The organism is uncultured Hyphomicrobium sp., assembly GCF_902826555.1.
Taxonomy (GTDB): domain Bacteria; phylum Pseudomonadota; class Alphaproteobacteria; order Rhizobiales; family Hyphomicrobiaceae; genus Hyphomicrobium_C.
In genome coordinates this window covers 122,335-177,254 of record NZ_CADEFI010000002.1, presented here as the reverse complement: position 1 = coordinate 177,254, position 54,920 = coordinate 122,335, and the positions used below count along the sequence as shown (strand labels likewise).

Here is a 54,920-nt window from a genome sequence, read left to right as displayed (position 1 = left end):
CGCGCCTCATCCTTTGACAGCGAGATGGCACGCTCCTCGGCCGCTTCGCGATACCAGTTGGCGAGGCAATTCCTGCAGAAGCCGGCAAGATTCATGAGGTCGATGTTCTGTACGTCCGTGCGCTCGCGCAGATGCGCGGCGAGCCGGCGAAAGGCAGCAGCTTCGAGCTTCAACGTCGTTTCGGGATCGATTGCGGTCATTGTGCGCTTTCCTTCAATCGGTGTGCGAGCCGAAATGGCGGATGGTTTTCAGGTCGTGATCCAAAGCGGGGTCTGCAAGGATGTGCCGCATGGCCGTGGCAAGTTTTGCTGCCCATTCACGCTGCCCCTTCTCAGAGGCGATCAAGTCCTGCCGGATCTCGATCAACGCATGGGCGAGGCCGCGCGAGGTTCCGTGCTGCCACATGCAATCGCCCCTCAACGCGCCGTGGTAGGGCTCGTTGTCACCAACGACAAGCGCGGGATCGGCCCGGAGCGCCGCCAACAGGGGAAGCGCGAGCCGCGGGTCCTTGTCCCACAGCACGGCTGCGTGCCAGGGGCGCGCGAGGCCGCGCCAAACCGGCGTGAAGCTGTGAACCGAAAGCAGGACAGGCGCGACGCCATGCGCGAGCGCACGGTCTATGACCTCGTCGACGGCCACATGATAGGGACGATAGAAGCGCGCGTGCCGTTTCTCGCGCTCGGCGGATGCAAGGACGCGGTTGCCGGGGATGATGGCGCCGTCGGAGACGCGCATGATCAGCGTCGGGTCGTCCTCGCCGCGGTTGCAGTCGATCAGCAGGCGCGAAAAGCGCGTCATGACGGCTGGCGCGCCGAGCATCGTCGCGAGTTCTTCCGTCACGCCTTGTGCGCCGATGTCGTAAGCGATGTGGCGCTCGAACTCGGCTTGCGGCAGGCCGAGCGTTTCGTAGCCGTCGGGCAAGGCGTTGGCGGCGTGGTCGCAGAGGAGAATCGCGCCCGAGGCCAGCGATCCGGGCCGACGCACATAGGCTTCCGAAACCTGGGCTTCGAGGACGACACCCGTGTTGGCGCCGTTCTCAGGTCGTATCGGCATCTCGTCGCGCCTCATCGCGTGCCTTTTCGGCCTTCTCGCCCGTCGGCCGCCGGGCCGTCAAAAAAGCAGGGTTGCGAAAAGCCCGATCCGGGCCTTCAATGGCCACGCCTCCGCGCGGCCAGCCTTGGCCGTGCACACCTCAAAGCTGCCGTTTTCCTTGCCAACGTTTCGCCCTCCCGGCAAGGCGCGACCGCGCCGAGACAGCCACGTGTCTCATCGATACCAGTGAAACCATGATCCCAAGGTCCACGCCCCCGCTGCTCGCGGCATTTCTGCTCCTGGCAATCCTGCCGCACCCGGCGTTCGCAGATTTCAAGTTCTGCAACGGCACGCAGAGCCGCGTCGGCGTTTCGATCGGCTATCAGGACTCCAAAGGTTGGGCCACGGAAGGCTGGTGGAACATCGCGTCGCAGGCGTGCGAAACGCTCTTGAAAGGCCCGGTGCCCAGCCAGTTTATCTACGTTTACGCCGTCGACTACGACCGCGGAGGCGAATGGGCGGGGTCGCACTTCATGTGCACCGGCGACAAATCGTTCGCCATCCGGGGGGTTCAGGATTGCCCGAAACGCGGATATAAGCGCACGGGTTTCTTCGAAGTCGACACCGGGGAGGGTCAAGAGTGGACGGTCCGCCTCACCGATCCGGACGATAAAGACGATAATAAAGAGGCAGTCGGCAAATGAGACGCAATCGGCGGGTGAAGATCGTGGCGACGCTTGGACCAGCGTCGTCAACGCCGGAGATAATTGACCGCCTGTTCGTCGCGGGTGCGGACGTCTTCCGTATCAACATGAGCCATTCGAGTCCGGAGACCGCACACGCGCTGGTCCGCTCGATCCGCGACGTCAGCGCCAAGCACCGCTGCTCAGTCGGCGTGCTGTGCGACCTGCAGGGCCCCAAGTTCCGTCTCGGCGAGTTCATGGACGGGCGCGCGCTGGTCAAGACTGGCGAACATTTCCGTTTCGACCAGACCGGCGTGCCCGGCACGTCGCAACGCGTGAGCCTGCCGCATCCGGCGATTTTCGATGCGGTCAAGCCAGGGCACGCGCTCCTCATCGACGACGGCAAGCTCCGCATGCGCGTTACCGATGTCGGACCGAAGAGCGTCATCGCCGAAGTGATCACCGGCGGCGTCATGTCTAGCCGCAAGGGCATCAGCATGCCCGACACGCTCCTGCCGGTGAGCCCGCTGACAGCGAAGGACCGCACCGATCTCGACCTGGCGCTCAAGCTCGGCGCCGACTGGATTGCGCTGTCGTTCGTGCAACGCGCAGAGGACATCATCGAGGCGAAGACCATCATCGACGGGCGGGCTGCCGTGCTCGCAAAAATCGAAAAACCCTCGGCGATCGAGGATATCGACGACATTATCGCGGCAGGCGACGGCTTCATGGTGGCGCGTGGCGATCTCGGCGTCGAGATGCCGGTCGAGCGGGTGCCCGGCCTGCAGAAGCAAATCACGCGCAAGTGCAGAAGCGCCGGCAAGCCGATCGTCGTCGCGACGCAGATGCTCGAAAGCATGACCTCTTCGCCGATGCCGACGCGCGCCGAGGTCTCGGACGTGGCGACGGCGGTGTTCGACGGCGCGGACGCGATCATGCTTTCCGGCGAATCCGCCGTCGGCCAGTACCCCATCGAGACGATCCAGATGATGGATCGCATCGCGCACCAGGTGGAGAACGATCCGAGCTACGATGCGTACGTGCACGCCATCGAGATCCCGCCGATGCCGACAGGCGCCGATGCCATCGCGGCGGCCGCGCACGCGATCTCGGGAACCGTCAAGGTGGCAGCGATCCTCTGCTACACGGCGACCGGCTCGACGGCGCTGCGCGTCGCCCGCGAACGTCCGAACCTGCCGGTCATCGGCCTGACGCCGATCGCACGCACGGCGCAACGGCTTTCGCTGGTCTGGGGTATCGAAACGGTGCTCACGGGTGACCCCGAGGACCTCGCCGACATGGTGCGCAAGGCAACCCGCATCGCCTACGAGGGCGGCTTCGTCAAACCCGGACAGGGCGTGGTCATCACCTGTGGCGTGCCGCTCGGATCGCCCGGCGCGACGAACATGATCCGGCTTGCGTTCGTCGACGAGCATGGACTGCCCGACGGGCACGTGCCCGACTACGTGCCGACCGGGGGCAAGGTGCCGGTCGATCGGCGCCCGCCACCCAAGGCCGCGCCCTAGGGCGTCGTCTCATTCACGCTTCAGTCTCGGCTTCGCGCTTCTGATCGCGCTCGGCGCCGAGGAAAACGGCGCGAACGAACTCCCGATACAGCATGACCTGGCGCGGAAGCGCGTCTTTGTCTTTTAAAGCCTTGGACAGGACGATGCCGCCATCGACCACCCCGGACAGCATGTCTGCGAGGTCATCGAAATCCACGGGGATGCGCGCCGGGTAGATTTTCGCGATGCGATCCAGGCGCTCGCGGAACCGGCGCCGCCAGGCGAGCACGGCTTCGGCGTTCAAATCGCGGACCTGCTGGTCGAACATGCGGTCCTGATAGCAATAAGACGCGATCAGGCAGCCCGGATGGCCGTTCGGGAGATCCGACAGCATCTCCGCCAGCATCTTCAACCCGACGAGAAAGCCATGCAGCGGATCCTCGTTGAGCTCGTCGGCGCGCGTGAACAGCTGATCGAACAGGCCGTTCTCACGCTCGATGTAGCGCTCCAGGAGCACGCGCGCGAGCTCCGTCTTGTCCTTGAAGTGATAGAAGAAGCCGCTCTTTGTGATGCCGGCTGCCGCGATCAGCTCCTCGATCGAGGTGGCGACGAAGCCTTTCTCTAGCACGGCGGCCTCGGCGAACTGGAGCAAGCGCTCCCTCGCATCGCCCTTGCGTTTCGGTGCCTCGGTCAACATGGCGAACTGTACCCATGGTCAAGTTGGCGCGCTGAGGAACAGGCCGCGAGCATAATGCTCCGTGCTCAGTCCGTCTTCAAGAGACTGAAAATCAAGCGAGAAACGCTGAACTTTCCGGACCGCACCGGCGGTTCTCTAGCTCGATGCGGGTGCGGCGCCTATGCATTCGCCATCTCGCGGCCCCAGAGAAACGCCGCATTAAAACCGGAGTGAATGACATGAGCACGTACAGAACCCGCCTGCCGCAGCTCGATGGCGGCCTGTTCCTCACCGACGGCGGACTCGAGACGACGCTGATCTATCATGGGGGCCACGAGCTTCCTCACTTTGCCGCGTTCGATCTGCTCAGAACTCAATCTGGCCGGGAGGCGCTGCGCACGTACTACATTCCCTATATCCGGACCGCGCAGCAGAACGGCTTCGGCTTCGTGCTCGATTCTCCCACATGGCGGGCCAATCCGGACTGGGCTCGCAAGCTCGGCTACTCGGGGGATGCTCTGGCCGCCGTCAATCGCGACGCCATCTCGCTGATGGCGGAGCTGCGCGCGGCCTATGAAGGTGCGCGCAACCCGCTGGTGGTGAGTGGTGCCATTGGACCGCGCGGGGACGGCTATGATCCCGGCGAGGTCATGAGCGCGGAGGAGGCTGAGGCGTATCATCGCGATCAGATCGGCGTGTTCGCCGACACGGAAGCGGACATGGTGTCGGCCTTCACGCTGACGAACGTCAACGAAGCGGTCGGCATCACGCGGGCGGCGCAGTCCATGGCTATGCCGGTCGTGATCTCCTTCACGCTGGAGACCGACGGACGGCTACCCACGGGCGAAACACTGCGGGATGCGATCCAGGCCGTCGATGCGGCTACCGCCGGAGGGCCTGCCTACTACATGATCAACTGTGCGCATCCAGAGCACTTCGCGTCGACGCTCGCCCACAAGGAGGCATGGCTCGAGCGTCTCAAGGGTGTGCGCGCCAATGCCTCGCGGTGCAGCCACGCAGAGCTCAACGAGGCGACCGAGCTCGACGCCGGCGATCCGGCCGAGCTCGGGCGCCAATATCAGGAGCTGCTCGCACATCTGCCGCACCTCTCGGTGCTCGGTGGTTGTTGCGGCACGGACCATCGCCACGTGGCGTGCATCGGGGCGGCGTGCAAAAAGGCCGCCTAGAAAACGGGGCTGGGTCGCTCAGATGCCCTGGCCCTCGACCTCGACCTTGAGATCGTCGCGGGCCTTCTTCGCATCTGCTGCGTTCGGGTTCACCTTGAGCACGCTCTCATAGGCTTCGAGGGCGGCTTTCTTCTCTCCCAGGTTCTGGAGCAGATTGCCCAGCCCCTCGAGGGCCTTGAAATGACGTGGATCGAGCGCCAGAACGCGACGCAGGTCGCCGAGCGCGCGCTTGAAGTCATTGTCGAGGTAATAGAGGTAGGCGCGGCGGTTCCAGGCCTCGGCAAAGTCCGGCTGCAGCTCCACGGCCGCATTCAGAAGCTTCATCGCCAGCTCGCGATTTTGCGCTTCCGCGGCGGCGCTCGCGCGCGCGACGAGAAGATCGGCCGTCGGGCTGCCGGAATGGGCCCAGAGCTGCTCGATGGCCGCCGCGACCTCGTTGGAGGTGGCCTGATCGGGCGCGGTCGCGAGCCGGGTGTAGAGTTCGTCGAGGAGCTTTGCGCGTTGCTCCGGCCCGGTTTCCGCGGGGGGCGCCTTTTTATCCGCACCCTTGTCAGCTCCGGGCGGCGCCTCGGCGTGGGGGCTCGGCTTTGGAGCCGGTAGAGCCCCTTCGGGTTTCGCGGCGCCGGGCGGCGGGGCCAGCTCCAAATCGACCTGGGCGTATGCCACCGGCGCCGAGGCCCCCACAGCGAAGGCTGCGAGAACGAGAGCGTACGTCATGCGGTGCAAGATTGGCGGGGATGCTGCTGTCATCCCCCAAAGATAGGATTGCCCGGCGGCGGCGTCAAAGGCGCGTGCTCTTCGGCAAGCAAAATCGCCCGCACGCCTGCTCGGCGCCGGGCGAATGAAGCCTAAATTTTCACGTAAGCGATCAGCCCTGACGCGCCTTGAACTTGCGGTGGGTCTTGTTGATCACATAGACGCGGCCCTTGCGCCGGACGAGGCGATTGTCGCGGTGACGCGAGCGCAGGGACTTGAGCGAGTTTCTTACTTTCATCGGTCTCGACCAAATTATAGGCAAGGCGGGCGGATGGTGGGCACTAGAGGGATCGAACCTCTGACCCCTACCATGTCAAGGTAGTGCTCTACCGCTGAGCTAAGTGCCCATCCGAGCCACGAAATGCATTCAGGAGCGCCCCGTATACTGGCAATGCCCCGGCTAGGCAAGCGAGGAAACTGATATTCCGCAACGGGTCGCAGGACATCCCGACTTGGACCTGAAAGGCTTGGGGATTTGCCCTCCAAACACGTTGCCCGGCGGACTAGGCCGCGAGCAGCCGCTCCACTTCGCGCACCAGGTCCTTGAGGTGGAAGGGTTTGGAGAGCACGCGCGCGTCCTTGGGGGCCGTGGTCTCGTTGTTCAGGATGACCGCGGCGAATCCGGTGATGAACATGATCTTGAGCTCGGGATCGAGCTCAGCCGCGCGGCGCGCCAACTCGATGCCGTCCATGCGCGGCATGACGATGTCCGTCAGCAGCAGCGTAAACGGCTCCTCTTTCAGGCGCTCGAAAGCCTCTTCGCCGTTGGCGAACGAGGTCACCTCATAGCCCGCCTTTCCCAAGGCGCGCTCGAGGAAACCGCGCATGGAGTCGTCGTCCTCAGCCAGCAGAATTCGGCACATCGGAACACGAGAGGGCTTAGCGGTCATGGGATTTTTTACTCAGAATGTCTACTTATCGGCGATAACCAAAAGGGCACGAGGAATCTGACGCGAGTTTGGTAAACGGAGCGTGAACCCCTGCCCCGTGCCCGACACCTCACGCGATACACAGCAAAAGGTGGGCCAGATCGCGGCCGCGCAAGTCTAGAGTATTTTCCACGGTACGGGACAGGAAATGCTGGCCCTAACGTGGACAGCGGCGACCGACGTTGGCACACTGGCCGCGAAAGCACATATCTCATCTTGCCGTGTGTTCGGACATTGGCGTCAGGCGGCAAAAGCCGCGTCGTAACCAGGATCCCATGACCTCGCAGAAACCCTTTCCGCTCAGCGCCGAACTCGAGCCGCCGTTTACGATCCTGACGCCGCCGGTTCAAAACGCGCCGTTCGTGTTGTGCTCACCGCATTCGGGGCGCATCTACCCGCGCGCGTTTCTCGACCAGTCGCGGCTGGATCCGCTGACGTTGAGAAAGAGCGAGGACTGCTTCGTCGACGAGCTTTTTCAAGGGGCCGCCCAGCTCGGCGTGCCGCTTATTTCGGCCCGATTTCCGCGTGCCTACCTCGACGTCAACCGCGAGCCCTACGAACTCGACCCGGAGCTTTTTGCCGATCCGCTCCCGGACTATGCGAACAGCCAGTCCGTGCGCGTCGTCGGCGGGCTCGGCACCATCGCGCGCATTGTTGCAGATGGGGAGGAGATCTACAGCACGCGGCTCAGCGTCGACGAGGCATTGGCCCGCATCGAGCAGCTTTACTTCCCGTTCCATTCGGCGCTGCAGGCCCTGATCGCAGAGACGAAGGCACAGTTCGGCTATTGCATCCTGGTCGACTGCCATTCGATGCCGTCGGCGCAAATGGCACAAAGCAGCGGACCACGGCCCGATTTCGTACTCGGCGACCGGTTCGGCGCGGCCTGCGATCCGAAGCTCACGCGCTTTTTGCGCGATACGCTGGTGACCGAGGGTTACGACGTGCAGCTCAACCGGCCCTACGCAGGGGGCTACATCACCGAGCACTACGGGCGCCCCTACCGCGGCGTGCATGCGGTGCAGATGGAGATCAACCGGGCGCTCTACCTGGACGAGGTTCGCTTCACGCAGGCGAGTGGTTTTCAACGGCTCAAGACCGACCTCACCCGCATCGCGAGCATGCTGTTCTCGACCATTCCGGCCCTGATCGAACATCGCGCGGCTGCGGAATAATCCGTTCTCTGCAGCGTTCTGGTTGTTGGGGTTGTGGTGCGGCCCGAGGCACAGGGGCGTTAACATAAAAAAAGGGCCGTCCAAATGGACGGCCCAAGTCTAGGGAGGAAACGCCCAAGGAGGGCTCGTGATCCCGAGGGGATCACCTCTCAAATCTATGCTGCAGCGCCGAAGTCCGCAACCCCTACCAGAGTATATTAATGGTGCGATGCGCCAAGCGCGCCCTGCGGGCCACAGTACCGACCGGTCACACGCGGGCTACGCGATGGAGACGGGCGCCTTCCGGATCAGTAATTTCTCTTTAATTTCATGCGCTAAAGCGTCGCACTGCCCTCAAGACAGAAAAAAGGGCCGTCCAGGTGCGGACGGCCCAAGTCTAGGGAGGAAACGCCCAAGGAGGGCTGCGGCACACCGAGCGAGGCCCGGCGATGTCGCACTGCAAAATATCCGATGGGTGTTTCCGAAAAGAAAGTGCAAAAACTGCAGAGCTGCCATTACAAGCCTGAGGGGCAAGCAACCCGAGTTTGCAGATTTCCGATGGTTTGCTGCGCGCGCCTAGACGAAACGCCCGTCCGGCAAGACGTTGGCGTCAAAAAGAGGCCGTTCGAGCGAGCGAACGGCCCAAGTCTAGGGAGGAAACGCCCGTATTGGGCTGCGGTGGCGAAGAAGTGCTTCCTCGAGACCGCAGAATTTGTATGCGCCTGTTCGCCAAAAGCGGCAACTTCAGGCACCTTTTGTGTCGATGATTGCAGTGAATATGATGCGCACTCGCAACACAGCATTTGGTCGTGCTTTCTTCTACTCTGGTCATGTGTATTACGAAGTGCTTCTGCTCTAGACCGCAACCCGGTTACAGCCGGTTCAACTTAAGTGTCGGATAACAATCGTGACTTCGCCCACCCGTTCCCGCTTCAAAGACCTTCTGAATCTGGCTCACGACTTGGCGGATCAATCGGGCGCGATCATTCGCCCCCAGTTCCGGCGGCCCATTGCCGTCGCCAACAAGGCTGGGGTGGACGCGTTCGATCCCGTCACAAAAGCGGATCGGTCGGCGGAGCGAATCATTGCGCGGGAAATACGCGCGCGTGTTCCGGAGCACGGCATTGTCGGCGAAGAGTACGGTGCCGTGCGTACCGAGGCGCCGTTCCAATGGGTGATCGATCCCATCGACGGCACGCGCTCCTTCATCACCGGAACACCGATGTGGGGCACGCTCATTGGCCTGCTGCATCAGGGCGATCCCGTGCTGGGGCTCATGAACCAGCCGTTTACCGGCGAGCGCTTCTGGTCTGCCGAAAAGGTTGCCTATGCGCGGGAAGCCGGCGGGAAGCCGCGGCGCATTCGCACGCGCGCCTGCCAGCGCATCGCCGACGCGCTGATGATGACGACGAGTCCCGAGCTGTTCGCATCCGGCGTGGAGGCGGACGGCTTTGCCCGCGTCAGGCAGAGCGTGCGCATGACCCGCTACGGCGGCGACTGCTACGCCTATTGTCTGCTGGCTTCAGGGTTCGTCGATCTGGTGATCGAGACAGGCCTCAAGAGCTACGATGTGGTGGCGCTGATCCCGATCGTCGAGCGGGCCGGGGGGCGCATGACCACCTGGGACGGAGGGGCCGCGACGAGCGGGGGGCGCATCGTGGCCTCGGGCGATCCGGCGCTGCACGATCGCGTGCTGAAACTGCTCAACCGCTAGAAGCCCGCACTCCGGCTACGTGACGGATTCGTCGAGGCCCATGTAGGCATCGAAGGCGGCCCAGAACCGCAACCTGATCTGGTCGGCTTCCTGCAGGATCTCGTGGCGTGCGGACGGCAAGAGGACATGCGTGCCGACTTTGAGACCTACAGCAAAATCCTCGATGGCCCGCGGCGAGACAACCTGATCCTTGCCCGCGACAAAGACCATCATAGGCACCCGGACGGAGGCCGCGTAGCCGTCTGACGAGACCAACGCCATGGACCGGTAAGCCGCGCGCAGCCAGCCTACAGTGGGCGAACCCAGACCGAGGGCTGGATTGGTATCGAGGACGGCCTTGTTGCGATACCAGCGCTCGCGGTCGGAGGTCAGCAGATTGCCCTCGAAGGGCCCCTGCTCGACGACATAATCGGAGCCGCCTTTGACATAGCTGCGGGCCAGGCCCAGGAGGCCCGCCATCTCTGCGTAGGCGCGCGCAACGGCCTGCGGATAGCCGACCCTCTCGTCGGAGAAGGAGATCATCGGGGCGGTGAGGATCATGCGCTCGAACCACGAGCCTGGCCGAGCGGCGTTGCGCAGCAGAATGTTGGCGCCCATCGAATGGCCGAGTGCGACGAACGGGGGCGGGCAATCGGGCAGCACGATCTCTTTCATGAAGAGCGTGAGATCGTTGTCGTACTCGCTGAACGAGCCGACATGGCCCTTCTTGGGGTTGGAGAGGGGGCGGGACGAACCACCCTGTCCGCGCCAGTCCATGGTGGCGACCGCGAAGCCCCGCCGGCGCAGGTCGGCCACGACCTCGAAATATTTCTCGGCAAACTCGCCGCGTCCGCCAAGAAGGCAGACGGTTCCGCGCCTAGGTCCGCGCGTCGCCTCCCAGCGCACGAACCTCAACAGCGCGCCGTCGCGCGCCTTGAGCTCGCCCGGAACGGCGCCGCCCGGCACCGGATTCTTGGCCAGCGCTACAAGCTTCATTCTTCCGACCCCGCTTTGCCGGCTGATTCACGCCGGCGGGCGAGGATAGCACGAAGACGCGATGGCAGCCTCCCGTTACCAGCGCCGTTGCTGCCAGCGCCAGTCGCGATAGGCGTAGTTGCGCGCGCGGTGCGGGTGGGCCGCGATCACGTCGCCTGAGCAACGATCGACGCGAAGGTGGAAGTCGGTACTCGAATCGAAACGATTGGCGCGCAGGTGAACGATGGCTCCGTCGCCGCCCATGGGGCGAATTCCGGTCCAACCTTCCGAGCGCAGGCGGCGCCTGATCTGCCAGCGATCAAGACATGCGTAGCGCTCAGCGCGACCGGGGCCCCGCTCGACATAGCGTGGCGGCGGCGGAGGCGCGCTTGCTCTCGGAGGCGGCATAGGCACCGGATAGCCGTCCTTGATGGACCCGGGTCGGGGCTCGCCCGGCTCGTCGTCATAGTAGGTATCCGGTGGCGGGGCCTCGCTGTAGTCGCGCGGCTGGTCGCGCTCACCGCCATAGCCCCGCTCGTTGTAGCCTTCGTCGTACGGCGGCTCGGCATACTCTTCGCCGTCGAGGTCGGCTGCAGACGCGGCGTGCGGCGCGGTGACGAGAACGAATGCCGTCATCAGGCAACCCGTGATGATTGACGCTCTCATGGTTTGCTCCCGGGGTCTTAGGCTCGCGTGCGGATTTTCCTCAATACGTGGGCCGGCAATTGTCCGCCTCGGCACATGAACGCCACATGAAGGGCAAGGGTTTCGCCTTTTCACTGCTGAGCTTGGCTGATCCGTGTGGCGGATTTAGCGACCCGGCCGCACGCCCCTTGAAGGGCGCCCGACCGCCCCTAAATGGAGGAGTGCGCCCGCCCAGCAGGGGGGCGCAACCCGGAAAGATCCGGCCCAATTCCGGGCGGATCCCGATCAGTCGCTTCTCACAGGAGGACTAACGTCATGCGACATTTCGATCTTACCCCCCTCTATCGTTCGACCGTCGGCTTCGATCGCTTTGCTCAGCTGTTTGACAGCGTTGCCGGCGATCTCGATGCCCCGTACCCGCCCTACAACATCGAGCGCCTCGGCGAGAACGAGTACCGCATCACGATGGCGGTCGCCGGCTTCTCCACCGACGAGATCAGTCTCGACGTGAAGGAGAGCACGCTTACGGTCCGCGGCGAGAAGAAACCCGAGACCACCGAGGGTGGCGATCGGCGCTATCTGCACCGGGGCATTGCGGCCCGCAGCTTCGAGCGCCGCTTCCAGCTCGCCGACCATGTCGAGGTCAAGGGCGCCGACCTCAAGGACGGCCTTTTGAATGTCGATCTCGTCCGTAACCTGCCGGAGCGCATGCGTCCGCGGACGATCCCCATCGGCACCGGATCCGAGCCCAAGCGGATCGAGAACGCCGCTTAAGCGGCCCTCGCCAGCCAGTGATGTATCGTCGAGCGGCGGCCCTCGTGCCGCCGCTCTCATTTGACGGCTCATTGCGTTCATGGCCCGCTGCGATCCGTCCCTGCGCGATCGCTCTTGTGTCGCAGGGGAAAATCTGCAAAATTCGATTAAAAGGTCAGCAATCCTGTCCTTTATGCGCGGCGTCGCCTCTCCTTGTCGCGGTGGGGTGTGTGCGGCTCGCCAGAGCCTGCAAGGACGACGGGTGTATCAAGGCGGGCTCCTGGCTTGGGCGGAGGTCGGTTGTCGTGGTTCCGAATTTCAAGGACGTGCAGAGCGAGCCCTCGAGCCAGGCGTCAGCCTCGGCCCGACCTGCGTCTGCCGACGACACCGCCTTCAAGCGAAAGCGCCAGTCGCGCGCCTAGTCGTCAGCAAGGCGCCGCCGTCGAGACAACAGACCCGTCAATTGCAGTCGTTTTGCCTTTGAGCACTCAAGGATCCGTTCAATGACCCGCGAAACGCCCATCAACGGCAGCTTCGAGCGTCCTGAAGCGCAGGGCCTCTTCGATCCCGCCTTCGAGCGCGATGCATGCGGCGTCGGCTTCATTGCCAATCTCAAGGGCGAGAAATCGCATCGGGTCATCTCGGATGCGCTCAAGATGCTTTGCAATCTCGAGCATCGCGGTGCCGTCGGCGCGGACCCCCTGGCCGGCGACGGCGCAGGTATGCTGATCCAGATTCCGCACGCCTTCTTCAAGGACGAGTGTCAGAAGCTCGGCTTCAAGCTGCCCGAGCCGCAGCACTATGCGGTTGCCCAGCTCTTCATGCCGCAGGATGAGCGGCTCGACGCCCACTGCCGGAGCGCCTGGGAGCGCATCCTGCGCGAGGAAGGGCTCGAACTGCTCGGCTGGCGCACCGTGCCGATCGACAACTCCTGTCTGTCGGAACTCGTGCGCGCGACCGAGCCCGTGCACCGGCAGGTGTTCATCGCGCGCCCGGCGGGCATCAGCGAAGCGGAGTTCGAGCGGCGCCTCTATCTGGCGCGCAAGATCGTATCGAACGCCGTTCTCAACTCCTATCGCGGCCGCGACATCGGGCACTACACCGTCAGCCTGTCGTCGCGCACCGTGGTCTACAAGGGGATGTTCCTCTCCTATCAGGTCGGCGCGTACTACAAGGACCTTGCGGACGAGCGGGTCATCTCGGCGATGGCGCTCGTGCATCAGCGCTTCTCGACCAACACCTTCCCGTCCTGGAAGCTCGCGCATCCCTACCGCATGGTCGCGCATAACGGCGAGATCAATACGCTGCGCGGCAACGTGAACTGGATGGCTGCCCGGCAGGCGTCCGTGTCGTCGCCCCTGTTCGGCGACGACATCGCGAAGCTGTGGCCCATCTCGTACGAAGGCCAATCCGACACCGCCTGCTTCGACAACGCGCTCGAATTCCTGACCATGGGCGGCTACAGCCTCGCGCATGCGGCGATGATGCTGATCCCCGAGGCGTGGGCGGGCAATCCGCAAATGGATGCCAAGCGGCGCGCATTCTACGAGTACAACGCCTGCCTCATGGAGCCGTGGGACGGCCCGGCGGCGATGGCGTTCACTGACGGCCGCCAGATCGGCGCGACGCTCGACCGCAATGGCCTTCGTCCCGCGCGCTACATCGTGACCAAGGACAACATGGTCATCATGAGCTCGGAAGCCGGCGTGATCGTCGTGCCCGAGGACAACATCGTCAAGAAGTGGCGGCTGCAGCCGGGCAAGATGCTGCTCATCGACCTCGAAAAAGGTTCGATCATCTCGGACGAGGAGCTGAAGGCCGAGATCTCGTCGAAGAACCCTTACGAAAGCTGGGTGAAGCGCACGCAGATCATGGTGTCCGATCTGCCGCTTTCGAAGAAGAAGGCCGAGCCGCGGCGCAGCAATGTGGCCCTGCTCGACCTGCAGCAGACGTTTGGCTACACGCAGGAAAGCCTCAAATTCCTCATGACGCCGATGGGCGCCAGGGGCGAGGAGGCGATCGGCTCCATGGGCAACGACTCGCCGATCTCGGCGCTTTCGAACAAGCCCAAACTGCTGCACACCTACTTCAAGCAGAACTTCGCGCAGGTGACGAACCCGCCCATCGACAGCATCCGCGAGGAGCTGGTGATGAGCCTGGTCTCGTTCATTGGACCGCGGCCGAACATTCTCGATCTCGAAGGGACGTCTAAGGTCAAGCGGCTCGAGGTGCACCAGCCGATCCTCGCCAACGAGGACCTGGAGCGCATCCGCCAGATCGGCGAGGTGCGCGACAACCACTTCGCCTCGATCACGATCGACATCACCTATCCGGTCGAGCAGGGCCCTTCGGGCATGGCGCCGGCCGTGGACGTGATCTGCGCCGAGGCCGAGGAGGCCGTGCGTTCGGGCGGCTACAATATCATCATCCTCTCCGACCGCCGCACCGGGCCGGACCGAATTCCGATCCCGTCGCTGCTCGCGACGTCGGCCGTACATCATCATCTGATCCGGCAAGGGCTGCGCACGTCCGTCGGACTCGTGGTCGAGACCGGCGAGGCGCACGAGGTGCACCAGTTCTGCACGCTCGCGGGCTATGGCGCGGAAGCGATCAATCCCTATCTCGCCTTTGACACGCTCGCCGTCATGACGCCCGAGCTCGGGGCCGATCTCACGCCTGAGGACGTGAAGAAGAAGTACATAAAGTCCATCGGCAAGGCCCTGCTCAAGGTCATGGCCAAGATGGGCATCTCGACCTACCAATCCTATTGCGGCGCGCAGATCTTCGACGCGGTTGGCCTCAGAACGCCGTTCGTGCGCAAGTACTTCACCGGCACGCACACGCAGGTGGAAGGCGTCGGCTTGCGTGAGATCGCACGCGAGACATTCGATCGCCACGCGGCGGCCTTCGGCAACGCGCCTGTGCTGGCCAATGCACTCGATGTCGGCGGCGACTATGCCTACAGGGTGCGCGGCGAAGCTCACGTGTGGCGCCCGCAAGTGGTCGCGGACCTGCAGCATGCCGTGCGCTCGACGGAGCCCGCGGACGCCATGAGCGGGCGGGTTCCACAAAAGTATCGCGACTTCGCCAAAGCCATCGACCTGCAGTCGGAGCAGTTGCTCACGATCCGCGGATTGTTCCGCATCCGCTCGGCGGAGAGCATGGGGCGCAAGCCGGTGCCGATCGAGGAGGTGGAGCCGGCTGCCGAGATCGTGCGCCGCTTCGCCACGGGCGCCATGAGCTTCGGTTCGATCTCGCGCGAAGCCCACACCACGCTCGCTATCGCGATGAACCGCATCGGTGGCAAGTCGAATACCGGCGAGGGCGGCGAGGAAGCGGATCGCTTCAAGCCGCTGCCCAACGGCGATTCCATGCGCTCGGCGATCAAGCAGATCGCTTCGGGCCGGTTCGGCGTCACGACCGAGTATCTCGTCAACTCGGACATGATGCAGATCAAGATGGCGCAGGGTGCGAAGCCCGGCGAAGGCGGACAGCTTCCTGGGCACAAGGTCGACGCGACCATCGCCAAGGTGCGCCACTCCACACCGGGCGTGGGGCTCATCTCGCCGCCGCCGCATCACGACATCTACTCGATCGAGGACCTGGCGCAGCTCATCTTCGACCTCAAGAACACCAATCCGGAAGGGCTGGTGTCGGTGAAGCTCGTTTCGGAGGTCGGCGTCGGGACCGTGGCCGCGGGAGTCGCAAAGGCGCGCAGCGATCATGTGACGATTTCGGGCTACGAGGGCGGCACGGGCGCCTCGCCCCTCACCTCGCTCAAGCACGCCGGAAGCCCGTGGGAGATCGGGCTTGCCGAGACGCACCAGACGCTGGTCATCAACCGGCTCAGGGGCCGCATCGCCGTGCAGGTGGACGGCGGCCTGCGTACGGGGCGCGACGTGATCGTCGGCGCGCTGCTCGGCGCGGACGAGTTCGGCTTCTCGACGGCGCCGTTGATCGCCGCCGGCTGCATCATGATGCGCAAGTGCCACCTCAACACCTGCCCGGTCGGCGTCGCGACACAGGATCCGGTTCTACGCGCGCGCTTCACGGGCCAGCCCGAGCATGTCGTGAACTACTTCTTCTTCGTCGCCGAAGAGGTTCGCGAGATGATGGCAGCCATGGGCTACCGGCACTTCCACGAGATGGTGGGGCAGAGCGACTGGCTCAACAAGGACCGCGCCATCGACCACTGGAAGGCGCGCGGGCTCGACTTCTCGAAGCTGTTCCACAAGCCGCACGCGGGCAAGGGCGTGGCAATCGCGCATTGCGAATCCCAAGACCACGGCCTCGACAAGGTGCTCGACAACGAGCTGATCAAAGCCGCGTTGCCGGCGCTCGAGTCGAAGAAGCCGATCAAGGCCGAGTTCAAGATCAAGAACACGGATCGCACGGCCGGCACCATGCTTTCGGGCCGGATCGCCAAGCGCTACGGGCACACGGGCCTGCCGGAGGACAGCATCTGGCTGACGTTCAAGGGCACCGCCGGGCAGAGCTTCGGCGCGTGGGCCGCGCGCGGCCTGACGCTCGATCTCGTGGGTGAAGGCAACGACTATGTCGGCAAGGGCCTTTCGGGCGGCAAGATCATCGTGCGGCCCGACCCCACGTCCGGCATCGTGCCGGAGGAGAGCATCATCGTCGGCAACACGGTGATGTACGGCGCCATCACGGGCGAGTGCTATTTCCGCGGCGTCGCCGGCGAACGGTTCGCGGTGCGCAACTCGGGCGCCTATGCGGTCGTCGAGGGCACGGGCGATCACGGCTGCGAATACATGACGGGCGGCGTCGTGGTGGTGCTGGGGCCAACGGGGCGCAACTTCGCGGCCGGCATGTCGGGCGGCATCGCCTACGTGCTCGACGAGGCCGGGGATCTCGATAGCCGCCTCAACAAAGAGATGGTGGAGATCGAAGCCTTGGCGCAGGACGCGGCACTGATCGAGAAGCTAGCCAAGGGCAACGGCGAAGCGACGCGGCAGCTTGCGGAGGTGATGCTCGACATGCGCGAGCAGGATCTCGAGCGTCTGCACACGCTGATCGTGCGGCATGCGCATTACACCAACTCTGTCAAAGCGCAGGCGATCCTGGCCAACTGGTCAAGCTATGTGCCGAAGTTCAAGAAGGTGATGCCGACAGAATACCGGCGCGCGCTCACCGAGCTCGCGAAGGCCAAGGCTCAAGCCGCAACAGAGCGCGTACAGGCATAAGAGAAAGAAGAGCGGATAATGGGCAAGCCGACCGGGTTTCTTGAGTTCGAGCGCACGGATCGCAAGTACGAGCCGGTCGAATCTCGCGTCAAGCATTGGCACGAGTTCGTGGTGCCGCTCGCCGAGCCCGAAGTCAAAACGCAGGCTGCGCGCTGCATGGACTGCGGCATCCCCTATTGTCACAACGGCTGTCCGGTCAACAACCAGATCCCGGACTGGAACGATCTCGTCTATCGCGGCGACTGGAAGATTGCGGCCGAGAATCTGCACTCGACCAACAACTTTCCCGAGGTGACGGGCCGCGTGTGCCCGGCGCCGTGCGAAGCCTCATGCACGCTCAACATCGACGACGTGCCGGTGACCATCAAAACCATCGAGTGCTCGATCGCGGACCGCGCGTTCGAGGCGGGCTGGATCACACCGCAGCCGGCCGAGAAAAAGACGGGCAAGACGGTCGCCATCGTCGGATCCGGTCCGGCGGGGCTGGCCGCCGCGCAGCAGCTCGCGCGCGCGGGACACGAGGTGCACGTCTACGAGAAGAATGCGCGTCCGGGTGGACTGCTCACTTACGGCATTCCCGACTTCAAGATGGAAAAGCAGATCATCGCCCGCCGGCGCGCGCAGATGGAGGCGGAGGGCGTGGTCTTCCATTGCAACGTCAACGTCGGTCGCGACATCACGGCCAAGGAGCTCGAGGAGAAGCACGATGCCGTGCTGCTCGCCATGGGTTCGGAGACGCCGTTCGACTTTTTCGCCAAGTCGCCGGGGCGTGATCTCGACGGCATCCACTACGCGATGGATTTCCTCACGCAGCAGAACCGGCGCGTGGCGGGCGAGGCTCAGCTTCCCGGCACCCAGGAGATCTCGGCCAAGGGCAAGCATGTCATCGTCATCGGCGGCGGCGACACCGGCTCCGACTGCATCGGCACGTCGTTCCGGCAGGGCGCGAAGTCGGTGACGCAGCTCGAGATCATGCCGAAGCCGCCGGTGAAAGAGGACAAGGCGCTCTCGTGGCCGAACTGGCCGCTCAAGCTGCGCATCTCGTCCTCACAGGCAGAGGGCGCGGCCGTCGAGTATTCCGTCTCGACGACCGGCTTCTCGGGTGAAGGCGGTAAGGTCAAGAAGCTCAACTACGTGCACGTGGATTCGAAGCTGCAGCCGGTCCCCGGCTCCGACGCGGCGCTCGATGCCGATCTCGTGCTGTTCGCCATGGGCTTCTCGGGTCCGACAGACGGCGGCGTCCTCTCGGGCCTCGGGCTCGACGAGGTGGCGCGCGGCCGCTTCAAGGGGCTCAACGCCAACGAGCGGGACTATAAGCTCAACGGCAGCGGCAAGCTGTTCGCGGCCGGCGACGTGCGGCGCGGACAGTCGCTCGTGGTGTGGGCGATCCGCGAAGGCCGTCAGGCCGCAAGCTCGATCGACCGCTTCCTGATGGGGAAGACGCAGCTGCCACGATAAGGCCGCCTCGTTCGACCCGGCGCAGCGCTCTGATCATCGCCAGTCTGGCTTTTAATTAACTCCCACCCTTCCGGACCTTTGCGTCGGCAGACCGTATTTCTCGGTTTGCCGACCGAGGGTGCGCAGACAACTGCGCTTTCCGACCTTGATGCGGTCATAGCGAGGTCTAATATCAAAGGGTGGTGCCACTCCGGGTGGCACGATCAGAAGGGAACTTCTCCATGAACACTCCGCTCGAAATCGCCTTCAAGGGTCTCGACAAAAGTCCAACCATCGAAGCCAAGATCGCGGAGCGGGCAGCCAAGCTCGAGAAGCATTTCGATCGCATGACCCACTGCCGCGTCGTCGTGGCGGCGCCGCACAAGCACTCGCACAAGGGCAAGACCTACGAGATCAAGATCGACATCGGAATTCCGGGTGCAAGCCCATTGATCGTGACGCACGAGTCGGCCGTCGGGCAGGCGCAGGAGGATCTCAAGATCGCACTTCGCGACGCCTTCGACGCTGCCGATCGCCGCCTTGACGAACTGATCGACAAGAAAAACGGCTCCGCGCGCGCGGAACGCAGCCGCCGCCGGCCGAGCAGGATCTCGGACGAAGACTGAGGCAGGGCAACGTCAGTCGCGTTGCTTGCGGCGTTGCGGCGATTTTTCCTTGTCCGTCGCAACGTCGGACGTCTGCGTCGCGCCGGTCTCGACGGGATCGGGTTCGGGAAGGTAGGCCGCCTCCGGCGGAGGCGCGGGCCGCGGCCACGTTGCGTCGTCGGCGCGGCCGGGCTTCGGCGGCAAACGCTCACCTTTGAACAAGACGCGGAAGTAGGGCGACTGGGACGGCGACAGGCGGCGGCCACCGGCCCGCCCCGTGCCTGTTGCGAGCGCGACGGTGCTCATGACCGTGAGCCCGCCCGAAATCTGATCGGTCACCGACTCGCCGAGCTGCGAGGGGCGATCCGGGCTCTCGCGACGCGTTACCAGGGCCACGACGGAAGCCGGAATGGCGGGACGCACGATGTCGAGCGCCACCACTTCCTCGCGGCCGCCCTCACTGACGATGCGCAGATTGATGCGGCCGTTGTCGGCTTTCTGGTCACCTGCGCCGGTCGCCTCGGCCTCCTTGATGCGGGCGGCGCTCGCATCAGGGCCGCGCGCGGCGGGAGCGCCCGAGCTTGCCGCCGGGTCCACGGCCTTCTCCGGATTGATCTTGGCCTGCTCGGCCTCGCTGCCGTCGAGCGGAATGGCACGGTCGGCCTTGGCCTGCGTGATGTCGCGGCGCAGCTCGCGGTCGACGAAATAGGCGAGCTTCTTGTTGCCTTCCCACGTGAAGTAGACGCCGTCGCCGGCGCGCAGAAGGCGGATCTTGCCGGTGACATCCGGTCCGTACTGACTGTAGCCGCCGCTCTCATCGGCAAAGCCGGCATACGTATCGACGTATTTGGCGCCGTTCAGATACACGCGCTCGCGCAGGATGCTATTCATCATCTGCACGTCCTCGTTGGCATCGAAGCGGCGCACGTTCGGCAAGCCGATCCAATAGACCGCGACGTTGCGGCGTCTCAGCGTCTTGAGGAGGCGGTCGCTGCGCGCAGCATACTCGCGGCGCCAGCCATCGGTGCCGACCATCAGGCGCTTGCCGGTGGCCGCGTCGCGGACGGAGACGCGGTCCCATGCCCCCATCATCAGAATGGCGATTTGCTGCGGCTCGGCCTTGAGCGTCTCCTCGAGCTCGACGAGCTTCTGGTCGAAGTCGCGGCGCATGAGGCCGCCAATGGAAAGCGGAAGGTTGCGGATGGCGACGCGCGCGTCCTTCTGGAAGATCTCGCGGGCGCCGCCCAGCAAGCCTTCCGCAAGGTCGTCGCCGATGATGACAAGGTTGTAGGTGTCGTTGGGCGGAAATGGCGTGATGAAGCTCGTACCCGACGGATCCTCCTGCGCCGCAGCGGGGCTCGCGGCAGCAACCATGGCTGCGAGCAGGGCTGCGATCAAAAGATGCGGGCGCGCGTGCATGCCTTTCCGGCCTTGTTTCGAGTGCGAACCGGGCCTACCGCGGCGACTCACGCGAGGCTGTTTTTCGCACGTGATCAAGAACGGCATCGGAGGGCCAACAGTCAACCTTCAAGTTATTGGCCCGCTCGTAGAGGCCAATCACCTTGCGGGTGTTGGACCCGACTTTTCCGTCGATCTTCTCGACATCGTAGCCGGACGCCCGCAACCGTTCCTGAATCTCTTCGATATTGCGCGTCTTCTGCGGACCCGTGCCGCCCCAGGGCGTGACGAAGTCCCCGCCGCCGGCGATGCGGTCGGCGAGATTGCCGACGAACACCGCGTAAAGATCCGACATGTTGTAGCGGCGGATCACCTTGTAATTCTCGAGCACGAGGAACGACGGGCCGTAGCCGCCGGCCGGGCTCATGAGATAGGCGTTGAGCGCAAGCTGCTCGTCGCTCCACGGGCGCCCGCCTGCACGTTTCAGACCTAGTTTCGCCCATTCGGCGATGGGGCGCTCCTGTGTCGGGCCTTCGTAGCCGCAATCGGCTGCGCGCGTCAGGATCACCTCGTAGCCCCACGTCTGTCCAGCGACCCAGCCTTTGCCCTTGAGCTGGCTCGCGGCCGAGGCCAGCGCGTCGGGAACCGAGTTCCAGATGTCGGTCTTGCCATCGCCGTCGAGATCGTGGGCGTGCTTGAAGTACTCGCTCGGCATGAACTGCGTGAGGCCCATGGCGCCGGCCCAGGACGCGCGCATCTGCGACCGCGGCACGCCGGATTCGAGCATCTTCAGGGCGGCGATCAGCTCAGTGCGGAACAGCTCCTTGCGGCGGCCGAGATAGGCCTGCGTCGCAACGACGTTGATGGCATCGTGCGGAAGCTTGTGGTGACCGAAGGCGGTTTCGCGGCCCCAGATGGCAAGGACGGAATAGCGGTCGACACCCAACTCACGCTCGATCTTCTCCAACGTCGCCTTGTGCTTGGCGGCCAGCTCCTTGCCGGTGGCGGCGAGACGCGTGAGGTAGGCGCGGTCCAAGTATTCGGCTGGCGCACGCGTGAACTCGGCCTGGCCGCGGGCGTCATTGGAAGGGCGGCCCGGAAGGTCGAGATCAGGCAGCTTCAGATCCGGCGTGAAGCCGGCCAGCGCCTTGTCGAAGGTGGCGCGCGAAACGCCGGCGGCCTGCGCCTCGGGCCAGAGGCCTTCGATCCAGGCGTCGAGCTTGGCATCGGCGGCGGCGGACATGGGCATGACCGCGAGCGCGCATAGCAGGACCAGCGCCTGGAGCAGCGCCAAAGCGCGCTCCGGCACCCGCCGAGGCGAAGGCGTGACGGGCCGATGGGTCATTGGCACAAAACTCTCGCTCTCTCAGCGGCAACGGGGCAACGACGTTCTCACATTCCGCCCGTCCGGTTGACCTTCCCGTGTCTGCGATTCAGGGCTTTTTTACGGCCCACACGGGCCTTCCGGGCGCGTCAATTTCAGGGGAACTCCTCGCGACCCTGTCGATTGAGGCGGTGGGCACGGTGTCGCTCGCTTCGGGGCTTGCCCGCCGCCCCTGCGGCATCGGATAAAGGCGCGCTCCGTCCGGCCTCCCCTTCAGCTCCTTCCTCCTCCCCCAACACCGGTGTCCCGATGACCAAACCGAAGCGCATCCGCAAAGCCGTGTTCCCGGTCGCCGGGCTCGGCACCCGCTTTCTGCCCGCGACCAAGGCCGTTCCCAAGGAGATGCTGACGGTCGTCGACAAGCCCGTCATCCAGCACGTGGTCAACGAGGCCAAGGCGGCCGGCATCGAGCATTTCGTATTCGTCACCGGACGCGGCAAAGCCGTCATCGAGGATCACTTCGATCATCAGTTCGAGCTCGAGGCGACGCTCTCGGCCAAGAAGAAGACGCGCGAGCTCGAGGAGCTTCTGGCTGAGCTTCCGGCAGCGGGAGAAGCAAGCTTCACGCGCCAGCAAGCGCCGCTCGGGCTCGGACACGCGGTGTGGTGCGCGCGCGATATCGTGGGCGACGAGCCGTTTGCGCTGCTGCTGCCGGACATGCTCCACCACGGCACGACGCCGTGCCTCAAGGACATGATCGAGGCCTATGAGCAGACCGGGGGCAACCTGATCGCCGTGGCGCCGGTGCCCGAGGATCAGACCTACCAGTACGGTATCGTCGGCGTCGTGGACGCGAAAGCCAAGACCAGCCGCATCACGTCGATGGTGGAAAAGCCGCCGAAAGGCACGGCTCCCTCGAACCTGCACATCACGGGCCGCTACATTCTCCAGCCGGAGATCTTCACGCTGTTGTCCCGGCAGAAACCCGGCGCCGGTGGAGAAATCCAGCTCACGGATGCCATGATTACCCTCAGCGAAACACCGGGGACGTCCTTCCACGCCGTCCGTTTCGACGGCACCATCTACGACTGCGGCTCGAAGATCGGCTTCCTGCTCGCAAACATCGCCTACGGTCTCGAACGCGACGATCTCGGCCCGCAGCTCCGGGCCGCCCTCAAAGATCTCATCTGAGGGTGTAGCGGCAAACCCACCGCGCTTCGGAAGCACCGTTTACCGCAGTCAAAAAATGGCCCAAATCCGGGCTCGGCGGCACGATGTTGCCCGTTTCCGGTGGCATGGGGTTCGGCTATGGTCGGGCGCAACCCTCGGCCCAAGACGCCTCACGCCGAGCGACCCCCTCGCAATCTTGAGCCTCAGTGCATGGCCGGAGACTTGGAATGGCACGCAAGCGACCCGATGTGACCTCGGCATCGATGCACAAATCGCTGACGCCGCCGGGCGTGTTCCTGGTCAGGATGCTCGTGTTCCTGACGCTGGTGGCCTTTCTCGCCGCCATCCTGCATGAGCAGCTCTCCCGGGCCCTGCTGACCAATCCGGGCCTCAACGGCCTCATCATCGGCGTGCTCGGCATCGGCATCATCTACGCTTTCCGGCAGGTCATCCGGCTTTATCCGGAAATCCGCTTCGTCAATGCGTTCCGCATCTCGGACCCGGGGCTCGCGAGCGGGCATCAGCCCGTTCTCCTGGCTCCCATGGCGACCATGCTTCGGGACCGGACGGGCTCGCTCTCGCTGTCGACCGTATCGATGCGGACGATCATGGACAGCATCGGCTCGCGCCTCGATGAAGCGCGCGACACCGGCCGCTACATGGTGGGCCTTCTGGTCTTTCTCGGCCTGCTCGGCACGTTCTGGGGCCTGCTCGAAACCATCACCTCGGTCGGCGGGGCCATCAGCGCGCTCGATACGTCGGGGGGCGGTACCGTCGCCGTTTTCGACGAACTCAAGGCAGGCCTCGCCGCACCGCTCAAAGGCATGGGCACGGCCTTCTCGTCGTCGCTGCTCGGTCTTTCCGGCTCGCTCATCCTCGGGTTTCTCGAGCTGCAGGCAAGTCACGCCCACAACCGGTTCTACAACGAGCTCGAGGAATGGCTGTCCGGCATCACGGAGCTCACGCCCGGCTCTTCGAGCGCGACGGAGCAGGCCAGCCGGCAGCTGCTCTCGGCGGTCTACGAAATGCAGCGGGCGGTCGACGATCTCTCGACGCGCCTCAAAGGCGGCGATGCGAGCTCGTTCGGGGGCGGTGCCGGCGGCGGCTCGGACGACCATGTCCGCGACCTTGCGCGCGGCGTGAACCAGCTGGTCAGCCAGATGCGCGCCGAGCAGAAGGTGGTGCGCGAGTGGGTGGACGAGCAGGCCACGCAACAGACCGAAGTAACGAGCGTGCTGCGCGACCTGGCGCAGAACATGCTCAAGAGAGGCGGCTAGTGCGATGACCGAGACATTGGCCACCCCTTCGGAAGTGGAGCACTAGCATGGCGCGTGGGCGCTCGCGGCGCAGCGGCGAGTATGGCGAGTTCTGGCCGGCCTACGTGGACGTGCTCAGCACGCTTCTGCTCGTCGTCACGTTTCTGATGTCGATCTTCATGATCTCGCAGTATTTCGCGACACAGGAAGCGAGCGGGAAAGATACGGCTCTGCAGCGACTCAACAGGCAGATCGCCGAGCTCACGAACCTGCTTTCGCTGGAGAAAGGTAAATCGCGCTCGACCGCCGACGAGCTGGCGTCGCTGCAGGCCACGCTTTCCGACCTCAAGGCCGAGAAAGACAAGCTGTCCGGATTTGCGCTTTCCGGCGACGAGAAGGCGAAGGCGGCCGAAGGGCGCATCCAGTCGCTCGAAGCGGATCTTTCGGCGCAGAAGAACATCTCCAACGAGGCGCTGGCCAAGGTCGATCTGCTGAACCAGCAGATGCTGGCGCTGCGGCGACAGCTCGCGGCGTTGAACGAGGCGCTCGAAGCCTCCGAGAAAAAGGACAAGGACAGCCAGGATCGCATCAAGGACCTGGGCGCGCGGCTCAATGCGGCACTGGCGCGGCAAGTGCAGGAGCTGCAGCGCTACCGGTCGGACTTCTTCGGGCGCCTGCGCGAGCTCCTGAAGGACCGCAAGGACATCCGCGTGGTGGGTGACCGCTTCGTGTTCGAATCCGAAGTGCTGTTCCCGTCCGGCTCGGCAACGCTGACCCCCGAAGGCTATGCCGCCATGGATCAGCTCGCGGTCGCCGTTGCGGATCTCGCCAAGACCATCCCGCCGGAGATCGGCTGGACGCTGCAGGTGGACGGCCATACCGACATCCGGCCTATCGCGAGTGCGACATTCCCCTCCAACTGGGAACTTTCGACGGCGCGCGCGGTCTCGGTGGTCAAGTATCTGGCGACGCGCGGCGTGCCGGCCGAGCACCTCGTGGCCGCGGGCCATGGCGAGTTCCAGCCGCTCGAAACCGGCGTCGACGAGGAGAGCCTGCGCAAAAACCGGCGTATCGAGCTCAAGCTGACGAACAGGTAGGGCGGCTGTCGGGGGGCGGTCAGCCACCCGAACGGGGGCGCGGATTGTTCGCGGGGGACTCCGGAAAGTCCTCGGGTGAGGCGCCGAACAGCTCGGCGGGGAGCTTTCTCTGCTGGCGCCACCAGTCCCAAGCGACATCCGTCGGTCCGATCGCGTATTCGACCAGTGTCCAGTCCGCGCCGGATTGCTGCAGCAGAAACAGATTGTGCTCCGTCTCGAGCATGCCTTGCTCGAAATCCTCGGCGAACTTGGTGCGGCTCCAGTCGATCGGGGTGCCGCCGGGGCGCTGCAGCTTGACGTCGCCGTAGGCCCAGCCGTCGATGACGTTCAAGGTGTTGACGACAAACTCCACCGGGGCGCCAACCTGCTGCTCGAACGTCGAGCGCGCGGTGTCGAGAATTGCGGCCCTGAGAGGCGTGCCCTTGGCCGGAGCTTGAACTTCGATCGCGTACGCCGGGACCGCGGCGAGACACGCGAGCAAGACGGAAAGCCAGGCATGAAGCCGCATCGGGACCCCGCAACATGATCGACGCGGCACACTCTGGCCCCGTTCGGGCCGGCCGTCGACCCCAGCGTGCGGATGTCGGTCATCTCGGTGAGGGGTGGGGCGCTCGCCACGATGCGGCGGAGCCTTGCACCGGCGCCCGGTTGCCGGCAGTGCCCGTTTATGCGAGCCGAAACGGCTCCGTACTCCCAGGCATCGACGGGACCTGCGGACGGAATGGCGCGCGCCATATTCAACCGTTTCCGCAAATCCAGTGTCTTTGCATTTCACGAAGCGACGGGCGCTGATCTACCCGACCGCCTTTTCTGTAACGCCGCAGCGCGCGAAACGAACGCGCATCGCGATGGTTTCGTGCGCGCTTTCGCGCTGCTTGGACCGAGATCAGATCTTGGCGAAGCGTCCAGCCGGACGGCACGACCATTTCTTCGCGAACCACTTCGGATGGCCCTCGGTCCACTTGGCGATTTCGGATGGGCTCATCATCATGCACTGCATCGGCGTGGTGCTCTCGGCCATATAGGTCAAGCTCACTTCCTTGCAGCGGGAATGATCTTCCAGGAGGCAGACAGAGACGACGAGCTCCAGCATTTGCAAACCCCGAGTTCGAGTTAGCCGCATTTAGCGGTCCATAACCCTCGGGGCGTGTCGTCCCTTTTTCTTTTCTTCTTGATGATGAGGTTGACCGCGAATCATGCGCTGCACAAGAAGCAATCATGTGCAATGCTTTGCTAATATATTGAGCTGAGGCGTTTCAGCATCAATGGCGTGCTCGCTTTGCAAAATCGGATTTAATTGAAAAATAACGGTTTTCGTTTTGCTCGTTGGCAAGTGATACCGAATTCCGTCAGCTCATTTATTGAGCATGGGGCGAGTTGTCCCATCCGGGGTGTGACTATTCTGCTCGCTGGATAACGTTTTCAAAAAGGCCACCAAAGCCGCCTTTTCCGCCGTCGTCAGCTTGAGATCACGAACCACGGTTGGCGCCAGCGACGGGCGCACGACCAATCCACCGGCATAGTGCTCGACGACGTCTTGCAGAGCGGCAAGCGAACCGTCGTGCATGTAGGGAGCGGTGCGAGCCACTTCGCGCAGAGACGGCGTCTTGAACTCCGGCAAACCCGGCGTGCCCTGCTGCAGAGCCCCGCGACCCAGATCCTTGCCCGGCAAGCCGACATCGTGAAACGCGTCGTCCGTCAGCCGCCACCCGCCGTGGCAGGAGACACATCCGCCCTTGCCGACGAAAATGCCAAAGCCCTCGAGCTCGTCGGCCGAAAGCGCGCCGTCGTCACCCGCGACCCAACGATCGAAGCGGATTTCCGGCGACACAAGAGAACGCTCGTAAGCGGCGAGCGCATCGAGAACGCTGGCCTCGCTCACGCCGGAAGCATCCGGAAACGCCGCTGCAAAACGCGCCTTCGTCGCGGGATCGGCAGTGAGACGCTGCGTGATGATCGCGAAATCGCCGTCCAACTCGTCGGGCGCGAGGATCGGAAACTTGGCCTGCTCGGCAAGGCTGGCCGCCCGCCCGTCCCAGAAGAACGACGTGGCCCACGCCAGATTGTAAAGCGCGGGGACATTGCGAGGGAGGACGGCGCCGGCAGGTCCGACGGCCGTCTTGCGTCCATCGGTGAAGGCTCGCTCCGGGTCGTGGCAGCTCGCACAGGATGCACGGCCCGATCCCGAGAGACGGACATCGCGGAAAAGATCGCGGCCGAGGGCGATCTTTTCCACCTCGGCAGGTGCCACGGGGCTGCTACCCGGGCGCGCAAAGATGGCGCGCCAGACCGCCTCCCGCGAGACCCCGGCTGGCCGGTCGGGCTCGACTTGGGCCTGGGCGCGGACGACGACTGGCGCCAGGCTCACGCACGCCAGCCCCACGGCGAGGGCCGCGCCTACCCAACCCGAATGACGGCGAAACGACTTTTGCATGAGGGCATTATAGCGCCGGAGCGCGGTCGGAAACTGCCCCTGCCGGGCTTGCGCCGCATCGTCAAAATGTCGCCCACCGTGGCCGCCATGGCACGCCCGCCGGCCTGAACGCGAGGGGGTATCGAAACGTCGCTTGACCCTGGATGCAACCTCTTCCATCCATTAACGGATTATCGAACAGCATGGGATGCGGTGATCCGCAGACCGGCCATTTCAGGAGCAGGAAGCGGTTCCGGCGCCAGCTGGTCCGCTTTTGGGGGATATTCATGGCAATCGGTGTCGAGGATGCACCGTCGGTGCAGGCTGCGATGGTGCGGCCCGTGACCCTCGGGTGGTTCCTCAAGCGTTCGCTTATCGGCATCACCATTCTGCTTGTCACCATGGGCGGCCTCGCGTGGCTTACGTACGCCTCGATCGACCCGGATTCCGACGGCGATACCGACCCGAGATCCGCCAAGGCCGTGCGCGAGGCCCCGGCCCGCACGTCGTCCGTCGATCTCTGATATCTATGCGCCGATCGGCCTCGGCCCTCAGCGGACATTGCGCGCCGGTTGTCGACTGACTAGGCTCTGGCGATGGATGCCGATGTTGCAACCCGTCTGGGCCTTTTCCTCGATGACCTGAAAGAGGCTATCGGAGCCCGGGCGACGGCCGCCGGCCCGCTCGTCAGCGCCTATCGGCGCGTGTTCAGCTCTCTTGCAGACAGCCGGGGCGAAGTCAGCGGCGCGGAGCCGGTGCGGCAGCCGGCATGCGTCCATCTCGACGATTGCTACGACGGCCTCGAAGGGGCCGAGGTGCAGGTCATCAAGCTCGCCCGATCCTTCCGCGCCATCGAGCCGGCGCTGAGGTGGGAAACGCACATCGATCGGCGCTCGGCCGCGTCCCTGGCCGACAGATACGCCGATGCGTCGATCGTCGGCCCCTCAGGTCTGCAACGGAGCCGCGCGGTGGAAATCGGCGTATCCGTGATGGCCCCCGAGACGATCTATCCGGATCACCGGCATCCGCCCGAGGAGGTCTACATCGCGCTTTCCCCGGGTCAGTGGCGGCAGAACGACGGCCCCTGGAATACGCCCGGGGTCGGCGGCCTGATCTACAATCCCGGTAATATCGTGCACGCCATGCGCTCGGGCGGACGGCCGTTTCTGGCCATATGGTGTTTGCCGCTTTCGTAGCTGGCAATTGCGCCGGGGGCTGTCGCTAGACTAGGGTTTGGTCTCATCGATCGCTCCTTCGGGTGCCGGCACGGCCCGCGGCACGGAGGGGGTCCTGTCGCTCTTGCCTTGCGAGGCTCACGCAGATGACCGTCAACGATCTCGTTCTCTTCGCCCTCGTCGCCGCGGGAGCCTTCTATCTCGGCTACCAGTTCGGGCGGCTTAAGACGCTTGCCGAGCGCGGAGGAGCTCAACCTTCCGACGGCGGGAATGCTCCGCTGCCCGGGCCCCTCGACCAGCCGTACTCGGAGTCGTCGTCCCAGCCGGCGCCGCGTCGGGCCGCTCCTCCACCTGCATCGGCGGGGAACGACGGATCCTGGCAGGAAGCCGGCGACCGGGGCCGCACGCCGCCGCGGCGCTCGACCAAGCCGCCGCCCGCGGCAGCTGGTCTCATGGGGACGGGAGAAGCGGAAAAGTCCGGCAAGCGACAAAAATAAATCTCAATTGGGCGGCTGCTTCGCCGCCTGAATTCGTGGCGCGCGTCCCGCAATATCCACGCAAAGCCATAGGCACCATCCGATGCGTCTCGCCATGCTGGCCCGGAATGCGGGCCTTTACTCGCACCAGCGTCTCGTCGAGGCGGCGGCCGCGCGCGGGCACACGCTCGACGTGATCAATACGCTGCAAGTGCATATGAACATCACGTCGAACAAGCCGATGCTGCGCTACGGCGGCAAGTCGTTGCCGCTTTACGACGCCGTGATCCCGCGCATCGGCGCATCGATCACGCACTATGGGCTTGCCGTGCTGCGGCAATTCGAGATGCAGGGCGTCTTTCCGCTCAACGAAAGCGTCGCCATCGGACGCTCGCGCGACAAGCTGCGCGCCTTGCAGCTTCTGGCGCGCGCCGGTATCGGCCTCCCCGTCACGGCCTTCGCACACGGTCCCCGCAAGGCCGAGGACGTCATCAAAGAAGTCGGCGGCGCGCCGGTGGTGATCAAGCTCGTTGAAGGAACGCAGGGGATGGGCGTCATCCTCGCCGAGACGGAAGCATCCGCGAAGTCGATTATCGAGGCCTTCAGCGCCGCCAACATCAACATTCTGGTGCAGGAGTACGTCGCCGAAGCCGAGGGCAGCGATGTGCGCGCGCTGGTGGTTGGCGGTCAGGTCGTGGCGGCCATGCGCCGCGTCAGCAAGACGGGCGAGTTCCGCTCCAACCTGCATCGGGGCGGCATCGCTGAAGAGACGCCGGTCAGCGAGGAGGAGCGCGCGACCGCAATACGCGCCGCGGCGGTGCTCGGACTGAATGTCGCGGGTGTCGACATGCTGCGCTCCAACCGGGGACCGATGGTGCTCGAAGTGAACTCGTCGCCCGGTCTCAAAGGCATCGAACGGGCTACGAGCGCCGACGTTGCAGGCGCGATCATCTCCTTCATCGAATCCGCCGCGACGCATGGTCAGACGGAAACCAAGGGCGCCAAAGGCTAGCATTCACAGCGCCGGCAGGCCGTCGCAGAGTGGGTTCACTGTCCGGTGGATATGGTTATCGCGGTTGCACCGCGCACTCCGGCGACGCTTGATCGCCGGAGCAAAGCTCGATTATCCTCGTCTTCCGGCAGGAGATTAACCTGTCTGCCGTATCCTTTGCGTGGGGCCGCACGTTTGCCTCGATGTCCACGATCATGCTCCTCCAGGCGAGGCGTCGATCGAAGGGCCTTCAAGGAAGGCGGCGAGGATTGGTTCACGGATGACGGAACAGCAGAAGCACTTTCCGGAATTCTACGTCACCACGCCGCAGCCATGCCCCTATCTCGCGGGCAAGCTCGAACGCAAGCTGTTCACGCACCTCACGCACGACAAGCCGCTGGCCCTGATCGACAACCTGCTCAAAGGCGGTTTCCGGCGCAGCCAGAACATCGCTTACATGCCCTACTGCGAGGGCTGCCATGCGTGCGTATCGGTGCGCATCCTGGTCGACGAGTTCGCGCCGGGGCGCACCATGCGGCGCACGCTCGAACGCAACCGCGACCTCGTGGCGCGACGCGTCTCGGCCGTTCCGACCTCCGAGCAGTACGGCCTCTTCCGCAGCTATATCGATGCGCGCCACTCGGATGGCGGCATGGCCGACATGAGCGTTCTCGATTATGCGATGATGGTCGAGGACAGCGTCGTGCGCACGTTCCTCACCGAGTATCGCGCGAAGCCGGAGCGGCCTCTCGATGACCACATCGAGACCTGGCCGCTCGCGGGCGTGGCGCTATGCGACCGGCTCTCGGACGGAATCTCGATGGTGTACAGCTTCTACGAGCCGCTCGAGGAAGAGCGCAGTCTCGGCACGTACATGATCCTCGAGCATATCGACTACGCGCGGCGGCTCGGGCTGCCCTACCTCTACCTCGGCTACTGGATCGAGGGATCGCGCAAGATGAGCTACAAGACGCGGTATCAGCCGCAGGAGCACCTCGGGCCCGACGGCTGGGTGCGCGTGAAGCCCTAACGGCGCAGGCGGCGCGCGATGAAGGGTTAGGACGAAAGCCGAGCGAGCGAGCTACTTCGCGAGTTCGGTGTCGAGCTTCTCGAACATATAGGACCACTTGTCGGTCTGGGTGCCGATCAATACCTGCATCAGGCCGCGCAACTCACCGAGCACCGTGCAGTTCGGCTCCGGCGCATTGGCGCCCTCCTGGCCCATGGACGCGATCGATGCCAGGAGCTCGCTCGTCTTGCTGTCGTAGACCGTAATCTTTTCGTCCTTCACGAACGGCTCGGCTTCCTTCAGGAACTGATTGTCGTTCCAGGCGCGCTTCTCCTTAAGCTGGCGCAGCTTGGCCTGAAACGCGGGCCGGTTCTTGTTGTTGAGGTCGCGCAGCGATTCCGCGGCCTGGTCGACCGCGCTTTCGAACTCCGCCTTGTCACAGGTCGCCGGGGCTGCCGGCGCTTCCTGCGCCACGGCTGGAGCGAACCGGCCCGAGACGGTGCAAATGGCGGCGGCAGCCAACACCAGTCCGAGTTTCGTCACCCTCACCACGCCCGTTGGCCTCATTTTCCGCCCCATGCCCCTTGTCCTACCGGGGCGCCGAGCCTGAGGCAAGACGTGCGCGAGCCACACGTGCCAGCCCGTTTTCTTCAGTCGGGGCGTGCCTTCAGCGGAAGGCGGGGCCGAATTTGTTGGAGCGCGGAAAACCCTTGGGCGCGAGGCGCCCGGCCTGGGACCGCTGGCCGACCCATTCCTTCAGCTCCCCCCATTCGAGGGTGAAGCTGCGGCCAGCCGCGTCGAGCCAGGTGAGGCCCTCCTTCTTGGTGAACACCCGCACGTCCGCAAGCGCACCTTCCTTGAAGCGCTGCAGGATGGTGCCCTTGCCGCGCGTCATCTCGTTCACCTCGCCGAGCGGGAAAACGAGCATCTTGCGGTTCTCACCCATGGTCGCCACGTGGTCGCCCTCGACCGGCACGCACACACGCGCCTCCTCGTCGGCGGCGACGTTCAGGATCTGCTTGCCCTTGCGGGTTGCGGCGATCACCTCGTCCTCGGGCACGACGAAGCCGTAGCCGCCGGTGCTGGCGACAAGAAGCTTGCGGCCCGGCTCGTAAACGAAGCACTCGGCGAAGTCCTGGTTCTCCTCGAGGTCGACCATCAGGCGCACGGGCTCGCCGTGGCCGCGCCCCCCGGGGAGCTGACTTGCCTCGAGCGTGAAGAACTTGCCGTTGGTTGCAAACAGCACGAGTTTGTCGGTGGTCTGCGCTTTGACGGCGCGCTTCAGGCTGTCGCCCTGCTTGAAGTCGAGCTTCGACAGGTCGTCCTGGTGGCCCTTGAGCGCGCGGATCCAGCCCTTGTCGGAGAGAATGACTGTGATCGGCTCCTTCTCGACGAGAGCGGCATCGAGATCGACATCGATTTCGGGGGCGTCGGCAAAGGTGGTGCGGCGGCGGCCAAGCTCGGTCTTCTTCGAGTAGCGCTCGCGGGTGGCGCGCACCTCCTCGGAGATGCGGTCCCACTGCAGCTCATCGGACTTCAGGAGCTGCTTCAGCTCGCGGCGCTCCTTCGACAGCTTGTCATGCTCGGCCTTGATCTCGACCTCTTCGAGCCTCGACAAGCTCTTCAAGCGCAAATTCAGAATGGCGTCGGCCTGCACTTCGGTGAGCTTGAAGCGGGCGATCAGCTTGGCCTTGGGATCGTCCTCGAAGCGCACGATCCTGATCACCTCATCAATGTTGAGGAAGGCGATCAGATAGCCATCGAGCACCTCAAGGCGATGCTCGATCTTCTTCAAGCGGAACTCGGAGCGACGCACCAGTACGTCGATGCGATGCTCGAGCCACTGCTTGAGCACATCCCTGAGCGAGAGCACATTCGGGACCTGACCGGCGGACAGCACGTTCATGTTGAGGCCGAAGCGCAGCTCGAGCTCGGTGAGGCGGAACAGGCTCTCCATGAGCAACACAGGGTCGACAGTGCGCGTCTTGGGCTCCAGGACCAGACGCACCTCCTCGGCGGATTCATCACGCACGTCGCCGAGCAGCGGCAGCTTCTTCTCGGTCAGGAGTTCGGCGATTTTCTCGATGAGCTTCGCCTTCTGCACCTGATACGGGATCTCGGTAACGACGATCTGATAGCCGCCGCGGCCGGTCTCCTCCTTCTCCCACTTGGCGCGCAAACGGAAGCCGCCGCGGCCGGTCTTGTAGGCTTCGAGGATGCTCTCGCGAGGCTCGACCAGCACGCCGCCGGTCGGGAAATCCGGTCCCGGAACCATCTCCACCAGTTTTTCGATGGTGGCGTTCGGATGCTTGATGAGATGCAGGAGCGCCGTGCACAGCTCATCGGCGTTGTGCGGCGGGATGTTGGTCGCCATGCCGACGGCGATGCCGGCCGAGCCGTTGGCGAGCAGGTTCGGGAACGCCGCCGGCAGCACCGACGGTTCCTCCTTGGTGCTGTCGTAGTTGGGACGGAAGGCGACGGTGTCCTCGTCGATGCCCTCGAGCAGGTCGGCGGCGACGTCGGTGAGGCGCGCTTCCGTGTAGCGGTCGGCGGCGGGGTTGTCGCCGTCGATGTTGCCGAAGTTGCCCTGGCCGTCGACCAGCGGATAGCGCACAGCGAAATCCTGCGCGAGGCGGGCAAGCGCGTCGTAGATGGCCTGGTTTCCGTGGGGGTGAAAGTCACCCATCGTGTCGCCGACGATTTTCGCGCATTTGCGATAGCCGCCGTCGGGATCGAGGCCGAGTTCGCGCATCGCGTAAAGGATGCGGCGGTGGACGGGCTTCAGGCCGTCGCGCACGTCCGGCAATGCGCGGTGCATGATGGTCGAGAGGGCATAAGCCAGGTAGCGCTCCTCGAGCGCATCCTTGAGCATGACCGGCTCGATGGGTCCGGGTCCCGGCAGAATCGGTTTGTCTGTCATGGCCGTTGGTTACTTCCCTCGCGGGCTGCCCTCAAGTGCGCGGGCGCCACAAAGCGGCTCCAAGTTGCAACAACACACAATTTGCTTCCCTTTTGCACCTGTGGCGCGGCGATGCAAAGCGGCGCCTTGTCTTTGCCGCTGTGCCCGCCGATGCTTCACCGCCCGCAGCAATCTCCGGATGCCATGCCCGCCGTTCTCCCCGACACGCCGGCCGTCGAAGCCGCCATCATCGAATTCACCAACGCCTACCGCGGGCGGCAGAAGCTCGGCGCGCTCAAGCCCAATCCGAATCTCACCAAAGCGGCGCGGGCGTACGCGGCCTTTCTCGCCAAGAGCGGGAAATTCTCGCACACCGCGGACGGGCGCGAAGCCGGCGACCGCATCTCGTCGGCGGGTTATACGTGGTGCCAGATCGGCGAGAACCTCGCCATGCATCTCGACAGCCGGGGTTTCGAATCCCGCACGCTGGCCGAAAAGTCCGTCGAAGGATGGATCAACTCGCCGCCACATCGCGCCAATCTCGTGGCGCCTGCCGTGACCGAGATCGGCGTCGGCGTGGTGCGGGCTCCCGACAAGGACCCGAAGTACATCTCTGTGCAACTCTTCGCACGGCCGCAATCGCTGCAGATCGAGTTCCAGATCTCGAACACGACGCGGGAACCCGTGAGCTATTCGCTCGGCGGCGAGGAGCATGAGATCAAGCCGCGCTATTCGGTCACTCACTCGTCGTGCAATCCGGGCGAGATCGTCTTCGAGAGCTTCGGCGGCGGGCTGTGGCCGAAGACGCTTTCGATGCGCTACGAAGCGCGCGACGGGCTCGTCTACAAGCTTGAGCCGAACGCGGACGGCGGCGTGCAGGTCGCCGTCACGCCGCTCGAGCGCGTCAGGTAAGCGGCCCGCTGGCTAGATCGGCTGGCCGGCCTCGCTGAGGCGCTTCAGGGCCGAGAGCATTCGCGCACGGGCGTCCGGACTCTGCTCGCCGCGCGGATTGAAGACGCGCATTTCGAGAAAGTGGCCCGTCAGCGCGAAGGCGTTTTCAACGTCGCCCGGTGCCAGCGGCGCCTTGCGGCCAGGCAACAGGAACGGCGGCAAGGCCAGCAGACGGTCGCGGTAGGGCTCGCCGGCGGAGGCGGAGACGGCGCGTCCGGTCTTGGGCGAGACGTAGATAAGATCGTCGTTGATGCCGGTCGCCGCGCATTGCGTGAGATCGAGGCCGAAGCCCAGCTCGTCGAGCAGCGCCAGCTCCCAACGCGCGAGGAGCGCCGGCCAAACGCTCGCGTCGTCGAGGTAGGCGAGCACGAACAACGTCACCTCGTAGAGATTGGGGTGCGGGTCGCGCTCCGGCATGAGGCGGGCGAGCGCGCAAAGCGAGGTCAAGCCGGCGAGCGCGGCGGGATCGTCCATGGCACCGGCCGCATAACCGCGGATCAGCTCTAGGTTCATGTGACCGAGGTGATCGGCGAGGCGCGCCTTCCAGGTGGCGTCGACGTGATTGCCGATCTGCAGCACGGGCCGCGACTTGCGGGAGCGGCCGCCGTGCACGAGGCCCAGGTGGCGGCCGTGCGCGCGGGTCAGGATCTCCACGACTGCAGCCGTCTCGCCATGCGGGCGGACGGAAAGAATCACACCTTCGTCGGACCAGTTCATGGGGGGAGACTAGCGGATATGGGGCGCGTCGAAAGGGCCAAGCCATCGGGCGTGCCCGGTGACGTCCAACGTCGCCAAATGGTCAGATACCGATGCGATTTTTGCGATTTTCGCGGCGGTCGGGGGCCTGCTCGATCGTGCACGGGCGCGCGGTCGCCAGACATTCGACGCCGCCGCCGTCTCTCGGCAGACATTTCAAGAGCTTGTCGGCGGCGATGCGCCAGCTCGCGTAAGGCTCGCCGTGCTCGAGCGCCTTTGACTTCCAGACCGCGAGGGCGGCCGCGCGGGCTGTCTCCTCGTTGCTGCCGACGACCGGTCCGCTCGACACAGGATCCTCGCAGATGCGGACGGCGGCGCGTGTGGCACCCGGGCACGCAGTGAGGAGGACGATCGTTGCCGCCGCCGCGTTCCTGGGCGTGCAACCAACCCTCCGCATCAGTCCTCCGTCGGGAATTCGAGGCCCATCTCGCGGTAGCGCTCCGGATCGCGATCCCAGCCCTCGCGCACCTTGACGAACAGGAACAGGTGAACGGGGGCGCCCACGACCTCGGTCAGCTCTGTGCGCGAGGCCTGGGAAATCTTCTTGATGGTCTGTCCGCCCTTGCCGAGCACGATGCTTTTCTGGCTGTCGCGCTCGACATAGATCACCTGCTCGACGCGGACGGATTTGTCGCGCAGCGTCTTCCAGCTCTCGGTCTCGACCGTGGTCTGGTAGGGGAGCTCGTCGTGCAGGAGATCGTAGATCTTCTCGCGCGTCACCTCGGCGGCGAGCTGGCGGAGCGGAATGTCCGATAGCTCATCTTCGGGATAGAGCCACGGGCCTTCGGGCACGTTTTTGGCCAGATAGCGCTTCAATGCGGCGACGCCGTCCCCGGTGAGGGCGGCGATCATGAAGACCTCTGCCACCGGAATGCGCGCCGACAAATCCTGCACCAGCCCGAGCAGGCGCCCCTTGTCCTCGACGCGATCCACCTTGTTCATGACCAGGATCGGCTTCTTTCCCGGCAGATCGGCGAGCCTGACGAACAGCTGCTCGACATCCTCGTCGAGGGTCTTGGCGGCGTCGACCAGCACCAGCACCTGATCGGCATCGGCGGCGCCGGCCCAGGCGCTCGCCACCATCGCCTTGTCCAGGCGGCGCTTGGGCGCGAAGATGCCAGGCGTGTCGATCAGCACGAGCTGACTGGCGCCCTCCATGGCGATACCGCGGATCTGGATGCGCGTGGTCTGCACCTTGCGGGAGATGATCGTCACTTTGGCGCCGACGAGCGCGTTGACGAGCGTCGACTTGCCGGCGTTGGGGGCGCCGATAATGGCGATCACGCCGCAGCGGCGCGGCGGTTCCGCGCCGGGATGCGGCTCGATTTTGGGCTCGTCAACCAACCTGACGTTTCTCCATCACACCTTCGCGCTCGAGCATCACGGATGCCGCGGCCTGCTCGGCGGCCCGCTTCGAGGCGCCCTCGCCACGGGCCGGCGCCTTGCCGCGGATGCGCACCTCCGACGTGAAGCGCGGAGCATGATCGGGGCCGATGCGCTCCACCTCGACGTAGCTTGGGAGCGCGAGGCCCTGCGCCTGCGCCCATTCCTGAAGCGCGGACTTCGGATCCGCGGCGGCGTTGCCGAACGACACTTCCTCGTTCTCCCAAAGCCTGCGGACAACGTCGCGCGCCTTGTTATAGCCTGCCTCAAGGAAAATGGCGCCAAGAACAGCCTCGACGGCATCAGCGAGAATGGTGGTCTTGAGACGCCCGCCGCTGCCGGCCTCACTGTCCGAGAGCATGAGGAAGTCTCCGAGGCTGAGGTCGCGACCGACCTTGGCGCAGGTCTCGCCGCGCACGAGGCGATTGAGGTGGCGGGCAAGCTCGCCCTCGGACGCGACCGGATACGTTTCCTCCAGAAGCTCGACGATGGCGAGCCCCAACACGCGGTCGCCGACGAACTCCAGGCGCTCGTTGTCCTCGCGGACCTTTTTCGCACCGCGAAGGCTGGCGTGCGTCAGTGCGCGCGCCAACAACGCCTCGTTCTTGAAGCGGTAGCCGAGCTTTTTTTCGAGTACCTTGTACTTGCGCGCCTTGAACATCGAGCCGGTTCCGAACTCAGCTCCCCCTGAGCCGCATACCTAAAAAATGTATACACGTAAGACCGATGGGCGCGCGATTGTCGCGTTCGGGCGCCAACTCCGGTTAACGAACGAGATTGAAGAAGCGGTTCCAGCGAATGTCGAAGGGCCACGTCCAGGGCGAGAACCAGCGCATGGCATCCGGCTCATCGATAGCGGCCGAGAAGAAGATGATCTCGGCGCGGCCGATCAGGTTCTCAAAGGGCACGAAGCCGACCGTGGCGCGGCTGTCCGACGAGTTGTCGCGGTTGTCGCCCATCATGAAGTACTTGCCCTCGGGGACCTCGAAGACGTCGGTGTTGTCGTATTCGCCTTCGGGCTCAAGGTCGAGCACCGTGTAGGTCGGCCCGCCGTTCGGAAGCGTCTCTTCGTAGCGCTTGTAGACCACACGGCGGCAGTGCCGAAAATAGGGGTCACACTCGATGTTGGCGAAATCGTCCTTGTACACCTTCGGCACCGGATCGCCGTTGATGTAGAGCACGCCTTTCTTCATCTGCACCTTGTCGCCGGGGAGGCCGACGACGCGCTTGATGTAGTCGAGCGACTCGTCCTGCGGCAGGCGAAACACCACGACGTCGCCGCGTTTCGGCTCCGCAGCAAAGATACGGCCCGAGAACAGGTGAGGACTGAAGGGAAACGAGAAGCGGCTATAGCCGTAGGCAAGCTTCGAGACGAAGAGATAGTCGCCGATCAGAAGCGTCGACTTCATCGAGCCGGAAGGAATGTTGAACGGCTGGAAGAAGAACACGCGCACGACCATCGCAATGGCGAGGGCCTGCACAATGATCTTCGCGGTCTCTCCCCAACCGGATCCCTCATTGGCCTTGGAGTTCGTTTCCAGGCTCATCTCCTGCTCCTTGCCCGCCGGGATCCCGGGGGTGATCGAAAAACCCTGCTCGCTATAGCGGCTCGGAGGGCAACGTGCAAACCGGGGTGCGGCTTGCCGTCGCTCCGGAAGGCGGGATCTCACCCACTCGGGAGGGCCGAAATAATGACAACAGCCTCAGCGAGTGGAAAATCATCCGTCAAAGCAAGATCTATGCGCGCGATGCAACCCGACGGGGTAATACGGGCCAACTGCGCCGCGGCCCCCCCGGTGAGGGAAAGCGTCGGACGCCCAGACGGCAGATTGATGACACCCATGTCGCGCCAGAAGACGCCGTGGCTGAATCCGGTGCCCAGGGCCTTGGAGCATGCCTCCTTGGCGGCGAAGCGCTTGGCGTAGGAGGCAGCGCGGGCGGCGCGATTGTCGGATTTCAAGCGCTCGACATCGGTGAAGATGCGATCAAGGAAGCGGTCGCCATAGCGCTCGATCGCGGCGTCGATACGCCGGATGTCGATCAAGTCGTTGCCAAGTCCGATGATCACGCGCTGATCCGGCCCGAGGCTTTGAAGCGCGCCTCGTCCATCAGAGCGCGCATGCGCCGGACGGCCGCGTGCAGCCCGCCGAAGATCGCCTCTCCGATAAGGAAATGGCCGATGTTGAGCTCGACGATCTCCGGCATGCGCGCGAGCGCTGCGACGGTGTTGAAGGTCAGCCCATGGCCGGCGTGAACCTCAAGGCCGTGCGCTGCGGCTGCCGATGCCGCTTTCGCCAGCCGATCCACTTCGGATGCCGTGCCCTTGGCGTCGTCGGCAGCGGCGTGCTCGCAATAGGCGCCCGTGTGGAGCTCGACAATATCCGCACCGAGCGCCGCGGCGGTCTCGATGGCGCGGATATCCGGCTCGATAAAGAGCGACACGCGGATGCCGGCGGACTTGAGATCGGCCACCACGGGGACGAGCGAGGCCTTCTGCCCGACGACATCGAGACCGCCTTCGGTGGTGCGCTCCTCGCGCCGCTCGGGAACGAGGCAGCAGGCGTTCGGCACGTGGCGCAGCGCGATGGCAACCATCTCGGCGGTGGCGGCCATTTCCAAATTGAGCGGGCGCGTCAGCTCCGACTTCAAGCGTGCGATGTCCGAATCCGAGATGTGCCGGCGGTCCTCGCGCAAATGTGCCGTGATGCCGTCGGCGCCGGCTTCGACAGCCAAGTGCGCCGCCCGCAGGGGATCGGGATGACGCCCGCCGCGCGCGTTGCGGATGGTGGCGACATGGTCGATGTTCACGCCGAGGCGGAGCTGGTGGTGAGGGCTTTGCGTCATGATTGTCACACGCGAGAGTCCGGGCAAACTACGTTAAGGACGTCGAGCGTCATTCAAACACACGTTCGACCTTGCTGACCACGGCTTTTGCCTTGAGGCCGTTAATGATCTGGTTCAAGTGGGCCAGATCCCAGACTTCGAGGCCGATGCGCAGCTCGGTGAAGTCCGAGGCGCGGCGCAGCATTTTCAGGTTGTCGATATTTCCGCCGGACTGGCCGATCACGTTGGCGATTTCGGCCAGCGTGCCGGGGCGGTTCGGCGCGGTGACGCTGATAAGGGCCGGGAAGCGCTCGGGGTTCTCCGGGTCCACGTCCCAGGCGACATCGATCCAGCGCTCGTGCTCGAACTCCTGGAGGCGCGGCGAATGGATCTGGAAGACGCGGATGCCCTCGCCGGGGGCCAGAACGCCGACGATGCGATCGCCCGGTACGGCGCCGCCGGCTTCGAACAACACGGGCATATCGTTCTTGACGCCGCGGATCGGAATGCCGCGCACGCGGGCAGCCGGCGGGTCGCTCTCGGAGGATGATGCGCCGCCCAGCCGCAGCTTGTTGGTTGCGGCACGGGTCAGCCGCAGCCATCCCTTCGCCTTGCTCGGCTCGTCCACCCGCTGTTGCGCCTGGCGTGCCGTGGCCGCGAGCTCCGGCGCAACGGCGCGCAGCACATCCTCGGTCGCGACCTCATTGCGAGCGACGGCTGCGAGGAGGTCGTCCAGGCTCTTGTGGGCGAGGCGCGGCAGCACCTTTTTCACGCGCTCGTCAGAATAACTCTCGCCGATGCGCTCGAACGCCGACATGAGAAGCCTGCGGCCGAGCTCGGCGTATTGGCGGCGAATGGCGTCCCTCGCGGCGCGGCGGATGGCGGAGCGCGCGCGGCCGGTCACGACGAGGCTCTCCCACGCGGCCGGCGGCGTATGCGTCTTCGAGGTCTTGATCTCGACCTCGTCGCCGTTCCTCAAACGCGTGTCGATCGGCACGTGGCGCCCGTTGACGTATGCGCTCACGGCGGCGTTGCCGACGTCGGTGTGGACGGCATAGGCGAAATCGAGCGGGGTCGCGCCGCGCGGCAGCGCGATCAGGCGACCCTTGGGCGTGAAGCAGAAAACCTGGTCCTGGAACAGCTCGAGCTTGGTATGCTCAAGGAACTCCTCCGGATTGGAGCCTTCGAGCAGAGTTTCCACGAGGCGCCGCAGCCATTGATAAGGCCCGCTTTCCTTGTCGGTGAAGACAAGGCTTTTCGACAGGGCGCCATTTGCCGATCCGCCGTTCGCTCCGTTGCCGTTGACCTTGCGCGCATCCTTGTAGAGCGCGTGGGCGGCGACGCCGTACTCGGCGACAGAATGCATGTCGCGGGTACGGATCTGCAGCTCGACGCGCTGATGCCGGGGACCGACGACGGTGGTGTGGATCGACTGATAATTGTTCTGCTTGGGCGTCGAGATGTAGTCCTTGAAGCGTCCAGGCACGGTGCGCCAGGTCTGGTGAGCAACGCCGAGCACGCGATAGCAGTCGTCGATGGTGTCGACGATGACGCGGAACGCGTAGATGTCCGACAGCTGCTCCATGCTGATCTGCTTGTTGGCCATCTTGCTCCAGACGGAGTAGGGCTTCTTCTCGCGGCCGGAGACCTCGACCTTCATGCCCACGTCATCGAGCATCTTGTGCAGCGCCGCCTCGATCTCCTCGACGAGGCCCTCGTTGCGCTCGCGCAGCTCGTGCAGCTTCTCGGTGACGGTCTGATACGCTTCCGGATTGAGCCAGCGGAACGCATGCTCCTCGAGCTCGTCGCGTAGCGCCTGCATACCCATGCGGCCGGCGAGCGGAGCATAGATCTCGAGGGTTTCCTCCGAGACGCGCTTCCTGCTCTCGGGCTTCATGTGCTCGAGCGTGCGCATGTTGTGCAGGCGATCCGCGAGCTTGACGAGAAGCACGCGGATGTCGCTCGAAATGGCGATCAGGAGCTTGCGGAAATTCTCGGCCTGCTCGGCCTTCTTGGACACCAGATCGAGACGCTTGATCTTGGTCAGGCCGTCGACGAGAGCGCCGATCTCGGGGCCGAAAAGCTGATCGATCTCGGCGCGCGTGGCGTCGGTGTCCTCGATGACGTCGTGCAGCAGCGCCGTGACGATGGTCGCGTCATCGAGCTTGAGGTCGGTCAGGATCGCCGCAACCTCGAGCGGGTGCGAGAAATACGGAGCACCGGAGGCGCGCTTCTGGTTGCCGTGCGCGCGCATCGCGTAAACGTAGGCGCGGTTGAGCAACGCCTCGTCTGCCGTTGGATCGTATTTCTGTACTCGCTCGACGAGCTCGTACTGACGCATCATGGCCCGCACACACTCCCGGCGCCGACCGGTTCCGCACCGTCAGAGAAAGCGTCCTGCAAAGGACCGCGCAGCAAAACCGTCCTGGCGGACGATCAGCGTCCGCGCTCGCGCGGGCCGCCGCTGCCGCCGTTGGAGGACGGCTCGGACGGCGTCATGCTTTCCAGGCCGCGCAGCAGCTGCTCTTCGGTGAGGACGTCAACCTGGGTGTCGGACGACTGATCGTCCCGGCCGAGGATCGGTCCGCGCCGATCCTGGGGAAGCACGGGCGCCGCCGCAGCCTCAGGCTCGTCCACCTCGACGTTCTTCTGGATGGAGTGAATCAGCGCCTCGCGCATATCCTCAGGCGGAATGGTGCGCTCGGCGATCTCGCGCAGCGCGACCACCGGGTTCTTGTCGTTGTCCGGGTCGATGGTGATTGCGCTGCCATTGGCAATCGACCGGGCCCTATGTGCAGCCAAGAGCACGAGCTCGAAGCGATTTGGAACCTTGTCGACGCAATCCTCGACTGTGACGCGTGCCATTCTCTAGCACCCCTCTCTCGTCTCGCAGATGATGCGGAGTAAAACCTATTGCCGCCGCTGCCCTAATCCGGGCCCGACATGCCGCTCAAGCCAGAGTAATTGGCATGAAACAGGCACTTCGGCAAGTCAGAGGGCGCGGCGGCAGCCCCAGGCACACAATTGAACCCCGTCGGACCATGGTCTGGTGCCGATTTCGACCAATGTCCCATGTCAAGCTCGCGATAGCGGCAGTATGCTTATAATACATTAACGGGGCACCGTGCCCTCGACACAACTTCAAGCGGTAAGCGGGTGAGGCATTTTTTCACCCTACACCGATTTCTGTTGCGCAAGTTTGCGCTTACACTTGATTTGAAGCCTATTGCATATCGATATGATGCTGCTCGGCGCGGGCTGTTTTCACGGTCGAGGATCGTCGGCCGGTTTCCGTGCCGTCTACACTCAAGGAACACAAGAAAATGCACTTCTATCAAGGCGAGCGCGTCGCGCTTTTTATTGACGGTGCCAATCTTTATGCCACGTCGAAGGCGTTGGGTTTCGACGTCGACTACAAGCGCCTGCTCGCGCTGTTCCGCCAGAAGGCGCACCTCGTTCGGGCCCTCTACTACACCGCCCTTTCGGAAGATCAGGAATACTCGTCGATCCGCCCACTGATCGACTGGCTCGACTACAACGGCTTCACCATGGTCACCAAGCCGACCAAGGAATTCACTGACGCCTCGGGCCGGCGCAAGGTCAAAGGGAACATGGATATCGAGCTCGCCGTGGATGCCATGCGGCTCGCCGATACGCTCGACCACATCGTTCTGTTCTCCGGCGACGGCGATTTTCGCGGCCTGGTGGCAGCCCTTCAGCAAAAGGGCCGGCGCGTGAGCGTCGTTTCGACGCTGCAGACGCAGCCCGCAATGGTCGCTGACGAACTGCGCCGGCAGGCGGACCAGTTCGTCGACCTCGCCGACCTCGAGCAGCTCATCGGGCGCGATGCCTCGGCCCGCAACACGCGCTCCTCCGGGCGCGGCCGCGGCGGAGAGGTCTATCACGACGACGGCATCTCCCAGGAAGAAGTCTAAACGCGGACAACGGTCGGCAGACCCGCGGCGCGTCTGACGCGGCATTACCGCTTGCGTTGGGCGCTTCTCCGCGGTTCCTTCGGCAGCCATGGCTCACGCTCCTTCCCCGTTTCCGCCCGAGGCTCCGCGCGACTGTCCGCTCTGTCCGCGGCTCGCCGCATTCCGCGATGACGCAGCTCACGCCGAGCCCGCATGGTTCAATGGCGCTGTGCCTTCGTTCGGGACCAGCAAGGGTCGCCTCTTGATCGTCGGGCTCGCACCGGGCCTGCGCGGAGCGAACCGGACGGGCCGTCCGTTCACGGGCGACTATGCGGGAGAGCTGCTCTACTCGACGCTTCTCGCATTCGGGTTCGCACGCGGCACCTATCGCGCAGACCCTGCGGACGGTCTCCAACTGATCGATTGCATGATCACCAATGCGGTGCGTTGCGTACCGCCGGAAAACAAGCCTCTGCCGCAGGAGATCACGACCTGCCGAGGCTACTTTTCGGCCCGGCTCGCGGCACTGCCCAATCTCAAGGCCCTGGTCGTTCTCGGGCGCGTGGCGCACGATCAGACGCTCGCGACATTGTCGCTCAGGAAGGCGCTGTTTCCGTTCCGCCATGGCACACGCCATGCGGCCGGTCCGCTGGCCATGTTCGACAGCCTGCATTGCTCGCGGCTCAATACGAACACCGGGCGGCTCACGACGGAGATGTTTCACGCGGTGTTCCGTGACGTGCGTGCATTTCTCGACAACCTTCCCGACCCGAGTTGACGTTGGACATGTCGATTTGCCGCGCTTGGCCTCTTCAAGCCCGGCAGCTTGCCGCCTATCATCCCGCCTGCAACAGGGAGACACCCGATGGCCGCCAAGCCCCAGCTCGAGATCGCGCCCGAGAAAGTCGCCCACGTCATCATCAAGGCGCGTGAGTTCGATGCCAAGGTCGGCGCTTGGGATGCCTCGCCCGAGGACGGCGATGCGGACGAGGATCCGAGCTCCATCCTGGAAGACCTCTCCAACGATCCGACAGCGGCGGAAATCGCCGGCTTCGTCGATGCGCTGAACGACGACGAGCAAGTGCATCTCGTGGCATTGGCCTGGATCGGGCGCGGGACCTTCGAGCCCGAGGAGTTCGACGAGGCCGTGGAGACGGCGCGCAACGAGCAGACCGGCTCGACCGCCGGCTATCTCCTGGGGCTGCCACTGCTCGCGGATTACCTCGAGGAAGGGCTCGAGAAGCTCGGCTTCTCCGCCAATGACGTCGAGAGCGATGTGCTTTAGGCAGCGGGCAGTGAAGTGTACTGCCTTAGAGCGTCGCGAGAAGATCCTGCGCGTGCGTGTGCGGGGGATGAACGGGATAAACGACGCGATCGATGTGGCCGTCGCGGATGACGAGCGTCAGGCGCTTCAGATACGTGACGCCGCCGGTCTCGAAGGTAGGAAGGCTGAGCGCAACGCGAAGCTTTCCCTCGAGGTCGGAGAGCAGCGGGAACGACAGGCGGACACGGTCCGCGAACTCCTGCTGATCGGCTGCCGTCTGGCCGCTCAAGCCCAGTACGTCGAAGCCGGCTGCGCGGAATGAGGCGTAGGCATCCCGGAACCCTTCGGCCTCCGGCGTCGAGCCGTGTGCGCCCCTGATGTCGTCCCAATGGGGAGGATTGGGGAGGCCCGGACGACCGGTCCAGGGATAGATGAAAACGATCCAGCGTCCGTTGAGCGCCGTGAGGGACAGATCGCGGCCGTCGGTCGCCGGGAGTGCCAGATCGGGGAGTTCGCGCCCCGGCAGGAGGTGGCGCGCGCGCCCGTCGTCGTCCGGCGCCGGGTAGGGCCAGGCGGCGCTCATTGCGGGCTCGCTTCGAGCCAGGCGAGTACGTCGCCGGCATTCCGGTCCGGCGGAAAGACCGGATAGACTACATGGGCAACAACGCCGCTATCGATGATCAGGGCCATGCGCTTGATCATCGCCTTGCCGTCGACCTCCATCGTCGGCAGCGCCATGGCGCGGGCCAGATCGAGCGACGCATCCGACAGCAGAGGAAATGGCAGATGCAGGCGCTCCACGGTCGCCTGCTGCTCGGGCAGCGTCTGCGTCGAAAGACCGAAAACGGCCGAGGCTCCGGCGTTGCACAAGTCGGCGTAGAGATCGCGGAAGGCACAGGCGTGGGGCGTACATCCGCGCGCGCCGGGGATGGCGTCCCAGCCATCCGGCAAGGCGACACCCGGCGTGCCGGTCATCGGATAGATGAAAAGCACGGTGCGTCCGGGGAGAGTTGCGAGATCGATGGCGCCGCCGCCGGTTGACGGCAGGGCGACATTCGCGAGCTTTGCGCCGGTGAGATGGCGGGCGGCGCCATCGTCCTCCGGCACCGGCAGCTTCGACCAATCGACGTGCGCGAATGCCGGATCGGCGGCCATCAGCCCTTCTCGCGCATGATGCGCGCCTTCTGCCGGTTCCAGTCGCGCTTGGCGGCGCTCTCGCGCTTGTCATGCAGCTTCTTGCCCTCGGCGAGCGCGAGCTTGAGCTTGGCGCGGCCCTTGGCGTTGAAATACAGCTCGAGCGGCACGATGGTCATGCCCTTGCGCACCACGGCCTGGAAGAGCTTCGCAAGCTCGCTCTTGTGCATGAGCAGGCGGCGCTTGCGTCGCGGCTCGTGCTGGAAGAAACGGCCCGCATCCTGATATTCCGGGATGTAGGAATTGATCAGGCAGAAGCTGCCGTCGTCCTCGAAGGAGGCGTAGCTCTCGGCGATGTTGGCCTGGCCCGAGCGCAGGCTTTTCACCTCGGTTCCCTTGAGCTCGATGCCGGCCTCGTAGGAATCGGTGATGAAATACTCGTGGCGGGCCTTGCGGTTCTCGGAAACAATCCGCCGGCCGTCGTCCTTCTTGGCCGACATTTGACTGTCCTTATTGGTCTATTCGGCTGCCGCAGCCTTCAAAAGGCCGACCTTGGCGAGCGCCGCATCCACGACCTTCTTGCCGGCGTCGGTGACCGGCACCATCGGCAGGCGCATCTCCGCCGAGCAAATGCCGAGGCGCGACGCCGCATACTTCACCGGACCGGGGTTGGTCTCGACGAACAACGCATCGAACAGCGGAAGAAGGCGATCCTGAAGCTTGAGCGCGGTCGCGAAGTCTCCCTTGAGGCAGGCGTTCTGCAGGTCGGAGCAGAGGCGCGGGGCAACGTTGGAAGCGACCGAGATGCAGCCATGTCCGCCATGTGCAATGAAGCCGAGCGCGGTCGCGTCCTCGCCCGAAAGCTGGTTGAACTCCGGTCCCATGGCGTCGCGCTGCTGGGAGACGCGCGCGAGGTTTGCCGTCGCGTCCTTGACGCCCACCACGTTCTTCAACTCGAAGATGCGCGCCATGGTGGCGACCGACATGTCGACGTTGGTGCGGCCCGGGATGTTGTAGATCACGATCGGGATGCCGACCTTGTCGTTGATGGCCTTGAAGTGATGATAGAGGCCTTCCTGGGTCGGCTTGTTGTAGTACGGGTTGACGATCAGAATGCCGTCCGCGCCCGACTTCTCGGCGTGCGTCGACAGCTCGATCGCCTCGTCGGTCGAATTGGATCCCGTACCGGCGATCACCGGCACGCGCCCCCGAGCCACCTCGATGGTGACGTCGATCACCCGCTTATGCTCGTCGAAATTCAAAGTCGGGCTTTCGCCGGTGGTTCCGGTCGGGACCAATCCGTGCGTACCCTCTGTAATCTGCCATTCGACAAGGCGCCGCAGCGCCTCCTCGTCGAGAAGGCCGTTCTTGAACGGCGTCACAAGCGCCGTGATGGAGCCCTTAAACATTCGCCCTCTTTTGACGTTCGTGTTGCCGATGGACGCCGGCACTTCCCGTCCTTCCGATGGCAGCTCCCTTGTGAAGGGACACTAGCGGCGGAAGAGGGGTACCTTGAACGAGCGCACGCGAGTTTGTACCCTCGCTGGTATCGCTCGTCTCGGCCACGGCCTCAATTGCGGCTGGGATGATGGACATTATGCGCTCAGGCGGCGGCCCGCAAGGCGGCGCGGTGTCCGTGTGTGTTGACTTGTGTTCATTGTATGGACGAGCCGCACGGCTCAGTCTGCCTGTCTTCTTGGATCGGAACGGCGCCCGCAGGCGCCGCGGCAAGGATTGAGCGTGGCGGGACGAATCTCGACATCGGCGGCTGGATGCGGGCCTCAGGCGTGGGCTCCCCGGCTCAGGGCAAGCTTCCAGGCCGTGCTGGCCTTGGGCGTCTTCGTTCTCGGGGCAGATCGCGCCGCCGCTGCACAGAATGAGCTTCCAAAGCCCGAGAAACCTTCCCAGAGCGAGCGCGACTACATGGCGCGGCTCGACAAGGCCCTGGCCCCGCTCACATCGCAGAAGCTCAGTGCCACCGATGCGGAGCGCCTGCGCGACGCTATCAAGGCTCTCTCGGGGGCCAAGGTCGACGTCGATGCGGCCAACGCGCTCAAGGCCCAGATCGAGAGCCCGGTGGCGAAAAAGCTCGTCGACTGGGTCCGTCTGCGCAAGGGCTTCGGAGACGCGCGAGAATATCGATCCTTCCTCGACGACAATCCGGCGTGGGGCGACCGGACGACCCTCACCCAGAAATTCGAAGAGGTGCTGTTCACCCAGGGCGGCAGCTCGGGCGAGATCAAATCCTATTTTGCAGGGCGCCAGCCGCAAACGGGCATGGGGCTCGCGGCGCTCGCCTCCGCACATCTCGCCGAGGGCAACACGGACGATGCCCGAAGGTTCGCCGTCAAGGCCTGGCGGGAAACCCTGCTGCCGGCAAGCCTGGAAGCCGGTTTCCTGACGCGGTTCGGCTCGCTGCTTTCCGCCGCCGACCACAAATGGAGGCTCGACCGCCTCCTCATCGACGACATCCGATGGGAGGGAGACAAGAACCAGCGTGCCGCCGTCGTGCGCCGCCTGATCCCTTTGCTTTCGGAGGGCGAGCAAAAGAAGGCGCATGCGCGGCTCAACGTCTTCCTCGGCTCCAAATCGGCTCGCAAGGAGATCGAGGCGCTACCTGCCGAGCGCGTCCCCGATTGGGGGCTGGTGTTCCACCGAATCCAGGCGCTTCGGCGTGCCGGAAAAACCGACGAAGCGGCCAAGGTGCTGCTTGGCGCACCCACCGAGGAAGCGCTGATCGTGGCTCCCGACGAATGGTGGACGGAACGGCGTGCCAATGCCTACGAGGCGCTGAAGGACGGCAATGCCAAGCTCGCCTACTCGCTCGTGCGCGAGGCAGGGCCGCTCGGTGCCAATCCGCTCAAGGACCAGTCGTTCATGGCCGGCTGGCTGGCGCTGCGCTATCTCAAGGATGCGAAGACCGCCGAGCAGCACTTTCTGGTCATGAGCAAGGCGGCCGACGGCCCGCTGAGCCGCGCCAAAGCCCGCTACTGGCTGGGACGTACGGCGGAGGCGCGTGGCGACAAGGCGGCCGCCGACGAATATTACCGGCAGGCCCTCTCCGATCCCGACACGTTCCACGCGCTGCTCGCGCGCCAGAAGCTCGAGCCCGGGAGCCTGGCGATCACCACGTCGCCGCCGAAGGCACCGACCGACGAGGAGGTTCAGCGCTTTCTCGCTCTCGATGCGGCCAAGGCCGTCGTGATCGCGAAGAGCGCCGGCCTCGACGCCAGCGTGATGCGCAGCTTCCTGGTTCAGCTGCGGCTCGCCAATCTCGACAGCGAAGCCGCGAGCGCGATGGTCGCGCACCTCGCCGAGGCCGTCGGGGACACCCAGTCGGCCGTGCGGGCCGCGAAGGCGGCTATCGCGCGCGGCCACAACCTCTACTACTACGCCTATCCCGTGCACCCCTTCCCGGCCTATACGCCGCTGCGCAAGCCGCCGGAAACCGCATTCCTGCTCGGACTGGCGCGCCAGGAAACAGAGTTCAACACGCTGATCGTATCGGGCGCGGGCGCCAAGGGGCTGTTGCAGGTCATGACTGTGACCGCAAAGCACGTCTGCCGCGACTACAAGATCAAGTGCGACATCAACAGACTTCTTTCCGACCCCTCCTACAATACGATGCTGGCTTCGGCCTATGTTGGGGACCGGATGGATGACTTCTCGGGGTCCTACGTGCTGACGCTCGCCGGCTACAATGCGGGGCCGGGGCGCGCCAGGCAGTGGATCCGGGAATTCGGCGATCCGCGCGATCCGAAGGTCGATCCCATCGACTGGATCGAACGGATCCCGATCCAGGAGACGCGCGAGTACGTGGCGAAGGTGCTCGCGAACATCCAGATCTATCGTGCGCGGCTCGGTGAGGAGCAGGCGGCGCTGAGGCTGGAAGAGGATCTCAATAGAGCGCGCGTTGCGGCGCGCCAGCCAAGAGGAGCGTCTGACGGATAGTCGTTAGTCGAGCGAGTTCGGTCCTTCCGATGCGACGGGGCGGTTGCGCCGGAGGGCAACAGTGGGGTTTGCGACATGACGCGTACGTATCAAGCGTATCGAGAGATCGTTTTTACGGCCCGGGACGGATTGAGGCTCTACGGCCGCCACTATCCCGCCGCCTTCACCGACGGAACCCATCGCCGGCCGGTGCTCTGCCTCGCAGGGCTTACGCGCAACGGGCGCGACTTTCAGGTCATCGCCGAAGCACTTTCGCAACATGCTCAGGCCCCGCGCGACGTCTATACGTTCGACTACCGCGGCCGCGGTCTTTCTGAAAGCGACCCCGACTGGCGGAATTATTCTGTGCCGCTCGAGATGGTGGACGTGCTCGACTTCGTCACCATCACCGGCATCGCAGGGGCGTCGATTATTGGCACCTCGCGCGGCGGGTTGATCGCCATGGTGATGGCAGCCGCGCAGCCGCGCTCCGTGGGGCCAGTGGTTCTCAACGACATCGGGCCCGTCATCGATCAGAAGGGGCTCGGTCGCATCTCGGCCTATGTGGGACGCATCCCCCTCCCCAGCTCCTGGAGAGAAGCCGGTGCGCTGGTGCACGACATGGGCAAGCGCGCGTTTCCCCACGTCGGCATGGAGGAATGCATCGAGGTCGCCAAGCAGTGGTTCAACGAGCACAAGGGACGGCCCGCGCCCGGATACGATCCGGCGCTCTCCAACGCCCTCTCGGTTCTCGACGGGCCGATCCCGGCGTTGTGGCCGCAGTTCGAGGCCCTGAAACGCGTGCCCGTGCTGGTGCTGCGCGGCGAGAATTCGGACATCCTGTCAGCGGCGACGGTGGAGGAGATGCGGCGGCGGCATCCGGCGTTCGCGTCCTACGTCGTTCCAGCGCAGGGACATGCGCCGCTTTTGCGCGATGCCGAGACGATCGACGTAGTGGCTCAGTTCCTCGCGTCGACGGACGCCGCGGAGCGGCAGCCGCGGCTCGCCTACGGCTGATTGCCGGAGCGCTTTCGCGTCAGGACGCTTACCAGAACGAGCGCGAGGAACCCCAGAGGCACGCCGAAGATGGCGCCCGAGGCGCTGTCGATCCCGAACCAGTTGGCGAGGCCGGGACGGCCCGGCGTGCCGCGCGCCAGGGTTTCGAGGGACGCAACGGCCTGGGCTTTGACAGCCGGGTCCTCCGCGTCTTGAGCGTCGAGATCGGTGGCGCGGAAATTCTCGATTGCGAACTCACCGGCGTTCGAGAGCGGCGCCCAGGTGTTGTAGAACGACACGGGAAACGCCTGGATGCCGACATCGTAGTAGAGCGTGACGCCTGCGCCGACGGCGATGGCGGCGATGGCGCCGGCCGCCGTGGCGCGCTTCCACGCGAGGCCCGCTGCAAGCACCGGAAACAAACCCGCAGCGCCGAGCGACAGTGACGCCACGACCACGGACACCAGATCATCGACGTGAAGCGTCGCGATGGCGGCGGCGAGAGCGGCGGGTATGAGCCCCAGTGCCAGAGCGCGCAAGGAGCCTCCGACACGACCCGGCTCGCCGGCACCGCCCCACGCAAAAAGGCTGCGGACAAGAGCTGCGGCCATCACAAGTGCGGCCGAGAGCCCCGCGATGGCCATCGCCACCGCCAGCCATCGCGGCGCGCCGAACACACCCGGAAGTGCGAGCAGCAGGCCCGCCGGCTCGATGGCGAGAGCAGCCTGCGTGAGCGTTGCGGCCTCATTGCCGGCGCCGGCCGCCGCGGCGGGAAGCAGCGTCTTGACGTAGACGTCCCAGGCCGTGGCCTGAGGATCTGCGACGAGGGCCTGTGCCGCGGCAAACACCGCCGCCTGTGTGTCGGCGCCGAGTGCGGTCCATTGCGTGTACGCTCCTTCATCGAAGGACAACGCGTCCGCCAACGACGCCACGTTTCCGTGCGCGGCGCGCTGCGCTTCCGCGACGGCCTCGAGCAGATACACCGACGTTCCATGGATGCGGGCCAAGCCGGCGTGCAAAGGGGCCTCCAGCCACGACGGCAGGCTGGCGAGGGGCGTTCCCGCCGTCATGGCGCCATAGATCTCCTGCTTGGCCAAGGCCGCGAGGGCCGGCACCGCGACGAGGATCAACATGAGGAAGAGCGCGGCCCACGCGCCGGCGAGGCGGGCGGCGGCGGCGCTTCTCGATGCCGTCAGAGAGGACACCAGCGGCAGCAGAACCGCCGTGCCCAGCGCCAGCGCGACGACGAGCGCAAAAAAGCCGAGCTGCGAGAGACGCAGAAACGGCGTCACGTGGGCGCCGAAGGTATCGAAGTCGACGAGCCCGTTCTCGAGCAGCTTCTCCTCGAGCGCCGCGACGGCGGACAGCGTTTCGCCGTAGCCAATGTGCGGAACGGCCACGCCGTGGGCCTTCAGGGCCAGTCCGGCGAGCGGTACGAACAAAACCAACGCCAGGAAAGCGAACGCGGCGGCCTGCAGCCAAGCGAACGCCCGCTCACCGACGAAGGCGGCCGTCGCAGCGGCGATCATGAGCGCTATCGCGACCGCCGCGATCGAGCTCACGCCGAAGCCGTCCGCAAAGATGGCTATGAACGAGAACTCGACCGCGAGCAACGGCAGGACAACGAGCACGATCACGAGTGCGGCGACGTTCGCCGTCGCGCGTCCGAATGTGCGATCGAGCGCCTGCGTAATGGATGTCCCGCCTGTCCTCACGACCTGCGGAGCGATCACGAGCCCCGCCAGCACAACACCTGCGAGCAGACCAAGACCGTAGGCCAAATGATCGAAGCCCGCCGCAAAGACGAGGCCGGGAAGTGAAGCCAGCAGCGCGACAGGAACGGCTCCGCCGGCGGCCTGCAAGCCGGCCCCTATTGGCGTGCTGGACTGGTCCGCGGTCCGGCTTGCTGCAACGGCCGTTTCACTCATCGCGGATCTCTGCGGCATCGATGCGGTTCTGCCGCGCTGCCCAGATGAAGGCGAGGACGACAAGGCCGATCAGCGCGCCCTGGGCCGCCAGGTAGTATCCGAGCGGCGTGTGATCGAGCCGAACCAGATTGGCGGCCTCGGAGGCGAGCGGGAGACCGAGGGCGAGGCCCGCCATTGCGAGCAGCGCCATCGTGGTCAGGCGCGCAGAGCGCAACGTGCGCGATTTTTCCGGGTGCGCCCGCAACGCATTGCGGACCAGTCCCGCCGCAATCAGAAGCCCCGCCGCCGTGACGACGAGCGACACCCCGGCATAGCCGATGAGCGGCAGAAGATCGAAGCTGCCGCCACCGGGCAGCAAACGCCCGACGCCGGACAGGGTGGCGGCGAGGACGGCGAGAACCAGCAGTCCGAGTCCGATCTCGATCATGCGCCCTCCGTCCCCTCTCCCGCTCTCCTGGCTACCCCCGCAAAAGCAGGCTCGCCGCAATGGCCCCCGACACGATGACCACGAGAGGGCGGATGAGAGCCGCGCCCCGCGTCATCGCCGTGTGGGCACCGGCACGGGCGCCGACGATCTGCCCGGCGGCCATGGCCAGCCCAACCACATAATCGACTTGTCCGGCCGCTGCAAAGATAGAGAGAGCCACCACATTCGACGTGAAATTCAAGAGTTTGGTGACGGCCACGCCCTTTACGAGGTCGGTTCCCGCGAGCGCTACCAGCCCCATCAGGTACATCGAGCCGGCACCGGGCCCGAGGAAGCCGTCGTAAGCGCCGATCGGGCCCGCGACGCCCAGCGCGAAGGCCAGCGGGCCAAGCCGGGCGCGGCGGGCACCGCCGCCGCCAAGATGAGGGGCGAGCGCGAAGTAAGCCGCGACGAGCACGAGGATGGCGGGCACGAGACGGCGCAGCCAATCAGGGTCCATTCCCTGCACAGCCAAACTGCCCAGCGCGGCGCCGATCGCAACCGCTGCAACCGCCGCGCGCCACCGGGACAAGTCGAGATGGCCGGCACGCCAAAACGCCAGGCTCGCTGCCGCAACGCCAAACGTTCCCTGTAGCTTGTTGGTGGCAATGGCGGCTGCCGGAGACAACCCTGCCATCAGCAGCGCGGGAAGCGTCAGAAGCCCGCCACCGCCGGCTATCGCATCGACGTAGCCAGCGCACACCGCCACCGCGACCAGAAGACCTATGATCTCGAGCTCCACCGCGCCTTCCCGCTGTATCCGAGGTGCCTAAACGATCAGGGTCTTTCTCTGAGACCGATGATTCACGCTTCGGGTTTTGGCTGCGCTGCCGATTCACGCCGCGCCCGATAGGAGGCGCGACGATCGGAGCGTTTTCCTGCGCTGCCGATTCACGCCGCGCCCGATAGGAGGCGCGACGATCGGAGCGTTTT

Annotated in this window: 54 protein-coding genes and 1 tRNA gene (1 of these 55 running past the window's edge); 23 read left to right on the top strand and 32 right to left on the bottom strand. The window is 64.8% G+C overall.

The window, feature by feature from the left end; genetic code table 11:
* Both QZV93_RS02225 and QZV93_RS02220 read right to left on the bottom strand, forming a co-directional pair.
* Positions 1 to 200, bottom strand: partial view of a DUF1244 domain-containing protein gene (locus QZV93_RS02225; RefSeq protein WP_295555612.1) — the 5' portion only. 112 nt of this gene lie to the left of the window's left edge; 200 of the gene's 312 nt are visible here — the first part of the coding sequence; the start codon lies at positions 198 to 200; its stop codon lies off the left edge, out of view.
* A 13-nt stretch (positions 201 to 213) separates the two neighbouring features.
* On the bottom strand, positions 214 to 1,053 hold the full coding sequence (locus tag QZV93_RS02220; protein WP_295555610.1) for an N-formylglutamate amidohydrolase: 840 nt from the start codon (positions 1,051 to 1,053) through the stop codon (positions 214 to 216).
* A 233-nt stretch (positions 1,054 to 1,286) separates the two neighbouring features.
* On the opposite strand from QZV93_RS02220, the gene QZV93_RS02215 reads away from it, so the two are divergent.
* Both QZV93_RS02215 and pyk read left to right on the top strand, forming a co-directional pair.
* The gene (locus QZV93_RS02215) at positions 1,287 to 1,736 is read left to right on the top strand and encodes a DUF1036 domain-containing protein (protein ID WP_295555609.1); all 450 of its coding nucleotides are present in this window, start codon (positions 1,287 to 1,289) and stop codon (positions 1,734 to 1,736) included.
* Complete coding sequence (gene pyk, locus QZV93_RS02210; RefSeq protein WP_295555607.1) at positions 1,733 to 3,241, top strand: pyruvate kinase; 1,509 nt, start codon at positions 1,733 to 1,735, stop codon at positions 3,239 to 3,241. The genes QZV93_RS02215 and pyk overlap by 4 nt, the downstream gene beginning before the upstream one ends.
* 13 nt (positions 3,242 to 3,254) lie before the next feature.
* Here pyk and QZV93_RS02205 read toward each other — a convergent pair whose 3' ends face one another.
* Positions 3,255 to 3,917 (bottom strand): TetR/AcrR family transcriptional regulator, encoded by a 663-nt coding sequence (locus QZV93_RS02205; RefSeq protein ID WP_295555605.1) that lies wholly within the window; start codon positions 3,915 to 3,917, stop codon positions 3,255 to 3,257.
* A gap of 218 nt (positions 3,918 to 4,135) precedes the next feature.
* Between QZV93_RS02205 and QZV93_RS02200 the strand changes: the two genes are divergently transcribed.
* Positions 4,136 to 5,083 (top strand): homocysteine S-methyltransferase family protein, encoded by a 948-nt coding sequence (locus QZV93_RS02200; RefSeq protein WP_295555603.1) that lies wholly within the window; start codon positions 4,136 to 4,138, stop codon positions 5,081 to 5,083.
* Positions 5,084 to 5,101: 18 nt separating this feature from the next.
* Here the strand turns inward: QZV93_RS02200 and QZV93_RS02195 are convergent, their stop codons facing one another.
* The 4 genes from QZV93_RS02195 to cpdR form a co-directional block, all read right to left on the bottom strand.
* Positions 5,102 to 5,800, bottom strand: coding sequence for a tetratricopeptide repeat protein (locus QZV93_RS02195; protein WP_295555602.1), 699 nt, complete (start codon positions 5,798 to 5,800; stop codon positions 5,102 to 5,104).
* Positions 5,801 to 5,951: 151 nt separating this feature from the next.
* Positions 5,952 to 6,077 carry a type B 50S ribosomal protein L36 gene (gene ykgO / locus QZV93_RS02190; protein ID WP_295555600.1) on the bottom strand — a complete coding sequence of 42 codons (126 nt, stop codon included), beginning with the start codon at positions 6,075 to 6,077 and terminating at the stop codon, positions 5,952 to 5,954.
* A gap of 34 nt (positions 6,078 to 6,111) precedes the next feature.
* Positions 6,112 to 6,186 (bottom strand) — tRNA-Val (locus QZV93_RS02185).
* A 156-nt stretch (positions 6,187 to 6,342) separates the two neighbouring features.
* Positions 6,343 to 6,702, bottom strand: a complete 360-nt coding sequence (cpdR, locus tag QZV93_RS02180) for a cell cycle two-component system response regulator CpdR (protein WP_295555634.1) — start codon at positions 6,700 to 6,702, stop codon at positions 6,343 to 6,345.
* Between the two features lie 341 nt (positions 6,703 to 7,043).
* Here cpdR and QZV93_RS02175 point away from each other — a divergent pair, with 341 nt between their 5' ends.
* Both QZV93_RS02175 and hisN read left to right on the top strand, forming a co-directional pair.
* Positions 7,044 to 7,943, top strand: coding sequence for an N-formylglutamate amidohydrolase (locus tag QZV93_RS02175; protein ID WP_295555598.1), 900 nt, complete (start codon positions 7,044 to 7,046; stop codon positions 7,941 to 7,943).
* A gap of 886 nt (positions 7,944 to 8,829) precedes the next feature.
* Positions 8,830 to 9,636 (top strand): histidinol-phosphatase, encoded by an 807-nt coding sequence (hisN, locus tag QZV93_RS02170; RefSeq protein WP_295555596.1) that lies wholly within the window; start codon positions 8,830 to 8,832, stop codon positions 9,634 to 9,636.
* Positions 9,637 to 9,651: 15 nt separating this feature from the next.
* On the opposite strand, the gene QZV93_RS02165 is transcribed toward hisN, so the two are convergent.
* Both QZV93_RS02165 and QZV93_RS02160 read right to left on the bottom strand, forming a co-directional pair.
* On the bottom strand, positions 9,652 to 10,611 hold the full coding sequence (locus QZV93_RS02165) for an alpha/beta hydrolase (protein WP_295555595.1): 960 nt from the start codon (positions 10,609 to 10,611) through the stop codon (positions 9,652 to 9,654).
* A 75-nt stretch (positions 10,612 to 10,686) separates the two neighbouring features.
* A complete protein-coding gene (locus tag QZV93_RS02160; protein WP_295555593.1) occupies positions 10,687 to 11,256 on the bottom strand; it encodes a hypothetical protein in 570 nt (189 codons plus the stop codon).
* Between the two features lie 294 nt (positions 11,257 to 11,550).
* Between QZV93_RS02160 and QZV93_RS02155 the strand changes: the two genes are divergently transcribed.
* The 4 genes from QZV93_RS02155 (at position 11,551) to QZV93_RS02140 (ending at position 19,255) form a co-directional block, all read left to right on the top strand.
* Positions 11,551 to 12,009 (top strand): Hsp20 family protein, encoded by a 459-nt coding sequence (locus QZV93_RS02155; RefSeq protein WP_295555591.1) that lies wholly within the window; start codon positions 11,551 to 11,553, stop codon positions 12,007 to 12,009.
* Between the two features lie 482 nt (positions 12,010 to 12,491).
* A complete protein-coding gene (gltB, locus tag QZV93_RS02150) occupies positions 12,492 to 17,192 on the top strand; it encodes a glutamate synthase large subunit (RefSeq protein ID WP_295555589.1) in 4,701 nt (1,566 codons plus the stop codon).
* Positions 17,193 to 17,210: 18 nt separating this feature from the next.
* The gene (locus QZV93_RS02145) at positions 17,211 to 18,650 is read left to right on the top strand and encodes a glutamate synthase subunit beta (RefSeq protein ID WP_295555587.1); all 1,440 of its coding nucleotides are present in this window, start codon (positions 17,211 to 17,213) and stop codon (positions 18,648 to 18,650) included.
* A gap of 221 nt (positions 18,651 to 18,871) precedes the next feature.
* Entirely contained in the window at positions 18,872 to 19,255 is a 384-nt protein-coding gene (locus tag QZV93_RS02140) for an HPF/RaiA family ribosome-associated protein (RefSeq protein WP_295555585.1), read from the top strand.
* A gap of 12 nt (positions 19,256 to 19,267) precedes the next feature.
* On the opposite strand, the gene QZV93_RS02135 is transcribed toward QZV93_RS02140, so the two are convergent.
* Positions 19,268 to 20,653: a DUF459 domain-containing protein gene (locus QZV93_RS02135; protein WP_295555583.1), complete on the bottom strand. Its 1,386-nt coding sequence runs from the start codon at positions 20,651 to 20,653 to the stop codon at positions 19,268 to 19,270.
* A 34-nt stretch (positions 20,654 to 20,687) separates the two neighbouring features.
* On the bottom strand, positions 20,688 to 21,977 hold the full coding sequence (locus tag QZV93_RS02130; RefSeq protein WP_295555582.1) for a lytic murein transglycosylase: 1,290 nt from the start codon (positions 21,975 to 21,977) through the stop codon (positions 20,688 to 20,690).
* A gap of 288 nt (positions 21,978 to 22,265) precedes the next feature.
* Between QZV93_RS02130 and galU the strand changes: the two genes are divergently transcribed.
* The 3 genes from galU to QZV93_RS02115 all read left to right on the top strand — a co-directional run bounded on the left by galU (position 22,266) and on the right by QZV93_RS02115 (position 25,479).
* A complete protein-coding gene (gene galU, locus QZV93_RS02125) occupies positions 22,266 to 23,147 on the top strand; it encodes a UTP--glucose-1-phosphate uridylyltransferase GalU (protein ID WP_295555581.1) in 882 nt (293 codons plus the stop codon).
* A 206-nt stretch (positions 23,148 to 23,353) separates the two neighbouring features.
* Complete coding sequence (locus QZV93_RS02120; protein WP_295555579.1) at positions 23,354 to 24,403, top strand: flagellar motor protein MotA; 1,050 nt, start codon at positions 23,354 to 23,356, stop codon at positions 24,401 to 24,403.
* Between the two features lie 47 nt (positions 24,404 to 24,450).
* Positions 24,451 to 25,479, top strand: coding sequence for a peptidoglycan -binding protein (locus QZV93_RS02115; protein WP_295555577.1), 1,029 nt, complete (start codon positions 24,451 to 24,453; stop codon positions 25,477 to 25,479).
* 19 nt (positions 25,480 to 25,498) lie between these two features.
* Here QZV93_RS02115 and QZV93_RS02110 read toward each other — a convergent pair whose 3' ends face one another.
* The 3 genes from QZV93_RS02110 to QZV93_RS02100 all read right to left on the bottom strand — a co-directional run bounded on the left by QZV93_RS02110 (position 25,499) and on the right by QZV93_RS02100 (position 27,913).
* On the bottom strand, positions 25,499 to 25,987 hold the full coding sequence (locus tag QZV93_RS02110; protein WP_295555575.1) for a hypothetical protein: 489 nt from the start codon (positions 25,985 to 25,987) through the stop codon (positions 25,499 to 25,501).
* 378 nt (positions 25,988 to 26,365) lie between these two features.
* The gene (locus QZV93_RS02105) at positions 26,366 to 26,572 is read right to left on the bottom strand and encodes a hypothetical protein (RefSeq protein ID WP_295555573.1); all 207 of its coding nucleotides are present in this window, start codon (positions 26,570 to 26,572) and stop codon (positions 26,366 to 26,368) included.
* Between the two features lie 261 nt (positions 26,573 to 26,833).
* Positions 26,834 to 27,913 (bottom strand): cytochrome c peroxidase, encoded by a 1,080-nt coding sequence (locus tag QZV93_RS02100; protein WP_295555572.1) that lies wholly within the window; start codon positions 27,911 to 27,913, stop codon positions 26,834 to 26,836.
* A 266-nt stretch (positions 27,914 to 28,179) separates the two neighbouring features.
* Here QZV93_RS02100 and QZV93_RS02095 point away from each other — a divergent pair, with 266 nt between their 5' ends.
* The 5 genes from QZV93_RS02095 to QZV93_RS02075 all read left to right on the top strand — a co-directional run bounded on the left by QZV93_RS02095 (position 28,180) and on the right by QZV93_RS02075 (position 31,564).
* Positions 28,180 to 28,416, top strand: coding sequence for a hypothetical protein (locus QZV93_RS02095; protein WP_295555570.1), 237 nt, complete (start codon positions 28,180 to 28,182; stop codon positions 28,414 to 28,416).
* Between the two features lie 72 nt (positions 28,417 to 28,488).
* Positions 28,489 to 29,088 (top strand): dimethylsulfonioproprionate lyase family protein, encoded by a 600-nt coding sequence (locus QZV93_RS02090; RefSeq protein WP_295555568.1) that lies wholly within the window; start codon positions 28,489 to 28,491, stop codon positions 29,086 to 29,088.
* Between the two features lie 125 nt (positions 29,089 to 29,213).
* Positions 29,214 to 29,564, top strand: a complete 351-nt coding sequence (locus QZV93_RS02085; protein WP_295555566.1) for a hypothetical protein — start codon at positions 29,214 to 29,216, stop codon at positions 29,562 to 29,564.
* A gap of 82 nt (positions 29,565 to 29,646) precedes the next feature.
* On the top strand, positions 29,647 to 30,555 hold the full coding sequence (rimK, locus tag QZV93_RS02080; protein WP_295555564.1) for a 30S ribosomal protein S6--L-glutamate ligase: 909 nt from the start codon (positions 29,647 to 29,649) through the stop codon (positions 30,553 to 30,555).
* A 259-nt stretch (positions 30,556 to 30,814) separates the two neighbouring features.
* Complete coding sequence (locus QZV93_RS02075) at positions 30,815 to 31,564, top strand: arginyltransferase (RefSeq protein ID WP_295555562.1); 750 nt, start codon at positions 30,815 to 30,817, stop codon at positions 31,562 to 31,564.
* Between the two features lie 51 nt (positions 31,565 to 31,615).
* Here the strand turns inward: QZV93_RS02075 and QZV93_RS02070 are convergent, their stop codons facing one another.
* Complete coding sequence (locus tag QZV93_RS02070) at positions 31,616 to 32,110, bottom strand: hypothetical protein (protein ID WP_295555561.1); 495 nt, start codon at positions 32,108 to 32,110, stop codon at positions 31,616 to 31,618.
* Between the two features lie 100 nt (positions 32,111 to 32,210).
* A complete protein-coding gene (gene parC, locus QZV93_RS02065) occupies positions 32,211 to 34,463 on the bottom strand; it encodes a DNA topoisomerase IV subunit A (protein WP_295555559.1) in 2,253 nt (750 codons plus the stop codon).
* 183 nt (positions 34,464 to 34,646) lie between these two features.
* On the opposite strand from parC, the gene QZV93_RS02060 reads away from it, so the two are divergent.
* Positions 34,647 to 35,354 carry a CAP domain-containing protein gene (locus QZV93_RS02060; protein WP_295555558.1) on the top strand — a complete coding sequence of 236 codons (708 nt, stop codon included), beginning with the start codon at positions 34,647 to 34,649 and terminating at the stop codon, positions 35,352 to 35,354.
* 12 nt (positions 35,355 to 35,366) lie between these two features.
* Here QZV93_RS02060 and recO read toward each other — a convergent pair whose 3' ends face one another.
* From recO to rpoZ, 9 genes are all read right to left on the bottom strand, one after another.
* The gene (recO, locus tag QZV93_RS02055; RefSeq protein WP_295555556.1) at positions 35,367 to 36,110 is read right to left on the bottom strand and encodes a DNA repair protein RecO; all 744 of its coding nucleotides are present in this window, start codon (positions 36,108 to 36,110) and stop codon (positions 35,367 to 35,369) included.
* Positions 36,111 to 36,192: 82 nt separating this feature from the next.
* Positions 36,193 to 36,546: a hypothetical protein gene (locus QZV93_RS02050; protein ID WP_295555555.1), complete on the bottom strand. Its 354-nt coding sequence runs from the start codon at positions 36,544 to 36,546 to the stop codon at positions 36,193 to 36,195.
* Positions 36,546 to 37,493 carry a GTPase Era gene (gene era / locus QZV93_RS02045; RefSeq protein WP_295555553.1) on the bottom strand — a complete coding sequence of 316 codons (948 nt, stop codon included), beginning with the start codon at positions 37,491 to 37,493 and terminating at the stop codon, positions 36,546 to 36,548. Before era ends, QZV93_RS02050 begins: the two co-directional genes overlap by 1 nt.
* The gene (rnc, locus tag QZV93_RS02040) at positions 37,486 to 38,193 is read right to left on the bottom strand and encodes a ribonuclease III (protein WP_295555552.1); all 708 of its coding nucleotides are present in this window, start codon (positions 38,191 to 38,193) and stop codon (positions 37,486 to 37,488) included. Before rnc ends, era begins: the two co-directional genes overlap by 8 nt.
* Before the next feature lie 103 nt (positions 38,194 to 38,296).
* Positions 38,297 to 39,079: a signal peptidase I gene (lepB, locus tag QZV93_RS02035; RefSeq protein ID WP_295555550.1), complete on the bottom strand. Its 783-nt coding sequence runs from the start codon at positions 39,077 to 39,079 to the stop codon at positions 38,297 to 38,299.
* Positions 39,080 to 39,198: 119 nt separating this feature from the next.
* Entirely contained in the window at positions 39,199 to 39,600 is a 402-nt protein-coding gene (acpS, locus tag QZV93_RS02030; RefSeq protein ID WP_295555548.1) for a holo-ACP synthase, read from the bottom strand.
* Positions 39,597 to 40,376, bottom strand: coding sequence for a pyridoxine 5'-phosphate synthase (locus QZV93_RS02025; RefSeq protein WP_295555547.1), 780 nt, complete (start codon positions 40,374 to 40,376; stop codon positions 39,597 to 39,599). Before QZV93_RS02025 ends, acpS begins: the two co-directional genes overlap by 4 nt.
* Positions 40,377 to 40,425: 49 nt before the next feature.
* Positions 40,426 to 42,699 (bottom strand): bifunctional (p)ppGpp synthetase/guanosine-3',5'-bis(diphosphate) 3'-pyrophosphohydrolase, encoded by a 2,274-nt coding sequence (locus QZV93_RS02020; RefSeq protein WP_295555546.1) that lies wholly within the window; start codon positions 42,697 to 42,699, stop codon positions 40,426 to 40,428.
* Positions 42,700 to 42,791: 92 nt separating this feature from the next.
* Positions 42,792 to 43,220, bottom strand: coding sequence for a DNA-directed RNA polymerase subunit omega (gene rpoZ / locus QZV93_RS02015; RefSeq protein WP_295555544.1), 429 nt, complete (start codon positions 43,218 to 43,220; stop codon positions 42,792 to 42,794).
* Between the two features lie 458 nt (positions 43,221 to 43,678).
* On the opposite strand from rpoZ, the gene QZV93_RS02010 reads away from it, so the two are divergent.
* From QZV93_RS02010 to QZV93_RS02000, 3 genes are all read left to right on the top strand, one after another.
* Positions 43,679 to 44,290 (top strand): NYN domain-containing protein, encoded by a 612-nt coding sequence (locus QZV93_RS02010; protein ID WP_295555543.1) that lies wholly within the window; start codon positions 43,679 to 43,681, stop codon positions 44,288 to 44,290.
* Positions 44,291 to 44,378: 88 nt separating this feature from the next.
* On the top strand, positions 44,379 to 45,047 hold the full coding sequence (locus QZV93_RS02005) for a uracil-DNA glycosylase (protein WP_295555542.1): 669 nt from the start codon (positions 44,379 to 44,381) through the stop codon (positions 45,045 to 45,047).
* A gap of 87 nt (positions 45,048 to 45,134) precedes the next feature.
* Positions 45,135 to 45,554 (top strand): DUF3775 domain-containing protein, encoded by a 420-nt coding sequence (locus QZV93_RS02000; RefSeq protein WP_295555540.1) that lies wholly within the window; start codon positions 45,135 to 45,137, stop codon positions 45,552 to 45,554.
* A gap of 25 nt (positions 45,555 to 45,579) precedes the next feature.
* Here the strand turns inward: QZV93_RS02000 and QZV93_RS01995 are convergent, their stop codons facing one another.
* The 4 genes from QZV93_RS01995 to dapA are packed head-to-tail and all read right to left on the bottom strand — an operon-like array spanning position 45,580 to position 48,076.
* A complete protein-coding gene (locus QZV93_RS01995) occupies positions 45,580 to 46,116 on the bottom strand; it encodes a peroxiredoxin (protein ID WP_295555538.1) in 537 nt (178 codons plus the stop codon).
* On the bottom strand, positions 46,113 to 46,688 hold the full coding sequence (locus QZV93_RS01990) for a peroxiredoxin (protein ID WP_295555536.1): 576 nt from the start codon (positions 46,686 to 46,688) through the stop codon (positions 46,113 to 46,115). Before QZV93_RS01990 ends, QZV93_RS01995 begins: the two co-directional genes overlap by 4 nt.
* Complete coding sequence (gene smpB / locus QZV93_RS01985; protein ID WP_295555534.1) at positions 46,688 to 47,167, bottom strand: SsrA-binding protein SmpB; 480 nt, start codon at positions 47,165 to 47,167, stop codon at positions 46,688 to 46,690. The genes QZV93_RS01990 and smpB overlap by 1 nt, the downstream gene beginning before the upstream one ends.
* Before the next feature lie 18 nt (positions 47,168 to 47,185).
* Positions 47,186 to 48,076: a 4-hydroxy-tetrahydrodipicolinate synthase gene (gene dapA / locus QZV93_RS01980; RefSeq protein WP_295555532.1), complete on the bottom strand. Its 891-nt coding sequence runs from the start codon at positions 48,074 to 48,076 to the stop codon at positions 47,186 to 47,188.
* Positions 48,077 to 48,407: 331 nt separating this feature from the next.
* Between dapA and QZV93_RS01975 the strand changes: the two genes are divergently transcribed.
* Complete coding sequence (locus QZV93_RS01975) at positions 48,408 to 50,618, top strand: lytic transglycosylase domain-containing protein (RefSeq protein ID WP_295555530.1); 2,211 nt, start codon at positions 48,408 to 48,410, stop codon at positions 50,616 to 50,618.
* 75 nt (positions 50,619 to 50,693) lie between these two features.
* Positions 50,694 to 51,614: an alpha/beta hydrolase gene (locus QZV93_RS01970; RefSeq protein WP_295555528.1), complete on the top strand. Its 921-nt coding sequence runs from the start codon at positions 50,694 to 50,696 to the stop codon at positions 51,612 to 51,614.
* Here QZV93_RS01970 and QZV93_RS01965 read toward each other — a convergent pair.
* Genes QZV93_RS01965 through QZV93_RS01955 form a run of 3 tightly spaced genes read right to left on the bottom strand, consistent with a single transcriptional unit; the run spans position 51,605 to position 54,729 of the window.
* Entirely contained in the window at positions 51,605 to 53,521 is a 1,917-nt protein-coding gene (locus QZV93_RS01965; RefSeq protein ID WP_295555526.1) for a hypothetical protein, read from the bottom strand. The two genes, QZV93_RS01970 and QZV93_RS01965, sit on opposite strands and share 10 nt — an antisense overlap.
* Complete coding sequence (locus QZV93_RS01960; RefSeq protein WP_295555524.1) at positions 53,514 to 53,948, bottom strand: sodium/substrate symporter small subunit; 435 nt, start codon at positions 53,946 to 53,948, stop codon at positions 53,514 to 53,516. The genes QZV93_RS01965 and QZV93_RS01960 overlap by 8 nt, the downstream gene beginning before the upstream one ends.
* 31 nt (positions 53,949 to 53,979) lie before the next feature.
* Positions 53,980 to 54,729 (bottom strand): TSUP family transporter, encoded by a 750-nt coding sequence (locus QZV93_RS01955; protein ID WP_295555522.1) that lies wholly within the window; start codon positions 54,727 to 54,729, stop codon positions 53,980 to 53,982.
* Positions 54,730 to 54,920 lie beyond the last annotated feature (191 nt).

What these genes read in the sequence shown, in the direction of transcription:
- parC (WP_295555559.1), bottom strand. Translation starts at nt 34,463, where the DNA reads ATGACAGACAAACCGATTCTGCCGGGACCCGGACCCATCGAGCCGGTC.
- QZV93_RS02000 (WP_295555540.1), top strand. Translation starts at nt 45,135, where the DNA reads ATGGCCGCCAAGCCCCAGCTCGAGATCGCGCCCGAGAAAGTCGCCCAC.
- QZV93_RS02200 (WP_295555603.1), top strand. Translation starts at nt 4,136, where the DNA reads ATGAGCACGTACAGAACCCGCCTGCCGCAGCTCGATGGCGGCCTGTTC.
- QZV93_RS02020 (WP_295555546.1), bottom strand. Translation starts at nt 42,699, where the DNA reads ATGATGCGTCAGTACGAGCTCGTCGAGCGAGTACAGAAATACGATCCA.
- QZV93_RS02155 (WP_295555591.1), top strand. Translation starts at nt 11,551, where the DNA reads ATGCGACATTTCGATCTTACCCCCCTCTATCGTTCGACCGTCGGCTTC.
- QZV93_RS02115 (WP_295555577.1), top strand. Translation starts at nt 24,451, where the DNA reads ATGGCGCGTGGGCGCTCGCGGCGCAGCGGCGAGTATGGCGAGTTCTGG.
- galU (WP_295555581.1), top strand. Translation starts at nt 22,266, where the DNA reads ATGACCAAACCGAAGCGCATCCGCAAAGCCGTGTTCCCGGTCGCCGGG.
- QZV93_RS02060 (WP_295555558.1), top strand. Translation starts at nt 34,647, where the DNA reads ATGCCCGCCGTTCTCCCCGACACGCCGGCCGTCGAAGCCGCCATCATC.
- QZV93_RS01960 (WP_295555524.1), bottom strand. Translation starts at nt 53,948, where the DNA reads ATGATCGAGATCGGACTCGGACTGCTGGTTCTCGCCGTCCTCGCCGCC.
- QZV93_RS02005 (WP_295555542.1), top strand. Translation starts at nt 44,379, where the DNA reads ATGGCTCACGCTCCTTCCCCGTTTCCGCCCGAGGCTCCGCGCGACTGT.
- QZV93_RS02220 (WP_295555610.1), bottom strand. Translation starts at nt 1,053, where the DNA reads ATGCCGATACGACCTGAGAACGGCGCCAACACGGGTGTCGTCCTCGAA.
- pyk (WP_295555607.1), top strand. Translation starts at nt 1,733, where the DNA reads ATGAGACGCAATCGGCGGGTGAAGATCGTGGCGACGCTTGGACCAGCG.
- QZV93_RS02160 (WP_295555593.1), bottom strand. Translation starts at nt 11,256, where the DNA reads ATGAGAGCGTCAATCATCACGGGTTGCCTGATGACGGCATTCGTTCTC.
- QZV93_RS02050 (WP_295555555.1), bottom strand. Translation starts at nt 36,546, where the DNA reads ATGCGGAGGGTTGGTTGCACGCCCAGGAACGCGGCGGCGGCAACGATC.
- QZV93_RS02145 (WP_295555587.1), top strand. Translation starts at nt 17,211, where the DNA reads ATGGGCAAGCCGACCGGGTTTCTTGAGTTCGAGCGCACGGATCGCAAG.
- rimK (WP_295555564.1), top strand. Translation starts at nt 29,647, where the DNA reads ATGCGTCTCGCCATGCTGGCCCGGAATGCGGGCCTTTACTCGCACCAG.
- QZV93_RS02140 (WP_295555585.1), top strand. Translation starts at nt 18,872, where the DNA reads ATGAACACTCCGCTCGAAATCGCCTTCAAGGGTCTCGACAAAAGTCCA.
- QZV93_RS01965 (WP_295555526.1), bottom strand. Translation starts at nt 53,521, where the DNA reads ATGAGTGAAACGGCCGTTGCAGCAAGCCGGACCGCGGACCAGTCCAGC.
- rnc (WP_295555552.1), bottom strand. Translation starts at nt 38,193, where the DNA reads ATGTTCAAGGCGCGCAAGTACAAGGTACTCGAAAAAAAGCTCGGCTAC.
- gltB (WP_295555589.1), top strand. Translation starts at nt 12,492, where the DNA reads ATGACCCGCGAAACGCCCATCAACGGCAGCTTCGAGCGTCCTGAAGCG.
- ykgO (WP_295555600.1), bottom strand. Translation starts at nt 6,077, where the DNA reads ATGAAAGTAAGAAACTCGCTCAAGTCCCTGCGCTCGCGTCACCGCGAC.
- recO (WP_295555556.1), bottom strand. Translation starts at nt 36,110, where the DNA reads ATGAACTGGTCCGACGAAGGTGTGATTCTTTCCGTCCGCCCGCATGGC.
- QZV93_RS02075 (WP_295555562.1), top strand. Translation starts at nt 30,815, where the DNA reads ATGACGGAACAGCAGAAGCACTTTCCGGAATTCTACGTCACCACGCCG.
- QZV93_RS02105 (WP_295555573.1), bottom strand. Translation starts at nt 26,572, where the DNA reads ATGCTGGAGCTCGTCGTCTCTGTCTGCCTCCTGGAAGATCATTCCCGC.
- QZV93_RS02110 (WP_295555575.1), bottom strand. Translation starts at nt 25,987, where the DNA reads ATGCGGCTTCATGCCTGGCTTTCCGTCTTGCTCGCGTGTCTCGCCGCG.
- cpdR (WP_295555634.1), bottom strand. Translation starts at nt 6,702, where the DNA reads ATGTGCCGAATTCTGCTGGCTGAGGACGACGACTCCATGCGCGGTTTC.
- QZV93_RS02215 (WP_295555609.1), top strand. Translation starts at nt 1,287, where the DNA reads ATGATCCCAAGGTCCACGCCCCCGCTGCTCGCGGCATTTCTGCTCCTG.
- QZV93_RS02070 (WP_295555561.1), bottom strand. Translation starts at nt 32,110, where the DNA reads ATGAGGCCAACGGGCGTGGTGAGGGTGACGAAACTCGGACTGGTGTTG.
- QZV93_RS02025 (WP_295555547.1), bottom strand. Translation starts at nt 40,376, where the DNA reads ATGACGCAAAGCCCTCACCACCAGCTCCGCCTCGGCGTGAACATCGAC.
- QZV93_RS02135 (WP_295555583.1), bottom strand. Translation starts at nt 20,653, where the DNA reads ATGCACGCGCGCCCGCATCTTTTGATCGCAGCCCTGCTCGCAGCCATG.
- QZV93_RS02010 (WP_295555543.1), top strand. Translation starts at nt 43,679, where the DNA reads ATGCACTTCTATCAAGGCGAGCGCGTCGCGCTTTTTATTGACGGTGCC.
- rpoZ (WP_295555544.1), bottom strand. Translation starts at nt 43,220, where the DNA reads ATGGCACGCGTCACAGTCGAGGATTGCGTCGACAAGGTTCCAAATCGC.
- QZV93_RS02205 (WP_295555605.1), bottom strand. Translation starts at nt 3,917, where the DNA reads ATGTTGACCGAGGCACCGAAACGCAAGGGCGATGCGAGGGAGCGCTTG.
- QZV93_RS02130 (WP_295555582.1), bottom strand. Translation starts at nt 21,977, where the DNA reads ATGACCCATCGGCCCGTCACGCCTTCGCCTCGGCGGGTGCCGGAGCGC.
- QZV93_RS01995 (WP_295555538.1), bottom strand. Translation starts at nt 46,116, where the DNA reads ATGAGCGCCGCCTGGCCCTACCCGGCGCCGGACGACGACGGGCGCGCG.
- smpB (WP_295555534.1), bottom strand. Translation starts at nt 47,167, where the DNA reads ATGTCGGCCAAGAAGGACGACGGCCGGCGGATTGTTTCCGAGAACCGC.
- QZV93_RS02100 (WP_295555572.1), bottom strand. Translation starts at nt 27,913, where the DNA reads ATGCAAAAGTCGTTTCGCCGTCATTCGGGTTGGGTAGGCGCGGCCCTC.
- QZV93_RS01990 (WP_295555536.1), bottom strand. Translation starts at nt 46,688, where the DNA reads ATGGCCGCCGATCCGGCATTCGCGCACGTCGATTGGTCGAAGCTGCCG.
- QZV93_RS02090 (WP_295555568.1), top strand. Translation starts at nt 28,489, where the DNA reads ATGGATGCCGATGTTGCAACCCGTCTGGGCCTTTTCCTCGATGACCTG.
- QZV93_RS02195 (WP_295555602.1), bottom strand. Translation starts at nt 5,800, where the DNA reads ATGACGTACGCTCTCGTTCTCGCAGCCTTCGCTGTGGGGGCCTCGGCG.
- QZV93_RS02095 (WP_295555570.1), top strand. Translation starts at nt 28,180, where the DNA reads ATGGCAATCGGTGTCGAGGATGCACCGTCGGTGCAGGCTGCGATGGTG.
- QZV93_RS01970 (WP_295555528.1), top strand. Translation starts at nt 50,694, where the DNA reads ATGACGCGTACGTATCAAGCGTATCGAGAGATCGTTTTTACGGCCCGG.
- QZV93_RS02120 (WP_295555579.1), top strand. Translation starts at nt 23,354, where the DNA reads ATGGCACGCAAGCGACCCGATGTGACCTCGGCATCGATGCACAAATCG.
- QZV93_RS02175 (WP_295555598.1), top strand. Translation starts at nt 7,044, where the DNA reads ATGACCTCGCAGAAACCCTTTCCGCTCAGCGCCGAACTCGAGCCGCCG.
- lepB (WP_295555550.1), bottom strand. Translation starts at nt 39,079, where the DNA reads ATGAGCCTGGAAACGAACTCCAAGGCCAATGAGGGATCCGGTTGGGGA.
- QZV93_RS02165 (WP_295555595.1), bottom strand. Translation starts at nt 10,611, where the DNA reads ATGAAGCTTGTAGCGCTGGCCAAGAATCCGGTGCCGGGCGGCGCCGTT.
- dapA (WP_295555532.1), bottom strand. Translation starts at nt 48,076, where the DNA reads ATGTTTAAGGGCTCCATCACGGCGCTTGTGACGCCGTTCAAGAACGGC.
- QZV93_RS02085 (WP_295555566.1), top strand. Translation starts at nt 29,214, where the DNA reads ATGACCGTCAACGATCTCGTTCTCTTCGCCCTCGTCGCCGCGGGAGCC.